Source organism: Agrobacterium sp. ST15.16.055 (genome assembly GCF_027956555.1).
GTDB lineage: Bacteria > Pseudomonadota > Alphaproteobacteria > Rhizobiales > Rhizobiaceae > Agrobacterium > Agrobacterium salinitolerans.
Genome location: NZ_JAQKGN010000011.1, coordinates 1 through 56,947, shown reverse-complemented (window position 1 = coordinate 56,947; position 56,947 = coordinate 1). Strand labels below are relative to the sequence as shown.

The following is a 56,947-nucleotide window of genomic DNA, read 5'->3' as shown; positions in this document are numbered from 1 at the left end:
ATGACCGGATGCTGCGGCTGATACGTTTGCAGCAAGCCATGGCTCTTCAAACCGGTTCGCCCGGCGCGTCCCGTCACCTGTGAAAGCAGCTGGAAGGTTCGCTCCGCCGCGCGCGGATCGCCATTGGCAAGGCCGAGATCGGCATCGACAATGCCGACAAGCGTCATCAGCGGAAAATTATGTCCCTTGGCGACCAGCTGCGTGCCGATGACGATATCCGCCTCCCCTTTGACGATCGCCTCCAGCTCCAGCCGCAACCGCTTGACGCCCATGAGATCGGAGGAGAGCACGATGGTGCGGGCCTCAGGGAAATGTTTCTCCACCTCCTCGGCAATGCGCTCCACGCCGGGGCCGCAGGCCACCAGATGATCGAAGGTGCCGCATTCCGGGCAATGATCGGGCGTTGGCTCATTATGGCCGCACTGATGGCACTGCAATTGATTGCGAAACCGGTGCTCCACCAGCCAGCTGGAACATTGCGGGCACTGGAAACGGTGACCGCAGACGCGGCAGAGCGTGAGCGGCGCATAACCGCGGCGATTGAGGAAGAGCAGCGCCTGCTCGCCCTTTTCGATGGTCTTGCCGATCCCGCGCAGCAGGACGGGTGAGAGAAACCCTCCCCGCTCGGGCGGGTGGCGGCGCATATCGACAAGATGCAGGTCCGGCATCGCTGCATCGCCGAAACGTGTATGCAGGTGAATGGTGTTATAACGCCCGGAACTACCATTAACCTGGCTTTCGACCGACGGTGTGGCAGACACCAACACCACCGGGAATTCCGCGATCCGCGCCCTTACCACCGCCATGTCGCGGGCATTATAAAAGACACGATCTTCCTGCTTGTAAGCGGGGTCGTGCTCTTCATCGACAATGATGAGACCGAGATTGTCGAACGGCAGGAAAAGCGCCGAACGTGCCCCAGCCACCACCTTAACTTCACCAGTGACGGCCTGCCGCCAGACCTTCTCGCGCATACGCGGCGACAAGTCCGAATGCCATTCCGCCGGTTTCGCGCCGAAACGATCCTGAAAACGCTCCAGAAACGCCGCCGTCAACGCGATTTCGGGCAGCAGGATGAGAACCTGCCTGCCCTGACGGAGCGTCTCGGCCACCGCCTCGAAATAAACCTCGGTCTTGCCAGAACCTGTGACACCGTCGATCAGCGAAACATGAAATCCGCCCTTGCGCACATCTTCCAGTATCTCCGAGGCGGCCTGTTTCTGTGGGCCTTCCAGACGCGGCTCGACATAGTCTGGATCGGGCTCAGCCACCACAGGCGGCGCGGGCAGAAACACCGTCTCGAACACGCCCTGCTTGACGAGACCGTCGATGACGCTTGTCGAAACGCCGGCGGCATGGGCAAGCCCGCTCTTCGTCCAGCCATGCCCTTCCGCCGCCAGTTCCATCACCCGCTCACGGGCGGGGGTGAGGCGCTCCGGCCGACCCTCCGTCAGCCGCAGCCCCTCGATCATCGGTTCGGGATCGAAGGCGGCAGGGGCGCGCAGCGCCATGCGCGCCACGAGGCCGGGCGGAGACAGCGTATAGGCGGCAACCCAGTCCACGAAGCGGCGCATTTCCGCCTTCAGCGGCGGGCACTCGAAACTCTTGGTGATGGGCCGCAGCTTCTTCGGATCGACGCCCTTCTCGCCCGCATCGTCCCACACCACGCCGAAGACCTGCCGGGGACCGAGCGGCACCTGCACGACGGAACCCGTCTCCACCACCATATCCTCAGGCACAGAGTAGCTGTATGGCCCGGGCGCCGGCATGGGCACGAGAACGGGCACCGTGCGCGTGGGCGACGGCGGGTCGAACAGAGCCCCAAACAGATCGGACGAATCTTTTGCCATGATGTGGCGACCATGCCCCGACGACAGGAAAAAGGAAACCGCCCGGATGTAGTGGGCGCGCCCGGCAAAGTCCACCTCTTAACCAAATGCTGACCATAAGCGCATAGTTTCGGGGCATGGAATGGAGCGCCGCGTGACCGAAATCCTGACATTTGCCGAACCCGATCTCCTGAATGAACGCCAGTCCTGGCTCGCCGCCCTTGCCGGCGAACGCCGCCTTTCCGACAACACCGTCGAGGCCTATGAGCGCGACACGCGCCAGTTCCTGACCTTTCTCACCGGCTATATCGGCAAACCCGCTGCGGTCACGGATATAGCCGATCTGCGCCCTGTCGATCTGCGCGCCTTTCTGGCCAACCGGCGCAAGGAAGGTGCCGGCGCCCGTTCGCTCGGCCGGCATCTGGCAGGCTTGCGCTCCCTGCTTCAGTACCTGCAGAAAAAAGGCCTGGTGAATGCCGCCGGTGCCACTGCCATGCGCGCGCCAAAACAGCCGAAATCGCTACCGAAACCGCTGACCGACCGGCAGGCGCTGAAAATCACCACGAGTGAAGCGCAACTGAACGACGAACCATGGATCGCCGCCCGCAACGCAGCGGTCCTTTCACTGCTTTATGGCTGCGGTCTGCGCATTTCCGAGGCGCTTGGTCTTACCCCGGCCGATTTCCCGTCCGGCGCCCGCAGCCTGCGCATTACCGGCAAAGGCAACAAGACGCGGATTGTGCCCCTGCTGGCAGTGGTGACGGAAGCAGTCGATACCTACAGGAAGCTTTGCCCCTATGCCCTCTCGTCGGATGAACCCCTCTTCCTCGGCGCGCGCGGCGGCAAGCTGCAACCCGCCATCATCCAGCGGGAAATGCAGAAGCTGCGGGGTGCTTTCGGCCTGCCGGAAAACGCCACACCGCATGCGCTACGCCACTCCTTCGCCACGCACCTTCTCGCCGGCGGCGGCGACCTTCGCACCATTCAGGAACTGCTGGGCCATGCGAGCCTGTCCACCACACAAGTCTATACCGGCGTCGACACCGCGAGGCTGCTGGAAATCTACGACAACGCCCATCCGCGCGCATGAAGCACGAAATGGTTAACCATAACCATTAACCAGACATCCAAGCCGCCGTTCTATAAGCGAACGACAACCGGATTGAGCCGATGAATAGCCTGATAAAACCGCAAAACTTCACCGCAACCCTGATGGGCAAGACCGGCGACGCCCTGCTCTGGCTGCTGGCCGCCCTGCACGTCACCGCCGTCGCCATCCTGCTCATGACCCTGCTGTCGCTCAGTGAAGCGGAAGCCGCGCAGCAGCAGATCGCCTGCACCGGCAGCGACATTCTCGTGGAAATGCGCAAGACTGATCCACAAGCCTTCGCAAAGATCGAACAGGAAGCGACAGCTATCCCGAACGGCAAGGGCAATTTCTGGCGGATCGAAAAGGCAGGCACGGCCCCGTCCTATCTTCTCGGCACCATGCATGTCACCGATCCGCGTGTTCTGGAAATGCCTGCCGCCGCCAGCCCCGCCTTCGAAAAAGCCGCGACGGTAATCGTGGAATCGGACGAAATCGTCGACGACAAGAAGGTCGCCGCCTCGCTGCTGAGCAAGCCTGAACTCACCATGTTTCTGGATGGCAAATCGATCACCGATATCCTGTCGCCGGAAAATGTCGCGCGTCTGGAAAAGGGTCTCAAGGAACGCGGCATTCCGCTGAACGCCGTTTCGCGCATGAAGCCGTGGATGCTTTCGAGCTTCGTCGCCCTTCCCGCCTGTGAATTCGCCCGCAAGGCCACCGGCCTCTCCTTTCTCGACAAGAAGCTGGCGGAAGACGCCATTGCGGACGGAAAACACCTTGTCGGGCTGGAGACCATGGTGGAGCAGCTGACGGCGATGTCGGAGCTGCCGATGGAATTTCATCTTCAGGCGCTGATCGAAACGCTCGAACTGGGCGACCGCATGGATGACATCATGACAACCATGACCGATCTCTACGTCGCCGGCGATATCGGCATGACCATGCCCATGCTGAAAAGCCTGGACCCCAAGAAGGCAGCGGCAGAAAGCGAACAGGGCTACGCCGCCTTCGAACAGCGCATCATCACCGACCGCAACCATGTCATGGCGGAGCGGGCCACACCAGAACTTGCCAGGGGCAATGTTTTCATGGCCGTTGGCGCACTGCATCTGCCGGGCGAGGAAGGTCTTGTCGAATTGCTGCGCGCGGAAGGCTTCACCCTCACGCGGGTCGATTGACCGGCTCATTCCCGATGCTGACGGGCCGGACATTGGCGCAGAACGGCCGCATCGTCGCCGGCACGATGCGGCGGTGAAACGGTCCCACGACAAGAAGATAAAGCCGCCCGAACAGGTTCTTGCGCCTGACGATGGTGGTGACACTCACCAGCTGGCGGTTTTCTTTCTCTTCGAGATCGACGACGATCCGGAAATCCAGATGGCGGTCATCGAAGCCGAGCACAGTCCGCTGTGGCGTGGATGACAGGACGGGAAAACCGCCTGCCGATGTGCCAGCCGCGATTTCTACCATTCTCAATCCGAAAAGCGCTACCACGCGGTTTCGAAGCGCCATTAGGCTGCGGATCCACGGCGGAGGATGATCGAGAAGCAGTCTGCTCACATCGAGCGACGTTATGCCCGTCCTCATCATCTCGCCCTGAAAGCGATCACACCAATCGGCGCCCGGCAATATGTCTTCGCTGTTTCGCATCTCTGTCCCCCAGCCGCCCGTCGCGGCAAGGGCCACCATCGTCTTTTTCCGTCGAACCGAAAACGTGACAAACCGCCGCTTAGCCGTGTGTCATGCGCTTGAGAATATTGGTACGCCAGTAGAGCTGGTGAACCAGAACGGCGGCGACATGGCCGGCAATCAGCACCCACATCACAGCCTTGAAGGGACCGGAATGCAACTCTCCTGCCGTTGCGATACCGAAGTAATAAGCAGCGATGCCGGAAAGCGGCAGAATGAAGAACAGGACATAGAAGGTGAAATGAGCCACCTTGGCGGCAATCTGCGACACACGCGGTTCTTCAGCCGGATGCGGCGGCACGCCTTGGAAAAAGCGAAGACAGAGACGCAGTACCGCAAGCAACAGAATGGCAAAGCCGACATAGGCATGAATATTGGCCGAAGAAATCTGATCCGGTGTCAACGTCTCACCCCGCCGCATCAGCCGGTAGGCGTGCTCCATGCCATCGGGAAACAACAGGTTGAAGAAGATCAGAAGCGCCATCGACCAATGAATGATACGCTGCGGCATAGTGAAGGAAACTTGACTACGAAACGCCATTTTATTGCCTTTTATCAAAAGGTTAGACAGGCTGCGGCGCGCAGTATGGAAAACCCCGGCCTGCATGGCAAGCCGGGGTTTGGCAGATGACTGAAATTTAATGATGGAGCAACGGGCTCCAAAAACCGATCACATGTGGATCGGCTTGAAGAAGGTCGCCAGCGCCGCTTCCTTCACGGCTTCCGACATGGTCGGATGCGCATGGCAGGTGCGGCCGAGATCTTCCGAAGAACCGCCGAATTCCATCAGCACGGTAATCTCATGGATCATCTCACCAGCGCCGAAACCAACGATATGGCCGCCGAGAACCCGGTCGGTTTCCTTGTCGGCAAGGATCTTCACGAAGCCATCCGTCACCTGCATGGCGCGGGCGCGGCCATTGGCGGTGAAGGGGAACTTGCCGACCTTGTAGGCGACGCCAGCGGCCTTCAGTTCTTCTTCGGTCTTGCCGACGGAAGCGACTTCCGGCTGCGTATAGACCACGGCCGGAATGACGTCATAATTCACATGGCCGTGCTGGCCGGCGAGAATTTCCGCAAGAGCAACGCCCTCGTCTTCCGCCTTGTGTGCCAGCATCGGGCCTTTCACCACGTCACCGATTGCATAGATGCCATCGACATTGGTCTTGAAGTGGCCGTCGATTTCGACACGACCGCGACTGTCCAGCACGACGCCGGCTTCCGCGAGGCCGAGACCTTCGGTATAGGGCTTGCGGCCGGTGGAAATCAGGACGACATCAGCTTCCAGCGTTTCAGCAGCGCCGCCCTTGACCGGCTCGAATACGACCTTGGCACCGGCAGAGGTCTTTTCAACGGCCGTCACCTTGGCACCGAGCTTGAAATCGAGACCCTGTTTGGCGAGCAGACGCTGAGCCTGCTTGGAGACTTCGCTGTCCATGCCGCCGAGAATGGTGTCGAGATATTCAACGACGGTGACCTTCGCGCCAAGACGCGACCAGACCGAACCAAGCTCGAGGCCGATGACGCCACCACCCACAACGATGAGCTTTTCCGGAACCTTGGAAAGAGCAATAGCGCCGGTGGAAGACAGGATGACGCTTTCATCGATATCGACCTGAACACCGGGGATACCGGCAACATCCGACCCCGTCGCGATGACGATGTTCTTGGCTTCGATTTCCTGTGTCTCGCCCTTGTCATTGGTGACGGCGACCTTACCGGCGGAAACAACCTTGCCCGTGCCCTGGAAAGCATCGATCTTGTTCTTCTTGAACAGGAAGGCAACCCCGTCGACATTGGCTTTCACCACGCCGTCCTTGTGCCCCATCATCTTCTCGAGGTTCAGCTTCGGAGCGGCGACTTCGATACCAAGCGAATCGACACCATGAGCAACGTGGGCAAAGGTTTCGGACGCATGCAGCAGGGCCTTGGAAGGAATGCAGCCGACATTGAGGCAGGTGCCGCCATAGGTCGCGCGCTTTTCGATCACTGCGACCTTCAGGCCAAGCTGTGCCGCCTTGACCGCGCAAACATAACCGCCGGGACCCGTACCGATTACAACTACATCATATGCCATGTTTCTGTTCCTGATTGATTGCGGGCAGGATTTTGAACCGCCCTGCTTCCGTTTGACCTGAAACTCAGGCCGCTTTTTCCGTTGCGAGTTTTATACCGAGTGCGATGAAGACCACGCCGCTGGTGCGGTCGATCCATTGGCTGGCGCGCTGAAAAGCGGCGCGCATGCGCGGCGTCGTCATGAACAGGCTGACGCCGACGAACCACAGGATGAGGCAGCTTGCCATGACGAGCCCATATCCGAACTTGATGCCAACAGGAGTATGCGCGTGAACCACCGTCGAAAAGATCGACAGGAAGAAGAACACCGGTTTGGGGTTGAGCGCGTTTGCGGCAAAACCGAGCGTGAAGGCCTTGAGCCCGGTCTGGCCGCTTTTGGCTCGAACGCCGCCCTCGCCTTCAGCGGTCGGCAATTCTGTCTTGCCGGCGCGCAGCGCCTTGATGCCGATATAGATCAGATAGGCGACACCCAGCCATTTGACGATGTTGAAGAGATAGATCGACTGGGAAATGATAAGGCCAAGTCCGAGGATCGTATAGGTGACATGGAACATCAGCGATGTTCCGACGCCAAAGCTGGTGATGATGGCCTGCCTGCGTCCGTGAACCATTGCCTGGCGCATGACCATTGCAAGATCGGCGCCCGGCGATACGATTGCGAAAGCGAAGATCGCCATCAGCGATGCAAGTTCGATAAGATATTGGTGCATCACATCAGGCCTCAGAACATCAACACGACAAACATCAGCGCAAGTCCAAGCATTGAACCCAACCAGACGAAAGACCGGATATAGGGCACACCTGCCAGATAGAGCGGAATATAGATGATGCGGCAGATCAACCACAACCACGCACCGATAAGCGCAAGTCCGGCCGGGTCACCCGCCATGATAACGCCGAAAGCCAGTGCCAGAAAAACCGGATAGGTCTCCCGGAAATTGGCCGATGCGCGCGAAGCGCGACCGGAGAGCTTACCCTGTGGCTTCTGCTCACCGTCTCTCGGACCGGCATTCCATTCACGCCCCAATTCTCTGGTCGCCGTCATCCCCTGCAACAGGACATGCACGACGAGAAGAAGAACGCTTAGACCGATAAGCGGTAAAAAAGGCGAAGCGGCAAGAAATGTCGGCTGCACGTCTGCTCTCCCGGGTGGTCTCTCAGCGGGGTTTCACTTGAAGCCCCGCTGAAACGAAAAGCAAGAGCGATCAGAGATCGAGAACCAGACGTTCCGGATCTTCGAGGCTTTCCTTGACGCGAACGAGGAAGGTCACGGCTTCCTTGCCGTCAACGATACGGTGATCGTAGGAGAGCGCGAGATACATCATCGGACGGATGACAACCTGACCGCCGATGGCGACCGGACGCTCCTGGATCTTGTGCATGCCGAGGATGCCCGACTGCGGTGCATTGAGGATCGGCGAAGACATCAGCGAACCGTAGACACCGCCATTGGTGATCGTGAAGGTGCCGCCCTGCATGTCGGCCATGCCGAGCGAACCGTCGCGCGCTGCCTTGGCGAGGCGACCGAGTTCCTTTTCAACGCCGGCGATGGAGAGCTGGTCGGCATCGCGGATAACCGGAACGACAAGACCCTTATCGGTGCCGACAGCCATGCCGACGTGACAATAGTTCTTGTAGATGATGTCCGTACCGTCGATTTCAGCGTTGACGGCGGGCAGTTCCTTCAGCGCGTGGGTCACGGCCTTGGTGAAGAAGCCCATGAAGCCGAGCTTAACGCCATGCTTCTTCTCGAACACGTCCTTGTAACGGTTGCGCAGGTCCATGACGGCGCTCATGTCCACCTCGTTATAGGTGGTCAGCATGGCGGCGGTGTTCTGCGCATCCTTGAGACGCTTGGCGATCGTCTGACGCAGGCGGGTCATCTTCACGCGCTCTTCGCGAACCTGATCCTGCTCGGCAGAAACCGGACGGGGAGCAGCAGCAACCGGAGCCGGAGCGGCGGCAGGTGCGGAAACGCCCTTGGCGACGGCGGCGAGAACGTCACCCTTCAGAACCTGGCCGCGCTTGCCGGAACCATCGACCTGATCGGCAGACAGGTTGTTTTCAGCCAGCAGCTTGCCAGCGGCAGGTGCCGGCGGCATAGCGCTGGCGGCAGAAGCAGCGGGAGCCGGAGCAGCGGCGGCGGCAGGCTTTGCCGGTTCGGCAGCCGGTGCCGAGGTTGCAGCGCCGGCAGCACCTTCGGCGATCTGGCCGAGAAGCGCGTCGAGACCGACGGTCTCGCCGTTCTGCGCAACGATTTCGGTGAGAACGCCGGAGGCGGGTGCCGGAACTTCGACGGTAACCTTGTCGGTTTCCAGTTCTACGAGCGGTTCGTCGGCCTTGACGGTGTCGCCGACCTTCTTGAACCAGGTGCCGACGGTCGCTTCGCTGACGGATTCGCCGAGGGTTGGTACGCGGATTTCAGTGGCCATGATCTAGTTCCGTTATTCGGGTGTCTTTTTTGCGGGGCGATGCGGGAGAGTTCTCACTCTCCCAGCGCGTCTTCCAGGAACGCAGCAAGCTGCGCCAGATGCTTGGACATCAGGCCGGTCGCCGGAGAGGCGGCAGCCGGACGGCCCGTGTAACGGACCTTCTGGTACTTGGCGTCGATATGCGCCAGGACCCATTCCAGGTAAGGATCGATGAACGACCACGCACCCATGTTCTTCGGCTCTTCCTGGCACCAGACCATCTCCGCATTGCGGAAGCGCGACAACTCGTTGATGAGCGCCTTGGCCGGGAACGGATAGAGCTGCTCGACACGCAGCAGGTAGATATCGTCGATACCGCGCTTTTCACGCTCCTCGAGCAGATCGTAATAAACCTTGCCCGTGCACATGACGACGCGGCGGATCTTCGAATCCTTCTGCAGCTTGATCGGACCGTCCTTGATGACTTCCGCATCGTCCCATAGGAGACGGTGGAAGGAGGACTCGCCTGCAAGCTCGGCCAGCGAAGAGGTGGCGCGCTTGTGACGCAGCAGCGACTTCGGCGTCATCAGGATCAGCGGCTTGCGGAAGTCGCGCTTCACCTGGCGGCGCAGGATGTGGAAGTAGTTGGCCGGCGTCGTGCAGTTGGCAACCTGCATGTTGTCTTCGGCGCACATCTGCAGCCAACGCTCCAGACGGGCGGACGAGTGTTCCGGACCCTGACCTTCGTAGCCATGCGGGAGAAGGCAGACGAGACCGGACATGCGCAGCCACTTGCGTTCACCCGAAGAGATGAACTGGTCGAACACCACCTGCGCGCCGTTGGCGAAGTCACCGAACTGGGCTTCCCAAAGGGTCAGCGCGTTCGGACGGGCCAGCGAGTAGCCGTATTCGAAACCGAGAACGGCTTCTTCCGAAAGCATCGAGTTGATGACTTCATAACGGGCCTGCGTCGGCGAAAGGTTGGCGAGCGGAATATAACGCTCTTCGGTCTCCTGATCGTAGAGGACCGAGTGACGCTGCGAGAAGGTGCCGCGTTCGCAATCCTGACCGGAAAGACGAATCTTGTGGCCGTCGGCAACGAGTGAACCGAACGCAAGCGCTTCCGCCATTGCCCAGTCGATGCCTTCGCCCGTCTCGACCATCTGCGAGCGGTTTTCCATAAAGCGCTGGATCGTGCGATGGGCGCTGAAGCCTTCCGGAATGGTCGACAGCTTCTTGCCGATTTCCTTGAGCTGCTTCATCGGTACGCCGGTCTTGCCGCGACGCTGCTCATCGGCATTGTCGGCAGCGCGCAGGCCGGACCACTGGCCATCCAGCCAGTCGGCCTTGTTCGGCTTGTAGGACTGGCCTGCCTCGAACTCCTGCTCGAGATGAGCACGCCAGTCGGCCTTCATCTTTTCGAATTCACCTTCGCTGATCAGGCCTTCGGCGATCAGGCGGTCGGCATAAATGCGCGCGACCGTCTTGTGACCACGGATAACCTTGTACATCTTCGGCTGCGTGAACGCCGGCTCATCGCCTTCGTTATGGCCAAAGCGACGGTAACAGAACATGTCGATGACGACAGGCTTGTGGAACTTCATGCGGTATTCGGTCGCGACTTTGGCCGCATAGGTAACAGCTTCCGGATCGTCACCGTTGACGTGGAAGATCGGCGCTTCGATCATCTTGGCGACGTCGGACGGATAGGGCGACGAACGGGAGAAGGCCGGGTTCGTCGTAAAGCCGATCTGGTTGTTGATGATGAAGTGCATGGTGCCGGCAACGCGGTGACCGCGCAGACCGGAAAGGCCGAGAATTTCGGCAACCACGCCCTGACCCGCGAAAGCGGCATCGCCATGCAGAAGCAGTGGCAGGACCTTGGCGCGTTCAGACAGCGGAATGATGTCGCCGTCCCACACCTTGGCCAGCTGGTCCTGCTTGGCGCGGGCCTTGCCCATGACAACGGGGTTGACGATCTCAAGGTGCGACGGGTTGGCCGTCAGCGACAGGTGAACCTTGTTGCCATCGAATTCGCGGTCGGAGGAGGCGCCGAGGTGGTACTTCACGTCACCCGAACCTTCGACATCGTCAGGCTTGAACGAACCGCCCTTGAACTCGTGGAACACGGCGCGATGCGGCTTGCCCATCACGTTGGTCAGAACGTTCAGGCGACCGCGGTGGGCCATGCCGAGAACGACTTCTTCCAGACCTTCCTGGCCGCCGCGCTTGATGATCTGCTCCAGCGCCGGGATGAGCGATTCACCGCCATCGAGGCCGAAACGCTTGGTGCCCTTGAAACGCACGTCGAGGAACTGCTCGTAGCCTTCGGCTTCGACCAGCTTCGACAGAATGGCCTTCTTGCCTTCGGCCGTGAAGGCGACGCCCTTGTCCGGACCTTCAATACGCTCCTGAATCCAGCCTTTTTCTTCCGGGCTGGACATGTGCATGAATTCGACGCCGATGGTGGAGCAGTAGGTGCGCTCCAGAATATCGATCATCTCGCGCACGGTCGCATATTCGAGGCCGAGCACGTTATCGATGAAAATCTTGCGGTCGTAGTCGCTTTCCTCGAAGCCGTAGGACTTCGGCGAAAGCTCGTTGTAATCCTCGACGGCAACGGCAATACCGAGCGGGTCGAGCTTGGCATGCAGGTGGCCGCGCATGCGGTAAGCGCGGATCATCATGATGGCGCGAACGCTGTCACGGGTCGCCTGCAGCACTTCGGCTTCGCTGACCGGCTTGCCGGTGTCGGCGCTCTTGGCCTCAGCTTTCGCCTGTACCTTCTTTTCGATGGCCTTTTCGACCGTGGCCCAGTTGCCGTCGAGTGCGGAGACCAGTTCGCCATTTGCCGGGATCGGCCAGTTGGCACGCTTCCAGGAGGCGCCCTTGGCCGCCTTCTTCACGTCTTCCGGATTATCGGACAACGCCTTGAAGAAGCTCTGCCACTCCGGCGACACGGAAGAGGGGTCCTCTTCGTACCGGGCATAGAGCTGCTCGATATAGGCTGCATTCGCGCCGTCCAGAAACGACGTGATCTGAAACTGCTCGTTCGCTTCTTGCCTTGCCATTGTGTTCTTGCGGACTTATCCGTCCGCCTCCTCGATGCCGTTAGGGCCGTTCAACCGGCCTGCCGCTTTGATTATTGCTGTCTGCCGCCGGGGCGGTATGCCGTCTGTCTGTCGTTCTTGCGGCATCGGGCAGCGCGAGCTTTAGGCCGCGCCGCCCGTCACCGTTTCATGTGGTCTCAGCCCTTGAGGACTTCAACCAGCGTCTTGCCGAGGCGCGCCGGGGAAGGCGAAACCTTGATGCCGGCCGCTTCCATGGCTGCGATCTTGGATTCCGCATCGCCCTTGCCGCCCGAAACGACAGCGCCGGCGTGGCCCATGGTGCGACCCTTCGGAGCCGTGCGGCCCGCGATGAAGCCGGCCATCGGCTTCTTGCGACCCTTCTTGGCTTCGTCGATCAGGAACTGCGCTGCATCTTCTTCAGCCGAACCACCGATTTCGCCGATCATGATGATCGACTGCGTGGCGTCGTCAGCGAGGAACATTTCCAGGACGTCGATGAACTCGGTGCCCTTGACCGGGTCGCCGCCGATGCCGACAGCCGTCGTCTGGCCGAGGCCTTCGTTCGATGTCTGGAACACGGCTTCATAGGTGAGCGTGCCGGATCGCGAAACGATACCGACCGAACCCTTGCGGAAGATGGAGCCCGGCATGATGCCGATCTTGCATTCTTCCGGCGTCAGGATGCCGGGGCAGTTCGGGCCGAGCAGGCGGGACTTCGAACGGTCGAGGCGAGCCTTGACGCGAACCATGTCCATGACCGGGATGCCCTCGGTGATGCAGGTGATGAACGGAATTTCCGCATCGATGGCTTCGATGATCGCGTCTGCTGCGCCTGCCGGCGGAACATAGATAACGGACGCGTCTGCACCGGTCTTTTCCTTGGCTTCGGCAACCGTTGCGAAGATCGGCAGGCTTTCGCCCTTGGAACCGGTCCAGGTTTCACCACCCTTCTTCGGATGGATACCGCCGACCATCTGCGTGCCGTAATAGGCAAGCGCCTGTTCGGTGTGGAAGGTGCCGGTCTTGCCGGTCAGACCCTGAACGAGGATCTTGGTGTCTTTATTAACGAGAATAGACATTATTTCCGGTCCCTCAATTAGCCGTTGATCGCCGCGACGATCTTCTTGGCTGCGTCGTCCAGATCGTCAGCAGCCGTAATCGCAAGGCCCGATTCGTTCAGAAGCTTCTTGCCGAGTTCGACGTTGGTGCCTTCGAGGCGAACAACGAGCGGAACCTGCAAACCGACTTCCTTCACCGCGGCGATGACGCCTTCGGCGATAACGTCGCACTTCATGATGCCGCCGAAGATGTTGACGAGGATGCCCTCGACCTTCGGGTCGGCAGTGATGATCTTGAAGGCTGCCGCAACCTTCTCCTTGCCGGCGCCACCGCCGACGTCGCAGAAGTTTGCCGGCTCCTTGCCGTAAAGCTTGATGATGTCCATCGTCGCCATGGCGAGACCGGCACCGTTGACCATGCAGCCGATGTTGCCGTCGAGCGCCACGTAAGCGAGGTCCCACTTGGAGGCTTCGATTTCCTTGGCGTCTTCTTCGGTCTCGTCGCGCAGCGCCTTGACGTCGTCATGGCGGAACATGGCGTTGCCGTCGAAGGAAACCTTGGCGTCGAGAACGCGCAGATTGCCATTTTCCATGACGATCAGCGGGTTGATCTCGAGAAGAGCCATATCCTTCTCGCTGAAGGCCTTGTAGAGGATCGGGAAGAGCGACTTGGCATCTTCGGCTGCAACGCCGTCAAGCTCGAGAGCCTTGGAGATCGCAGCAACGTCGGCATCGGAAACGCCCTTTTCAGGGTTGATGGCGATGGTGTGGATCTTCTCTGGCGTGTCGTGGGCGACAGCTTCGATGTCCATGCCGCCTTCGGTGGAAACCACGAAAGCAACCTGGCCGACCGAACGGTCTACCAGCAGCGAGCAGTAGAGTTCGCGGGCAATATCAGCGCCGTCTTCGATATAGAGACGGTTGACCTGCTTGCCTGCATCGCCCGTCTGCGCCGTTACCAGCGTGTTGCCGAGCATGTCCTTGGCGTGGGAAACGACTTCTTCGATGGACTTCGCCAGACGAACGCCGCCCTTGGCGTCCGGGCCGAGTTCCTTGAACTTGCCCTTGCCGCGTCCGCCAGCATGGATCTGGCTCTTGACGACGTAAAGCGGGCCGGGAAGCTGCTTTGCGGCAGCTTCTGCTTCTTCGACCTTGAGAATGGCCACGCCTTCAGCAACCGGCGCGCCGTAGCCCTTCAGAAGAGCCTTGGCCTGATATTCGTGAATATTCATGGAATAATCCCTGTTTGGAGCCGCTTGAGGCTATTACTTCAGCGACGGAGCGATGTTGACGCAGGCTTCGCAAAGCCCGGCGACGGCACCGACGGATTTCTGGAAGGCGGCTTCTTCTTCCTTGTTGAGTTCGATCTCGATGATGCGCTCGATACCGCCTGCACCGATGATGGTGGGAACGCCCACATACATGTCGTCTACGCCATACTGACCCGAGAGATGGGCAGCGGCGGGCAGGACGCGCTTCTTGTCCTTGAGGTAGGATTCAGCCATTTCGATTGCAGATGCAGCCGGCGCGTAATAGGCCGAGCCGGTCTTCAAGAGGCCGACGATTTCCGCACCGCCGTCACGGGTGCGCTGAATGATCTGCTCAAGACGCTCCGCCGTCAGCCAGCCCATCTTGACGAGGTCGGTCAGCGGTACGCCAGCAACGGTGGAGTAACGGGCGAGCGGCACCATGGTGTCGCCGTGACCGCCGAGAACGAAAGCGGTAACGTCTTCAACCGAAACGTTGAACTCTTCAGCGAGGAAGAGGCGGAAACGCGCGCTGTCGAGAACGCCGGCCATGCCGACGACCTTGTTCTTCGGCAGGCCGGAGAACTTCTGCAGCGCCCAGACCATGGCGTCGAGCGGGTTGGTGATGCAGATGACGAAAGCGTTCGGCGCGTACTTCTTGATGCCGGCGCCAACCTGTTCCATGACCTTGAGGTTGATGCCGAGAAGATCGTCGCGGCTCATGCCCGGCTTGCGGGCAACACCTGCGGTGACGATGCAGACGTCAGCGCCTTCGATGGCGGCGTAATCGGAAGCACCGGTGAGCTTTGCATTGAAGCCTTCAACCGGGCCGGACTGGGCAATATCCAGACCCTTGCCCTGCGGGATACCGTCGGCAATATCGAAGAGGACGATATCGCCCAGTTCCTTCAGGCTGGCCAGATGCGCCAGCGTGCCGCCGATCATGCCAGAACCAATAAGTGCAATTTTTTTGCGAGCCATCGAATGCTTCCTCTTGAGCTTCAATTCAATTTCACCGCGCCAAACCGGCAGCCAAATTGTCGCACTTCGATTAGCCCCATTGGCTAAAATTGGCAACAGATTCTTTCGTGATCAGTATTTTCAATCGTTTAGATCATTATTTTCTTACGTAAACGTAAGAAAATACGTCACGAAAGTGTCAAAGTTTCTGCCGTTTCTCGAGATGAAGCGCCAGATAATCGGCGCTGCGCATCTCAAACAGACGCGAGGCGGTGCGATCGAACTCGAAACCTTCCGTCCCCTTGCGTTTGCCGAGCAGGTCCTCCGGCATGGCGGCAGCGGAGGCAAAAAGCCTGACGCTGTGATCGTAAAGTGCGTCGATGAGGATGATGAAACGCTTGGTCTCGTTGCGCTTGTCCGCGTTCAAGAACGGGATATGGTCGATGAAGACCGTATCGAAACGATTGGCGATAGCCAGGAAGTCCGAAGCCCCAAGCGGTTTTTCGCAGAGATCGGAAAAGGAAAACCGGGCGACCCTGCCGCTGGCGCGCGGCACCAGAATGGAACGCCCCTTCATCGGTATCTCGGTCGGCGCAACAAGATGGCCGCCAGTCATATGCCGCCAGGCCATGTCCATCGCCTGATCCGCCGAACCGTCGAGCGGGGTGACATAGACCGGAAGGCTTTCCAGCTTCTCCATCCGGTAGTCGGTGGGGCTGTCCAGCGTCACCACCTCAACATATTTCTTCAGCAAGTCGACGAAAGGCAGGAACAGGCCGCGATTGAGCCCGTCTTTGTAAAGATTGTCGGGGACGACGTTGGAGGTGGTCACCAACGTGCAGCCATTGGCGAAGAGCTCGCTGAACAGCCGGGCGAGGATCATTGCATCGGCAATATCCGTGACGGTGAACTCGTCGAAGCAAAGGAGCTCCGCTTCCGCCAGAAGTTGGGCCGCGACAGGTGGAATGGGGTCTGCCTGTTTGGTTTCGCCATTTTTCAACTTCTGCCGGTGCGCATGCACACGATTATGCACATCCGCCATGAATTCATGAAAATGGCAACGCCGCTTGGAAGAAACGGGCGCCATCTCGTAGAACATGTCCATCAGCATCGTCTTGCCGCGACCGACGCTGCCATAGACATAGAGACCCTTGACGGCCGCCGCAGGTCCGGACTTGCGCGCGAACATCCAGCCAAGCGCACTTTTTTTTCTGGCGGGCTTGCGCGCTTTCAGATCGGCAAGGATACGGTCGAGATGAGCCGCCACGCCTAGCTGGGCGGCGTCGGCCTGCAAAGTGCCAGCTACCGTCAATGCGTTGAGCTGTTCAACGACACTATGGTTATAGTCAGGCAATGGCTTCATGAAAAAGCGCCCCGGACGCGGGCGCAAATCCGCACCCGCGACGAATGGAATGGCTTAGAGCGAAGAAGGCAATCCGGCTGCACCGGAAATGCTCATCGGCTGAGGCTGAGCGGCTGGCCGCTATTGGTCGTGCCGTCAAAGCGCGCATCGGCGCTTTTGTAGACACGGCCGATCGTATTGCCGGCGCGGTCCTTGAAGAGGACCATCTTGCCGGAGACTTCCCAGGAACCCATTGCCGTCAGCTCGCCCGCACAACCGCGCGTGCCGCCACGGGAGCCGGCGCCGAGATTGGTGAGTGTCAGGAACATGTCGCAATTGGCACCGCCGTTGGAAACGCGCCAGTTGCCGACCATGGATTCCTTGGTAACGTCGAGGGCCGTTGCCGGGGGCGCTGCAGAAGCGACATTCACGCCGCCAGGTGCTGCGGATGCCGGAGCCGATGGGAACTGGCTGCCGGAAGCGCCACCGGGCGGCGGCAAGGCGCCGGACTGGACCGACGGCACCGGTTGCGCCTGCAACGGCGGCGTATAACCGGGATTGTTGCTGCCACTATTGTTGTAATCGTAGGAGGTACGTTGGCAACCGGCAAGGCCCATCACAACGGCAAGGCCCGTCACCACATATCTGAATTGCATATCAAGCTCCCGATTCTCTCGCTTCCGGAAAGACAGTGATCAAACAAGAAGGCTGAATTATTACCAAAGCCTTATCTTGCGCAAGCGATGGCCGGGATAATTACCATTTCGGTCGATTTTTACCGAATTTTCCCGTGCCGGGTTGTAAAAAGGGCCACGGTCGAGACCGTGGCCCGATAGGGTTTCCGTCGTCAGCGAATCGCCTTCAAACGCGGCGCTCGACCATCATCTTCTTGATTTCCGCAATCGCCTTGGCCGGGTTCAAGCCCTTGGGGCAAGCCTGCGCGCAGTTCATGATGGTGTGGCAGCGGTAAAGGCGGAACGGATCCTCGAGATTGTCGAGACGCTCGCCGGTTGCCTCGTCGCGGCTGTCGATCAGCCAGCGATAGGCCTGCAGCAGAACGGCCGGACCAAGATAACGGTCGCCATTCCACCAGTAGCTGGGACAGGAGGTGGAGCAGCAGGCGCAGAGAATGCACTCATAAAGACCGTCCAGCTTCAGGCGATCCTCATGGCTCTGCTTCCACTCCTTGGCGGGTGTCGGCGAGACTGTCTTCAGCCAGGGCTCGATGGAGCGGTGCTGCGCATAAAAGTTCGAGAGATCGGGAACCAGGTCCTTCACCACGGGCATATGCGGCAGCGGATAGACCTTCACCGTCCCGTTGATCTCGTCCATGCCCTTGGTACAGGCGAGCGTATTGGTGCCGTCGATGTTCATCGCGCAGGAACCGCAGATACCTTCGCGGCAGGAGCGACGTAACGTCAGCGTCGGGTCGATATTGTTCTTGATGTAGAGAAGCGCATCGAGAACCATCGGTCCGCAATCATCGACGTCGATATAGAAAGTGTCGATGCGCGGGTTCTGGCCATCATCCGGATTCCAGCGATAGACGCGGTATTCGCGCACATTCTTGGCACCATCCGGCTTCGGCCAGACCTTGCCTTCGTTGATCTGGGAATTCTTGGGGAGAGCGAGTTCAACCATATCCAGTTCCTCAAATCAGTAGACGCGCGCCTTCGGCTCGATCTTTTTCGGATCGATGCCGTCGGCGATGAGGTCGGTGTGAACCGGGCGATAGTCGAGTTTGACGTCCCCTTCGGGGCTGACCCAAGCAAGCGTATGCTTGCGCCAGTTCACGTCGTCGCGACCGCCGAACGGACCGTCGACGAAATCCTCGCGGGCGTGCGAACCACGGCTCTCCTTGCGCGCTTCCGCACCGTAAACCGTCGTGATGGCATTGGCCATCAGGTTGTGCAGCTCGAGCGTCTCGACCAGATCGGAGTTCCAGACCATCGAACGGTCGGTGACCTTGACGTCGGGCAGTTCCTTCCAGATCGCCGAGAGACGGCGGCAGCCGCTTTCCAGCGATTCCTGGGTGCGGAACACGGCCGCATCGTCCTGCATGGCGCGCTGCATTTTGTCACGCAGCACCGCCGTCGGCGTCGAGCCATTGGCGTAACGCAGGCTGTCGAAGCGTTCCATGATCTTGTCGCAGGCCGCAACGTCGAGAGCCGGAACCGGCGCATCGCGATCGATGACCTGGGCGGCGCGAATAGCGGCAGCACGACCGAAGACCACGAGGTCGATCAGCGAGTTGGAGCCGAGGCGGTTCGCGCCGTGAACCGAGGCGCAACCAGCTTCGCCCACAGCCATCAGGCCGGGTGCGATGCGTTCCGGGTTGCTGGCATCGGCATTCAGCACTTCACCCCAATAGTTGGTCGGAATGCCGCCCATATTGTAGTGAACCGTCGGCAGAACCGGGATCGGCTCGCGTGTGACGTCAACGCCGGCAAAGATCTTGGCGCTTTCGGAAATGCCCGGAAGACGCTCGTGCAGGATCGCCGGATCGAGGTGATCGAGATGCAGGAAGATGTGATCCTTGTTCTTGCCGACGCCGCGGCCTTCACGGATTTCCATGGTCATGCAGCGGGAGACAACGTCACGCGAGGCAAGGTCCTTCGCCGAAGGCGCATAACGCTCCATGAAGCGCTCGCCTTCGGAGTTGACGAGATAACCGCCTTCGCCGCGCGCGCCTTCGGTGATGAGGCAGCCTGCGCCGTAAATGCCGGTCGGGTGGAACTGAACAAATTCCATGTCCTGAAGCGGCAGGCCGGCGCGGGCAATCATGCCGCCGCCGTCGCCGGTGCAGGTGTGGGCAGACGTTGCCGAGAAATAGGCGCGACCGTAACCGCCGGTCGCCAGCACCACCATCTTGGCGGAGAAGCGATGGATCGTACCGTCATCAAGGTTCCAGGCAACGACGCCGGTGCAACGGCCGTCTGCCGACATGATGAGGTCGAGCGCGAAATATTCGATGAAGAATTCCGCATTGTTGCGCAGCGACTGGCCATAAAGCGTGTGCAGAATGGCGTGGCCGGTACGGTCGGCGGCGGCACAGGTGCGCTGCACCGGCGGGCCTTCGCCGTAATTCTGCATATGACCGCCGAACGGACGCTGGTAGATCTTGCCTTCTTCGTTACGCGAGAAAGGCACGCCGTAATGCTCCAGCTCATAGACCGCCTTCGGCGCTTCCATGGCGAGATATTGCATGGCGTCGACATCGCCCAGCCAGTCGGAGCCCTTCACGGTATCGTAAAGGTGCCACTGCCAACAGTCGGGCGTCATGTTGGTGAGCGATGCGGCGATGCCGCCCTGCGCTGCGACGGTATGGGAGCGCGTTGGAAAAACCTTGGTGATGCAGGCGGTCTTGAAACCCTGCTCGGCCATGCCGAGCGTGGCGCGCAGACCGGCGCCGCCGGCGCCCACCACGATCACGTCATAGGAGTGATCAACATAGGTATAGGCCTTGCCATTCTGGGAAGGTGAACTGATCGAAGCCATGGCGAACTTATCCTACGAATGCGATTTTCAGGATGGCGAAGATCGAAAGGCCACCGATGAGGATCGCGAAAAATGTATTCAGCATCAGAAGAACGAGCTTCGAAACCTCGGCGTGAACGTAGTCTTCGATGATGACCTGCATGCCGAGCTTCATGTGGATGAGGCCGGAGACCAGCACCAGAGCCATGATGACCGCAACGAGCGGGTTCGACAGCGCGGCGGCGACTTCCGGATAGGGGGCGCCGGCATATTTGATCAGGAAGATCACGAAGAAGATCAGCAGCGGAACGTTGGCGACCGCAGTGACGCGCTGGCGCAAGAAATGGTCCGTACCTTCCTTGGCAGAGCCGAGACCGCGAACCTTTCCGAGAGGTGTACGCATATCCATGAAAAATCTCCTCAGCGCACGATCAGGGCAATGACCCAGATCAGCGCGGTCAGACAGATCGACACGACCCACGAGGCCTTTGCCAGCTTGGTGGTAAAGTGCTTTTCAAAGCCATGACCCAGATCCCACATGAAGTGGCGAAGACCACCCAGCATGTGGTGAACCAGAGCCCAGGTGTAACCGATCAGGATGAGCCTGCCGATGATGGTGCCCATCGCCCAGTTGACCCAGTCGTAATAGGCAGGACCCGAGGCAAGCGCGATCAGCCACCAGGCAACCAGAAGCGTTCCGAAATAAAGCGCGCCGCCGGTGATGCGGTGCACGATGGATGCAACCATCGTCGGAATCGGCTTGTAAATTTGAAGATGCGGCGACAGAGGCCGGTTATTAGTCGCATTCGCCATCAGAACCTCGCGGCGTTTTCCCGTGCGCCCATCAGATAAGGACGCCCCCAAGCAACAGCACATGACGAAAGAATGTGCATTGCACCAACCGCGACGTTTAATCACATGGCAGCGTCACCACAAGCACATTTCACGGCCGATTCGAATTTAATCGATTGGTTCACGATTTTTTTTTGGAATTTTTTTGCGTCGAAATAAAAAATCGAGCGTTTCCAAGATTTACGCCCCCGAAATATTTACCTTTACGTAATTCAGAAAAGGTGTAATTTACGATTGGTTAACCTCAAAAAACCGGAGCATGAGGCTCATGTTACAGCGCCGAATCGCCGCCCTGACCATGACGGTCGCTGGCGCAATTTTCGCCTCCGTGCCACCGGCGGCGGCAGAGGATTTTTATGGCCGCCACCAATATCGGCATCATCAATCCGATGTAAGCTTCTCCACCGATGGGTTGCCATCAACCCTTCCCGGCGGCACCTATGTCGGCGGCATAGCAGCCCTGCGGGTGCGCGGGAACGGCAACTATTTCGCGATCAACAGCGGATTTTCACGAAGAGGTGCAGCCGATAAAACGGGCATGCAACTGGCCCCCAGGGCGACAATCATCTCTGTCCATGCCGAAAACGCCGACGATGCCTGCGCGTATGAGCATGGCGTCTGCATCATCAGGCCCTGATCAGATAAAACGCCACACCGTGGTCTTCTTCACTTCGCTGTCTTCCAGCGCCCGCGTCACCGGCACCTGATAGGTCGCCTCGGCGCGAAGGCGCTCTTTGGGCAGATAGGCCCGCCCCGGATCGCCGACGAGGACGCTCACACCCTTCGCCGTCAGCGCCAGAAACCACGGCACGAGAAGATCGGCAAAGTCGCGGTCGTAGAACACATCGCCCGCCAACAGGACATCGGCCTCGACCGGCTTGCCGACTAGGTCTAACCCCGTAAAGCCGATATCCACGCCATTGAGTGCAGCATTCAACCGAATGGCCGTTTCTGTCCACGGATCGATATCCGCTGCCAGAACCTTGGCTGCGCCGGCCTTCGCCGCCGCGATGGCAACCAGCCCGGAGCCACTGGCGAAATCCAGCACATACTTGCCGCAAACACTCTCAGGATGATCGAGAACATAACGAGCAAGCCCCTGCCCGCCAGCCCAGGCGAAGGCCCAAAACGGTGGCGGCAAGCCGATCTCCTCAAGCTCATCCTCCGTCTTCAGCCACAGCTCATGGGCTTCCGTCGCAAGATAAAGCCGCAATTCCGGCACATGCGGCGGACGCATAATGCCAGTGTTGTCGAGAATGAAGCGTTGGGGATCGGTCCTCACCGAAGCATCAGTCCGGTGACTTAGGCGGATTGGCGAGGCCACCCATGCGACAAACCTCGAGATACTCCTCCTCCGTCACCGGCTGCACGGAAAGCCGCATGGAGGTGACGAGAGACATCTTTTCCAGCTTCGGGTTGGCCTTCACATCCTTCAGCGAAACCGGTTGCGGCATATCGCAGACGGCACGGATATCGACGCAATCCCACTTCAGATCTCCTTCCGCAGTCGAGTCCGGATGCGACAATGCACAGACTTCGACAATGCCGACGACATCCAGCCCCTCATTGGAGTGGTAGAAGAAACCCTTGTCGCCAATCTTCATGGCGCGCATATTGTTGCGCGCCTGATAATTGCGCACGCCGGTCCATTCTTCACCGGCCTCACCCTTGGCCTTCTGCATTTCCCAGGACCATTTGAACGGCTCGGACTTGTAAAGCCAATAATTCGCCATATCCGATCACGCCCCCGGATTGTTGAAGACCCAGTTATAGGGCTTCACATCGACACTTTCGAACAGGCCGGCCTTGGCATAGGGATCGGCGTCGGCAAGGGCCTTGGCCGCATCGATATCGGCAGCTTCCACGATCACGAGGCTGCCATTCGGCTTGCCTTCGGCATCCAGAAACGGACCGGCGATCTTCAGCGTGCCTTCTGCATTGAGTTTGTTCAGATGTTCCAGATGGGCCGGGCGCGTTTCCATGCGCACGTTAAGATGGCCCGGCTTGTCCTTGCAGATAAAGGCAAACAGCATTGTCGTCTCCTTGCTGGAGCATGTCCCCCGAAGCGTCAGCGGTTTCGGGATCAGGACATGCGTAAAACATCATTTGACCGCCCACCTCACTCGGTGGTGATCGGCCGTGTCATCAATTGTTGCATGGCGCTCGCCACATCCAGATTGCCGTCAATGATAGCGGCCACCGCTTCGGTAACCGGCATGTCGACAGCGTGACTTTCCCCGAGCCGGGCGGCGACGGCAGCAGCGAAGGCGCCTTCCACCAGCCCGCCGGACATGTCCTTGCCCTCGCCCCGGCCAAGCGCGATGCCGAAACGCAGGTTGCGCGACTGGTGGCTGGTGGCGGTCAGCACCAGATCGCCGAGGCCCGAGAGACCGCGCACCGTGTCCGCCTTGCCGCCCATGGCGACGATGAGCCGCGACATTTCGGCAAGCCCACGCGAGATCAGCGCCGCGCGGGCGGAATCACCAAGGCCAGCGCCTTCAACAATGCCGGCGGCAATGGCGAGAACATTCTTCAGCGCCCCGCCCAGCTGCACGCCGATGCGGTCGGTCGAGGCATAAAGCCGGAAGGTCCTGCCGGAAATCGTGGTCGCAAGCCGCTCGGCAACCTCCGGGTCTTCCGCCGCAATCGCCATGGCCGTCGGCAAGCCGCGCGCAATATCCGCCGCGAATCCCGGACCGGAGAGAACCGCAATCGGATGATGCGGCAATTCCGCTTCCAGAAGTTCCGTCAGCAGTCGGCCGGAGCTGCGGTCGATGCCCTTGGCGCAGGTGACGACGATAGAGTCATTAGCCAGATAAGGACCGTAATGACGGGCCGCATCCGCATGAGCCTGTGAGGGCATGGCGAAGAGCACGATATTGGCGCCAGCCAGCACATCCGGCTCGGCCGAAAATTCAAGCGCGTCCGGCAGATCGACACCCGGCAGAGCCGCCTCGTGAACACGATCAACCTCCAGATCGGCCATCAGCGATGGATCACGGCCGAGCAAGGTGACGTCATGCCGGTTTTCCAACGCAATAACGACGGCAAGCGCTGTTCCGAAGGCGCCGGCGCCGATAACGACGATTTTTTCCCGCTGCATCAGGCCTTGGCTCCCCTTTTACCGAATCCGATCAGTGTCTCCGCGTTGCCGTCCAGCGGCCAGCGCGAGCGCGGCGGGATTTCGAGCGGATCGGGGTCACGGCCATCCGCCATGCGCTCCAGTCCCGCCCAGGCGATCATCGCCGCATTATCCGTGCAAAGCCGGTGCGGCGGCGCAACGAAACGGAAGCCATGGGTATCGCAAAGCGACTGCAGCGTCTGGCGGATTTCCTGATTGGCCGCAACGCCGCCGGCGACGACCAACGCAGGTGTCGTCTCCAGCTGCGGAAACTCCTGGCTGAAACGGGCAAGGCCACGGCCGATACGGTCCTTCAGGGTGCGCGACACCGCTTTCTGGAAGGAGGCGCAGATATCGGCAATATCCTGCTTCGAAAGCGGCGCGATGGCGGTCGCGGCCTGCCGCACCGCTGTCTTCAAGCCCGAGAAGGAAAAATCGAGCCGTGTCTCTCCCACCATCGGGCGCGGAAGCGGAAAACGGTCCGGGTCACCCTTTGCCGCCGCTTTCTCTACGGCAGGCCCGCCAGGATAGGGCAGGCCCAGAAGTTTCGCGGTCTTGTCGAAGGCTTCCCCCAAAGCGTCATCAATGGTGGTTCCCCAGCGCTCGTAGTCATCCACGCCACGCACCAGCACCAGCTGGGTGTGGCCGCCGGACACCAGCAACATCAGATACGGGAACGACAGACCATCGGTCAGCCGCGCCGTCAGCGCGTGGCCTTCCAGATGATTGATGGCGTAAAGCGGTTTGCCGGCCGCCTTGGCGATAGCCTTGCCGGTCATCAGCCCCACCAGCAGGCCACCGATGAGGCCGGGGCCGGATGTGGCGGCAATGGCGTCGACATCGGCAAGAGTGACGCCCGCCTGCTCCAGCGCCTCTTCCACCAGCGTATCCAGCGCTTCGACATGGGCGCGGGCGGCAATTTCAGGCACCACACCGCCATAAGCGCTGTGTTCCTCCAGCTGCGACAAAACGACGTCGGAGACGATCTCACCACGCCCGTCCGCATGCCGAACCACAATGGATGCAGCGGTTTCGTCACAGCTTGTCTCTATGCCAAGAATACGAAGAAAGGGGGCCATCAAATCTGTTCGTTCATTGCGATCATGCGCTGAGTTGGTCTAAGACAACTCCGGTAACAATGGATAGACGCGGATGCAAACAAAACCTTTCCGAATCGGCACGCGCGGCAGCCCGCTGGCGCTCGCGCAGGCTTACGAGACGCGCAACCGGCTGATGGCGGCGCATGGCCTGCCGGAAGAAATGTTCGAAATCGTCGTGCTGTCCACCAAAGGCGACCGGATAACCGACCGCGCTTTGTCGGAGATCGGTGGAAAAGGCCTCTTCACAGAGGAGCTGGAAAACCAGCTTCTATCAGGCGAACTCGATATGGCCGTGCATTCCTCCAAGGACATGCCGACCGTTCTGCCCGAAGGCCTCTATCTGTCCGCTTTCCTGCCGCGCGAAGACATACGCGACGCCTTCATCGGTCGCACCGCACCGAAGTTGCTGGAGCTGCCACAGGGCGCCGTTGTCGGCTCCGCATCTCTGCGCCGTCAGGCACTCATCCGCCGCCTGCGTCCGGATCTCAGCGTCATCGTTTTCCGCGGTCTGGTCGATACGCGTCTGCGCAAGCTCGAAGAAGGCCAGGCGGATGCCACACTTCTTGCTTTTGCCGGCCTGAAGCGGCTCGGCAAGGACAATGTGCCGACGGAAATTCTCGACCCGAAGGAATTCCCTCCGGCTCCTGCCCAGGGCGCAATCGGCGTGGAAAGCCGCATCGGCGATACGCGCATGGACAAACTGCTCGCTCCGATAAACGACAGGCCCACTCATGATGCCGTGACCTGCGAGCGCGCCTTTCTGGCAGCACTCGATGGTTCCTGTCGCACGCCGATTGCCGGCTACGCCACCTGCGACGGCGGCGACTTGCATTTTTCCGGCCTGATCCTCACCCCCGATGGCCAGACGAGCCACGGCATCGAAATCTCCGGCAACCGCCGCGATGCGGCAACGCTCGGCCGGCAGGCCGGCGAAGATGTGCGCGCCAAGGCCGGCAGCAATTTCTTCGAAGGCTGGAGCTGAGGCGATGCGGATCGTCGTCACCCGGCCGCAGCGTTCGGGCGAAAGGACGGCCGCAAAGCTTGAAGCACTTGGCCATGAGCCGGTGCTTCTTCCGCTGTTTTATCCTGTCCATCATGGGGAACGCGCCGTCTCGGCGCTATCCGCCCCGCTGGCGGCCATCGCGGTGACCAGCGCCGAGGCGCTGCGGGCGCTGGAAACATCCCGGGACGGGCTGGCTCCCTATCTGTCAAAACCGCTTTTCGCCGTCGGCGGAGCAACGGCGGAAGCGGCGGAAAAAACCGGCTTCGAACAGATTTTCACCGCCTCCGGCGACGCCGCCAGTCTGACCGCACTGGTAGCTGAGCACCAGGTTCTGTTTTCCGAAGAAGCACCGCTGCTTTATCTCGCCGGCAGGCCCCGTGGCGCCACCTTCGAGAAGGGCCTTGCCGCCGCTGGCATTCCCTTCAGAACGGTAGATTGTTACGAGATGCTGCCCTCCGGCATTCCGCAGACAATGCTTGGGACGGCGTTTGTCGAAAGCGCTGCCGATGTGGTCCTGCTCTATTCATCGGAAGCAGCGCGGGCCTTTTTTCATCATGTATCGACGCAAAAATACGTGGCGGCGCTGGCAACGACACAAATCATCTGCATCAGCCACAACGTGCTGTCTCTCGTTCCTCAAATCTTCCGCGCAAACGCCAAGGCCGCCAGCGAGCCGAGCGAGGCGGCAATGTTTGAACTTCTGCGCCATAACTCTGGAACCTAATTCGAGCTCGCCTCTTTCCTTTGCCGCCGTCACTGACTAGGTTTAGATTACTGCAGGCAGAAATGAGGTTGTCATGGTATCGGGAAAGCCGCCACGCCACTCCAAGTCCAAAGCCGAACCGGTCACCATCGACCTGGACGCCAAAGACGTGAAAGCAATTTCCGCCGACGTGGACGCTGCGAAGACGGACGAAAAGCCCGGTGACAAAACACCGGAGGCTACAGCAGCGCCTGGAGTTTCGGCCGCAAAGTCGCAAGCAGCCGCAACGGGTAACCCCGCCCCCGTCTGGGACCAGCCCAAGAAATCCCCTATCGAGCCCGAACCCAATATCGGCAAAGCTGAATCCGGGGCCACGGCGCCCAAGGCTGAAAGCGCTGCGGGCAAACAGAAAGAGCCTGTCTCGACGGCCCCTGTTCCGCCGAAAGCCGATACAAAACCGTCGACGGGCGCCACTGACACGAGCGCCGCTGCGGCGGCTGCGGCGAAGCCGGCCTTCGGCTCTACAGCGTCCTCCAGCGCATCCAGCAGCGACGGCGCTGCAAAACCATCGACGGCAACCTCTTCCTCAGGACCGGCAAAGCCCTCCACACCACATCAGGTGGAGCGCAAACAGGCGGCGACCTCCGGCCTCATCGCGGCTGGTATCGTCGGCGGCCTTGTGGCGCTCACCGCCGCAGGCAGCATGCAATATGCCGGCATCCTGCCCTCCTTTAATGCAGGCCAGGCGGGAAGCGAGGAAATCGCCGCATTGAAAACCGATCTGAGCAGCTTACGGCAGCAGCTTGCCAATGCGCCTGCCGCCGATACCTCGGCGCTGGAACAGCGCATCGCAACCCTCGAGGGCGCAAAGGGTGAGACCCCACAAATCGATGGACTGTCGGAAAAAATCGCCGCGCTGGAATCCACCCTCCAGTCGGAGCGATCCGCGCAGGCATCGGCGACGGCGGAACTGACACGCCGTCTTGCGGATGCGGAAGCCAAGATCAATGAACCGCGCGACGATATCGAAGTCGCCCGCGCCATTGCTTCCGCCGCGCTGAAGGCCGCGATCGATCGCGGTGGGCCGTTCCTCACCGAACTCGACACGCTATCGAAGGTCACGCCTGATGATCCGGCCATCGCATCGCTGCAATCCTTCGCCGCAACCGGCGTACCATCGCGTTCCGAGTTGATGCAGAAATTCCCCGATGTTGCCAATGCGATGCTGTCGGCCATCAACCAGCCTGACCCCAATCAGGGCATTATGGAACGCCTGACGGAAAGCGCCTTTTCGCTGGTGAAGGTGCGCCCCGTCGGAAATATCGAGGGCGAGACCCCCGAAGCCCAGATTGCGCGCATGGAAAACAAGCTGCGCAACGGCGATCTGCAAGGCGCGGCGCTTGAATGGAACGGGCTTCCCGATGCCGCCAAGACGGCATCGGCCGATTACAAGAAATCGCTGGATGCGCGCATCGAGGTCGAAAATCTGGTCGGCGGCACGTTGAACCGCGCCATCACCAGCACCGGCAGGCAGGGGTAAGGGCATGACCAGAATTCTGACTTTCGCCGTTATCGTTCTGGCTCTCGGCTTCGGTTTTTCCTGGCTGGCGGACAGGCCGGGCGTGCTATCCATCGTCTGGCAAGGCCAGCTGATCGAAATGAGCCTGATGGTCGCGGCCTCCATAATTGCGGCGCTGGTCGCCGCCGTTATGCTGGTCTGGTGGGTCGTCAACGCCATCTGGACCTCGCCCAATGCCGCGCGTCGTTATTTCCGCGCCCGCAAGCGCGACCGTGGTTATCAGGCGCTATCCACCGGTCTCATTGCCGCCGGCGCCGGCAATGCCCTCCTTGCCCGGAAGATGACGGCACGAACACAGGGGTTGCTCAGCGCCGATCAAGAGCCACTGATCCACCTGCTCGACGCTCAGGCCGATCTCATCGAAGGAAAATATGACGCGGCGCGGCGCAAATTCGAAGCCATGGCCCGCGATCCCGAAACCCGCGAACTTGGCCTTCGGGGCCTTTATATCGAGGCGCGCCGTCAGGGCGCCTACGAAGCCGCCCAGCAATATGCCGAGGATGCGGCGGAAAAGGCGCCCTATTTGCCCTGGGCAGCACAGGCGACGCTGGAAAATCGTTGTCGCAACGGACAATGGGACGATGCCATACGCCTGCTCGACCAACAGAGGGCGGCCAGTGTCATCGAACGCGGCGAGGCGGAACGGCTGAAAGCGGTGCTTCTCACCGCCAAGGCCGGCGAAAAGCTGGAAAGCGACCCCGTGGGTGCCCGCGAGGATGCCAAACACGCGCTCAAGCTTGCCAAGAGCCTCGTTCCGGCAGCGCTGATCGCAGCAAAATCCTATCTGCGCGAGGACAATCTGCGCAAGGCGGCCACGGTTCTCGAACCCGTCTGGAAACACGATCCGCATCCGCAACTCGCCGAACTTTATGTCCGCGCCCGCAGCGGCGATACCGCCATCGACCGACTGAAACGGGCTGAGCGGCTGGAAAGCCTGAAGCCCAACAATATCGAATCCCTGTTCGCGGTGGCGCAGGCGGCGCTCGACGCCAAGGAATTCGCCAAGGCGCGGGCCAAGGCCGAGGCTGCCGCCCGGATCGAGCCTCGCGAAAGCATCTTCCTGCTGATGGCCGACATCGAGGAAGCCGAAACCGGTGATCAGGGCCGGGTACGCTACTGGATGGCACAGGCGCTGCGCGCGCCGCGGGACCCCGCCTGGGTTGCCGATGGCATTGTTTCGGAAAAATGGCTGCCGGTGTCGCCCGTTACCGGCCGTCTCGATGCCTTCGAATGGAAAGCGCCTTTCGGGCAACTCGAAGGCCCCGTCGAGGATCTCACGATCGAAAATGCGATTGCCGCAGCACCGGCAAGGGCCGAACCGGCTGCGAAGACAATCATTGCAGAAGCCGCGCCGGAGACACGCGCCGAACCGAAACCGATCCCGGCCGCGCCGATTGAGGTCAAACCGGCCGTATCGGTCCCAAAGGAGAAAAAGCCTGTTACAATTGAGGCGCCGGTGGAAACCGATGCATCGAATGGGAAGGCGGAGGCCGTGCCGTTTTTCGGCGGCGCGCCGGATGATCCGGGCGTCAAGAAATCAGGCGCGGAAGCCGAACCCAAGACGCGGCTCAAACTCTTCTGACCAACAGGCTATCGATGTTCCAGCAAATACAATCGTTTATTCAAAACCTCGTCGGCCCGAATGTGGGTGATTTCAGCCCGGACGATCTGAGGGTTGCGGTGGCCGCCCTCTCTTTCCAGGTGATGGAAGCGGATGGCACCGTCTCGAAAAGCGAGCGTGACCGCCTGCGCGAGATTCTGCATGAATATTACCATCTCGATGGCGGCAAACTGGATGCCCTTCTCACCGCCGGCCAGGAGGCGGGCAAGGAGGCCGTCGATTATTACCGCTTCACCGCCGATATACGCCGCCATCTCGACGAAGATCAACGCGTGGAGCTTATTGGAATATTATGGGATATTGTTTACGCTGACGGCGAACGAAGCGAAATGGAAGACCATGTGATCTGGCGGGTAGCCGATCTGCTCGGTGTATCCGTGCGCGACAGGGTTCTGCAACGTCAGCAGGCCGCCACGAGGTCCGGGCCCGCTGAAGAAAGCGAAAACGAAGACGATGCTGTTTGACCCTTCCAGGCAACAGGAAAAACAACCATCGCTGCTCATCGTCCTGCATCAGGAACGTTCTACCCCCGGCCGTGTCGGCCAGATGCTGGTGGAAAAAGGGTATCGTCTGGATATAAGGCGACCCGCACTCGGCGATGACCTGCCGCAGACGCTGGAGAAACACGCGGGCGCCATCATCTTCGGTGGCCCGATGAGCGCCAACGATTCTCATGACTACGTCAAAGCCGAGATCGACTGGCTGAAGGTGCCGCTGAAGGAAAATAAGCCCTTTCTCGGCATCTGTCTCGGCGCGCAGATGCTTTCCAAACATCTAGGCGGCAAGGTGGAGGCCGACAGGGACGGTAAGGTCGAAATCGGCTGGTATCCGCTTCATGCCACCGAACATGGGCGGCTTTTGATGCCGCATTGGCCGAAGATGGTCTATCATTTCCACAAGGAAGGGTTCGAGCTGCCGCGCGGAGCCGAACTTCTGGCCTCGGGCGAGACCTACCCCAATCAGGCCTATCGCTATGGAAAAAATGCCTGGGGCTTGCAGTTTCACGCCGAACTGACCCGCGCCATGATGCATAGTTGGGTGGTGCGCGGCGCCCAGAGGTTCGGAATGCCCAATGCACAGGTGGGCAGCCAGCATCTGGAAGGCCGCATGCTGTTCGACACGCCTCTCAGGGCATGGCTCGGCAATTTTCTCGATCTGGTTTTTGAAGGCAAGGCGCAGCGCTAGAGCATTTCCAGTAAAAGTGCTTAGCGGTTTTACGTTCGGAAAATGCGTAAAAACAAAACGATCTAAGCCCCATCGCCATCAGTGCGGCGCATCCAGATTGTCGATCTTGCGTAGCTTGGAAAAACCGAGCGCCCAGATGACCGCCACAGCAAGCGTACCCGCCCCGCCGATGACGACTGCGGGCACCGCTCCGACGACATGAGCCATGGTGCCGGCACGAAACTCGCCCAGCTCGTTCGATGCGCCGACAAAGACCATATTAACCGCATTCACACGCCCGCGTACCTCGTCCGGCGTCCAGAGTGCAATCAGGGTCTCGCGCACATAAACCGACACCATGTCCGATGCGCCCATGACCACCAGCGCGGCGATGGACAGCCACGCGGTCTGCGACAGTCCGAAAACCACAGTGGAGATGCCGAAGAGGCCGACGCCGGTAAACATCAGCAGGCCGGCGTGGTGACGAATGGGTTTGAAGGCCAGAATGACCGCAACGGTGATGGCCCCGATGCCAGGCGCGGCACGCAGAAGCCCAAGGCCCCATGGGCCGAGCGTCAGCACTTCCTTGGCAAAAATCGGCATCAACGCAACAGCACCGCCGAGCAACACCGCGAAAAGATCAAGCGAGATCGCGCCAAGGACGACTTTTTCCTGCGAGATGAATTTGAACCCGGCCAGCATGGTTTCGAGGCTGATGGCTTTTGCCGGGCCGCGTTGTTCCGGCTTACGGATTGCTACTGCAAGCGCCGCGGAAACAATGAAAAGCACGAGCGCTACGCTATAGGCGACGGAGGCCCCGAGACCATAAAGCAGACCACCGGCGACAGGGCCAAGAATCGACGCCATCTGCCATGAAGACGAATTCCAGGCGATAGCATTCGGCAAATCCTCGACCGGCACGAGATTGGGTGCCAGCGACTGCACCGCCGGCCCCATGAAGGCCCGCTCTATGCCGAAGACGACGAGAATGGCGAAGACCGGCCAGGGCGAAAAGCTGTGCATCAACGTGAGGCTAAGAAGCGCCGCAGCGCAGAGCGCCGCGATCAGCAGGCATATGGCCATGATGCGCCGGCGATTGTGCCGGTCGGCGACCGTTCCCGTGACGAGGATCAGAAGCAGCGACGGCAGAAATTGGAAAAGACCGATCAGGCCGAGATAAAAGGCGTTGCCGGTAACCTCATACATCTGCCAGCCGACAGAGACGCTGACGATCTGGATGGCGAAGGCCGAAAAAAACCGGGCGCTGAAAAAACGGCGATAGGAACTATGCCGGAATGCGCCAAAGCGATTATCGGCGGAAGGGAGGGACATCGGCTGGGTGCTCGCGAGACAATAGGAGAGCTTTGCAATAGAGCGATATGGCAGGAATCGCCAGCCCTCATCGATGGATGACGAAAAGTGCAGGCGGTTTTGTGCGAATTCCCGCTGCAAGGCCACAAGCCGGACTGCCATGATCGCCGGTCGACGAGGCCAAAGTTCATTACGATCAGGGGCAAGACTTGCCGGTTCACCAGCGAATGTCTAAATGTCTTGCAACCAAGATACGGAGATATTGATGCTTGCCCTGTTTCAGACCATCGATCTGGCCTTGAACCTCTATACGTGGGTGCTGATCGCCAGCGCTATTTTTTCCTGGCTTTACGCCTTCAACGTCATCAATTCCCGCAACCAGTTCGTGAACGCCATCGGCAGCTTTCTGTTCAATGTCACGGAACCGGTTCTGCGACCCATCCGCCGCATTCTGCCCAATCTCGGCGGCATCGACATTTCGCCGATCATCGTGCTCCTGATCATCTTCTTCATCCGCTCCTTCATGTGGAACACGCTTTACCCGATGGTCGCTTGAGCGGCTTCTGGCAGAAGCACGGTGATCATGTCCGCCTGACCGTCCGCCTCACACCGAATGGCGGGCGGGACGCCATCGACGGCGTGGAAAAGGATGCGGAAGGAAACACGCATCTCAAGGCCCGTGTCAGCGCCGTGCCGGAAGGCGGAAAGGCCAACAAGGCCCTGATTGTCTTCCTGGCAAAAAAACTCGGCCTGCCGAAATCTTCCATCAGCTTCGTTTCAGGCGAAACAGCGCGTAAAAAAATCCTCCGGATCGATACCGACCCGGAGGATTTCGAGGAGCTATTTAAAAAGCTTTAAGGCAGATCAGCCCTGCGCCTTGTAACGCTCAATGGCTTCAACGATCAGCTTCTTGGCAACATCAACATCCTGCCAGCCGCCCATCTTCACCCACTTTCCGGGCTCCAGATCCTTGTAGTGCTCGAAAAAGTGCTCGATCTGCTTCAGCGTAATTTCCGGCAGGTCGGTGTAATTGTGGACCTTGTCGTAACGGCGTGTCAGCTTCGGAACCGGCACGGCGAGAATCTTCTCGTCCTTGCCGCCGTCATCTTCCATGATCATCACGCCGATGGGGCGGACATTGATGACGCAGCCTGGAACCAGCGGACGGGTATTGCAGATGAGAACGTCGATCGGATCGCCGTCGTCGGACAGGGTGTGCGGTACGAAGCCATAGTTACCCGGATAGGTCATCGGCGTGTAGAGGAAGCGATCGACGATCAGCGCACCGGCATCCTTGTCCATCTCGTACTTGATCGGATGTCCGCCGACCGGCACTTCAACGATGACATTCACGTCATCCGGCGGATTCTTGCCTACGGAAATTGCATCGATACGCATTCGCTTCCCTCATTCGACGGGTTGGATTTGGTTTTCGATACTGGGAAAGTCGCCGCATTGCAACATGGCTTTGGGCGGATAAGGCAGAATGCGGGATTTGAGGCTATCGCAATGGCGCATGGCCGTCCGCGAGAATGAACCCCGGCCCAAATCACCGGGGCATTATTTGTCAATTCCAGACGAAACCGACTTTGCGAAGCGACTTGCCGTCAAAGTCTTCCATGCCTTCGGCAATATCGCGGCCGCCGTGAGAGCGGAAAAAGCGGTTGGCCACATCGCTGTCTTCAAGGCACCAAACAACGATGCCGTTGCAGCCAAGCGAGGTCAGCAATCTGCGCGCTTCCGTAAACAGCAGCGAGCCAAGCCCGATGCCCTGATATTCCGGTCGGAGATAAAGTTCGTATATCTCGCCGTCTTGCGGCAGCCCGCGTGCCCGGCTGAGGCCCAGTGTCGCATATCCGGCAACCACACCGGCTACTTCGACCACCAGCATGGTTGCGGAGCCTCTGGTCGCCTTCTTCCACCATATTTCGCCACGGCGCTCCAGCATCTGCATCAACGGCCGATGCGGGATAAGCCCTGCATAGGCCTGTTGCCACGACAGACGGTGCGCCTCGGAGATGGCGCGCGCGTCATGCGGTTCAGCACGGCGAACATCGATGGATAACGTTTTCATAACGCGATTCTGGCCCCGGCCACGGAAACTTACCAGTCATAAAGGTTAACGCCGGCAAGCTTACCCACAGCCTATTCATGTGGACGACCCTGAAAAATTAACGCATCCTTAACCTTTGGCAAAGCGCCTTTCGACTCATACGCACATAAAAACGAACGCATAAAAAAACCCGGCCAAAGCCGGGTTTTTCGAAAGCATGGATCAAGCCGATCAGCTGGCTGCAAGCTTTGCCTTTTCGAAACGCTTGCGGTCGTTCGGGTCGAGGTAGAGCTTGCGAAGACGGATCGACTTCGGCGTAACTTCGACGAGTTCGTCATCCTGAATCCAGGACAGCGCACGCTCCAGCGTGAACTTGATCGGTGGCGTGAGCTTCACCGCCTCATCCTTGCCAGCGGCGCGGATGTTGGTGAGCTTCTTGCCCTTCAGCACGTTCACGTCGAGGTCGTTGTCACGGCTATGAATGCCGATGATCATGCCCGCATAAACCTTCTCGCCGGCATCGATGATCATCGGGCCGCGATCTTCAAGGTTGAACAGGGCATAGGCGACTGCTTCGCCGGATTCGTTCGACAGCAGAACGCCGTTGACGCGGCCGCCGATTTCGCCCTTGTAAGGCTGGTAGTCGTGGAACAGACGGTTCATCACAGCCGTGCCGCGCGTGTCGGTCAAAAGTTCAGACTGATAACCGATAAGGCCGCGGGTCGGCGCGAAGAAGACCAGACGGACACGATTGCCGCCCGATGGACGAAGCTCAACCATCTCGGCCTTGCGCTCGGACATCTTCTGAACAACGACACCGGAATGTTCTTCATCAACGTCGATGACGACTTCTTCGACCGGCTCCATAAGCTGGCCGTTTTCATCCTTGTGCATGACAACCCGCGGACGCGAAACGGCAAGTTCGAAGCCTTCGCGGCGCATGTTTTCGATCAGAACCGCCAGCTGCAATTCACCGCGACCGGAGACGAAGAACGAATCCTTGTCGGCGGATTCTTCGATCTTCAGCGCAACGTTGCCTTCGGCTTCCTTGAAAAGGCGGTCGCGAATGACGCGGCTCGTGACCTTGTCACCTTCGGTGCCGGCGAGCGGCGAATCGTTGACGATGAAGGACATGGTAACCGTCGGCGGATCGATCGGCTGCGCCTGCATCGGCTCCATGACGGCAGGATCGCAGAAGGTATCGGCGACGGTGCCCTTGGAGAGGCCGGCAATGGCGACGATGTCGCCCGCATGGGCTTCTTCGATCGCGGTGCGCTCGATACCGCGGAAAGCGAGAATTTTCGAGATACGGCCGTTTTCAATCAGCTTGCCGTCCTGGCCCAGAACCTTGACGGCCTGGTTCGGCTTGATCGAACCGGAGGCGATGCGGCCGGTGATGATGCGGCCGAGGAAATTGTTAGCCTCGAGGATCGTGCCGATCATGCGGAACGGCCCCTCTTCGACCTTGGGCTCCGGAACGTGCTTGACGACGAGATCCAGCAGCGGCGCGAGACCTTCGTCGGTCGGGCCTTCCGGATTGACGTTCATCCAGCCGGAGCGGCCGGAACCGTAAAGGATCGGGAAATCGAGCTGTTCGTCGGTGGCGTCGAGCGCCGCGAAAAGGTCGAACACTTCGTTGACGACTTCTTCATGGCGGGCGTCCGGACGGTCGATCTTGTTGATCGCGACGATCGGGCGAAGACCGACCTTCAGCGCCTTGCCGACCACGAATTTGGTCTGCGGCATGGGGCCTTCGGCAGCATCGACCAGAACGATGGCGCCATCCACCATCGACAGGATACGCTCGACTTCACCGCCGAAGTCGGCGTGACCGGGGGTGTCGACGATGTTGATACGGGTATCTTTCCACTCGATCGAGGTCGCCTTGGCGAGAATGGTGATGCCGCGCTCTTTTTCAATGTCGTTGGAATCCATCACGCGCTCCATCACGCGCTGGTTTTCACGGAACGAACCGGATTGCTTCAAAAGCTCGTCAACAAGCGTCGTTTTTCCATGGTCAACGTGCGCGATGATCGCGATGTTGCGAAGTGCCATTGTTTAAAATCTCTGAGGTTGGGCGCTATATTGATGAGAAACGCCAATTTAGTTTGGCGCGCTCATAACCTTTTTTTTGCAAATGCGAAAGGGGGCTCATGTCATAAGCCCTCTGCGCTCAGCTTCTAACTCAGAAATATGACAGTCTCTTATAGGAGACCGCGCTTTAAAAGCATGGCGTCCGGGCTCGGCATCTTGCCGCGGAAGGCAAGATAGGCCTCCTCCGGATCGATCGAGCCGCCAACGGAATAGATGTTATCCTTCAGCCGTCGCGCCATCTCGCTATCAAAGGCATTGCCGGTTTCCTCGAATGCCGAAAAGGCGTCGGCGTCCAGCACTTCCGACCACATGTAGGAATAGTATCCGGCGGAATAACCGTCGCCGGAAAACACATGCTGGAAATGCGGCGTCGCATGGCGCATGACGATGGATTTCGGCATGTTGAGCGCGGAAAGGACCTCACCCTGCACGGCCATCGGGTCACCGACGTTGTCGCGGGTATGAAACGCCATGTCGACAATCGCCGACGAGGTGAATTCCACCGTGCTGAAACCGGCATTGAAGGTCTGCGCAGCCAGAACCTTGTCCAGTAGCGCCCTCGGCATCGGCGCGCCTGTTTCATAATGCAGGGCGTATTTTTCGAGAATTTCCGGCACCGTCAGCCAATGTTCGTAAAGCTGCGACGGCAATTCAACGAAATCGCGCGAGACACCCGTTCCGGAAACGGAAGGGTAAGTGACATTCGACAACATGCCATGCAATGCGTGGCCGAATTCATGGAACAGCGTGCGCGCATCGTCGAGCGAAAGCAGCGCGGGTTTACCCTCGGCCGGTTTGGCGAAATTGCAGACATTGTAGATGATCGGTATTTCTCCGACCGTGCCGTTCTTGAGGGGCAGCTTATGCTGCGACTGGAAGGAGCTCATCCATGCGCCGGACCGCTTGGAGGGACGGGCGAAATAATCGCCGAGGAACATGGCCTTCAGACCGCCCTTTTCATCGCTGATTTCGAAAACCCGCACATCCGGGTGATAGGCCGCGACGCCTTTGATTTCGACCGCCCGAATCCCGAACAGCCGCCCGGCCACATCGAAGCACGCTTCGATGATCTTTTCGAGCTGCAGATAGGGCTTCAATTCAGCCTCGGAGAAGCTGAATTTCCGTGCCCGGAGCTTTTCGGCATAATGCCGCCAGTCCCAGGGCAGCACCTCGTGATTCCTTCCCTCCTTAGCGATGATGGCTGCCAGTTCGGCCTCCTCCTCGCCCGCACGGCGCACGGCCTTTTCCCAGACCCGCCCCAGAAGACCGTTCACGGCATCCGGCGTCTTTGCCATCGTATCATCGAGCTTGTAGGCGGCGAAATTTGCGTAACCGAGAAGCTTTGCCTTCTCCTCGCGCAATTCGAGCGTGCGGCGGACGATCTTGCGATTATCGGTCCCGCCGCCATTCTCGCCACGCGCCACCCACGCCCTGAAGGCCTGCTCGCGCAGATCGCGGCGCTCGGAAAAGGTCAGGAAAGGCTCGATGATGGATCGGGAAAGGGTAACGGCAAATTTGCCGTCCTCGCCATGCTCACGGGCAGCACCCGCCATCGCGTCTCGCAGAAAATCGGGAATGCCGGTAAGTTCCTCTTCCGTGGAAAGCAGGAGCTTCCAGTTCTTTTCATCTGCCAGCACATTCTGCCCGAATCTCGCACCGAGACCGGCAAGTTCCTCATTGATCGCTGCCAGCCGTTCCTGCCGGTCCTTCGGCAGCTTGGCGCCGGAGCGCACGAAACTCTTCCAGTGCCGCTCAAGAACTCGGCTCTCCTCACCCGTCAGCCCCAGCGCCTCGTGCTTTTCCCACAAAGTGTCGATCCGCTTGAACAGGGCCTCGTTCATGCCGATCTTCGAATAGTGCCGCGACAGTTTCGGCGCGATCTCCCGCTCTAGCGCCTGGATCACGCCATTGGTATTGGCGCCTGCCCTGTTCCAGAACAGCGCCGAAATGCGCGAAAGATCGTCGCCTGCGATTTCGAGCGCGGTCACCGTGTTTTCGAAGCTCGGGGCCTCAGAATTGCCGGCAATCGCATCGATTTCGTGTTCGTGGGACAGAAGGGCGGCATCGAAGGCCGGAGCGAAATCCCCATCCCTGACCGCATCGAATTTCGGCAGACCATTATGGCCGTTCCAGTCAACGAGTGCGGGATAAAGCGCGGTCTTGGATGGCATTTCATCTTCCTTGTACAATTCCGGTTAAGCTCATATGGGCACGCCTCCACCGGCAATTCAATATGCCCGGCGGAGATGTCAGGCCGCGTGAAAAAATATGGAAAGTCCGGTCTTTTTTGCTTCAGCGTAACAATCGGCGACTATATTGCAGATCATCCAGCAACCGAACTGACGCATACTTTACCCGATTTTCCACAATATGACTTGTGCACCATTGATTATCGCCCGGATTTTAGTAAGTCTGACTTACGAAAAGGCGAAACATGGGCACTAAACGCGAAAAAGACTCATTGGCATTTTTACTGAACAGTGGCGCACGCCTGCTGAACAGTGCTTTCGAGCGCCGAATTGCTGAAGCAGGACTGGGCCTGACACCCGGCGAAGCACGCGCCCTGCTGACGGTCGCCGTCGTTGATGGCAGCAAACAATCGGATATCGCCGCCCGGCTCGGCATCGAGCCCATGACGATCTGCGCCTATCTCGACAAGCTGCAATCTCTCGATCTCATCGAACGCCAACAGGACCCGCAGGACAGGCGCTCCAAGCGTATAGTGATGACGAAAAACGCAGCCGAGATGCTGGAAGCCGTGCGCCAGGAAATCGATGAACTCGTCCGTCACGCCACGCAGGGCCTGAATGACGAGGAGGTCGCGCTTTTCCGCAGCTTCCTGCAGACTCTCCGCAACAATCTCCAGCCGGAACAGTCGAGCCAGGGCTGCTGATCGCAATGTCGCCAGAAACGGTTATGTCCAGAAAGCGCACGGCCATGCTCGGTGCGTTGCTGACGGCGCTGGCACCGATTTCCATGGCCATCTACACACCCGCCATGCCGGAACTGACGCGGGTTTTCTCCACCACGGAATCCGCCGTGAAACTCAGCCTGTCGCTTTACTTCGCCGGTTTCGCCATGGCGCAACTGCTGGCCGGCCCGGCATCCGATGCCTTCGGGCGGCGAAAGGCGAGTCTCGTTTTCCTGTCCATCTTTCTGGGCGGGGGGCTGCTGGCGATCTTCGCCCCAACAATCGAGGTGCTGCTCTTCGCCCGGCTTGTTCAGGGTATTGGCGCCTCCGTCGGCATGACGGTGGCGCGCGCCGTCGTGCGCGATCAATTTACCGGCTCGGAAGCCTCCAGCATCATGAACCTTATTGGCATCATGCTGGCCGTTGGCCCAGCCATGGGCCCGACCATAGGCGGACTTTCGCTTGCGGCTTTCGGGTGGCAATCGGTATTTTTCCTCATGGCCAGCCTCGGGGCCATCGCCATCTTCACCGTCGTGGTTTTCCTGCGCGAGACGACAATCCCGGACAAGAACCTGATCCGCCCGCGTCGGCTCCTGTCGGCCTATGGGACCTTGCTCACCGAGCCGCGTTTTCTTCTCGCTGCACTGGTACTCGGCGGTTCCATCGGCGCGCTTTATGCGCAGGCGACCATGCTGACCTTCATCCTCATTGACAAAGTCGGCATGACACCCACCGCCTTCGGCATCGGCATGCTGATGCAGACCGGCGCCTATTTCTTCGGCTCAATCGCCCTGCGTTATATCGCACCGAGGCTTGGTGACCGCCGTTCGGTCGTCCTTGGCCTCTGTTTTTCGGGAATAGGCGGCCTCCTTATCCTGCTGTCGGTGTTCCTGATACCGCCATCCTTTCTTTCGATTATGGGACCTGTGGCGGTCGCAACGGTCGGCATCGCCTTGCTGACGCCATCCATGGTGACGGCGGCCCTCGCCCCTTTCCCGCATATTGCCGGCTCGGCATCGGCAATGATGGGTTTCATTCAGATGGGATCTGGTTTTGCGGGCGGTGCTGCAGCCTCAATCATCGGTTCGCCGTTGACCGGCTTCGGCATCATCATCCCCGTGATGGAGTTCACCGCAATCGCCAGCTACATCGGCTTCCGCATCGTCTCCATACGAAAGACATGAAAAAACCCGCCGACGGCGTCGCCAGCGGGTTTCATTATTTCCATTCCAGCAGAATTACTTGCTGATATTGCGCTTTGCGAGTGTGCGAAGACGCAATGCGTTAAGCTTGATGAAGCCTGCAGCGTCCTTCTGGTCATAGGCGCCATGGTCGTCCTCGAAGGTCACCAGCGCGTCGGAATAGAGCGACTTGGCGCTCTCGCGGCCGGTCACCATGACATTGCCCTTGTAGAGCTTCAGCGTCACTTCGCCTTCCACATGCTCCTGGCTCCTGTCGATCAGGGCCTGCAGCATTTCGCGCTCCGGCGAGAACCAGAAACCGTAATAGATCAGCTCGGCGTAACGCGGCATCAACTCGTCCTTGAGGTGGGCCGCACCCCGGTCAAGCGTGATGGATTCGATGGCGCGATGCGCGGCAAGCAGGATGGTGCCGCCGGGCGTCTCGTAAACGCCGCGCGACTTCATGCCGACGAAACGGTTCTCGACCAGATCGAGACGACCGATGCCGTTTTCACGGCCGTAATTGTTGAGCGTGGCAAGAAGCGTCGCCGGCGACATTTCAACGCCGTTGATGGAGCAGGCATCGCCCTTGCGGAAACCGACCTTGATGACGGTTGCCTTATCGGGCGCGGCTTCCGGGGAGATGGTGCGCATATGCACATATTCCGGCGCTTCCTGCGCCGGGTCTTCCAGAACCTTGCCCTCGGAAGAGGAGTGCAGCAGGTTGGCGTCCACCGAGAAAGGCGCCTCGCCCTTTTTATCCTTGGCAACCGGAATTTGATGCTGCTCAGCGAAGTTCAGGAGGTCCGTACGGCTCTTGAACGACCAGTCGCGCCAGGGAGCGATGATCTTGATATCCGGATTCAGCGCATAGGCCGACAGCTCGAAACGGACCTGATCGTTGCCCTTGCCGGTGGCGCCATGTGCGATGGCGTCGGCGCCGGTCTTCCTTGCGATTTCGATCAGGTGCTTGGAGATCAGCGGACGGGCAATGGAGGTGCCGAGCAGATAGACGCCTTCATAAACCGCGTTTGCGCGGAACATCGGAAACACGAAATCACGTACGAACTCTTCGCGGACGTCCTCGATGAAGATTTCCTTGATGCCCAGCATCTCGGCCTTCTTGCGCGCCGGCTCGAGTTCTTCGCCCTGGCCGAGATCGGCGGTGAAGGTCACCACCTCCGCGCCGAGTTCCGTCTGAAGCCATTTCAGGATGATCGAGGTGTCGAGACCGCCGGAATAGGCGAGAACGACTTTCTTAACGTCTTTCGGAAGTGCCATAGTGATGTCCATCTGCATGATGACGGCATTGGGACACCGCCATTTCCTTGGGATTTCGGCACTTTTACAGTGCAAGCCGAAATGTGTGAAGCGCTTTTCAGTGAGATAAGCGACAAAACAATTGATGGGCGCATACGAGGGCGGGCGATGACCGGGCGTATTGATGGAAACGAGGCGATTGTCACATGCATTATGAAAATTCGCGCTTTATCATAAAGCGGCGCGATCAACTTGAAGACCGTGAATGAAACCCGTGAGGTTCAGGCAACGTTGCAAACCGCTGGAAACAGCCGAAACGACGCGAAGGAGAGACCTATGACGACCATCCACCCCGCATTCAAGGAAGATAATGTCGCCGTCATCACCGGTGCTGCCTCCGGCATCGGACTTGCCGCAGCCCGCAAATTCGCCGGTTTCGGCATGAGTGTCGTGCTCGTCGATCTCGACGGCGAGAGGCTTGCCGCAGCCCATGCGGATATTGTGGCCGTTGCCAAGAACGGCGAAGCGCAGGTTGTCGCCATTCCGACCGACGTATCCAGGCTCGATGAACTGGAGGCGCTGGAGCGCGCCGTGATCCAGCGTTTCGGACGCGTTCACGTCCTGATGAACAATGCCGGCATCCAGCCCGGCAGCGCCATTTTCGGTCCACAGGCCAATTGGGAAAATATCATCAACGTCAATCTGATGGGTGTCGTGAACGGCAGCCGTGTTTTCGGGCAGGGCATGATCGCCCATGGCGAGCCGGCGCTCATCGTCAATACCGGCTCGAAGCAGGGCATCACCACGCCTCCCGGCGATCCGGCCTATAATGTCTCGAAGTCCGGCGTCAAAACCTTCACGGAGGCGCTTCAGCACGAATTGCGTAACCTACCGAACAGCTCGGTTTCCGCTCATCTGCTGATCCCCGGCTTCGTCTTCACCGGCCTCACCGCCCATGGCAGGACAGAAAAGCCTAAAGGCGCATGGACCGGCGAACAGACCGTCGATTTCATGGTTGAAAGCATCGGTCGGGGCGATTTCTACATTCTTTGCCCGGATGGCGAGGTGGACCGACCGACCGATGAAAAGCGCATTCTCTGGGCGGCCTATGACATCGTCCAGAACCGTCCGCCGCTATCGCGCTGGCACACGGAATATTCCGCCGCCTTCACCAGCTTCCTGAAAAACTGAATGTTCCGGGCCGCCGCGATGTAACCATTGCGGCGGTCTTTCGCGTCAGTGCTCAAAAGCATTGGCAGAAATGCGAAACCGCGTTAAGCACGGCAATCTCCAGCTTTTACGGGTGCCGCGATGGATTTCGTTCCCAGCCTGCCGACATTGATCGCCTTCACCATTGCCATTCTCCTTCTGGCTGTGACCCCGGGGCCTGACATGACGCTTTGGATCAGCCGCTCCCTGCGTGAGGGCCGGACGGCAGGTTTCATGACGCTTCTGGGAACCAATATCGGCATTACCGTGCACACGATGCTCGTCGCCTTCGGCGTCGCCGCCCTCATCGTCGCCTCGCCGACGGCTTTCATGATCCTGAAGACCGGCGGAGCCGCCTATCTGGTCTGGCTCGCCATCCAGGCAATCCGCAAAGGCTCGGATTTCGTGATGGTGAAAAGCGCCGGCGAAAAATCGCAGTCCTCCCTGAAGTCGGCGCTGCTGAACGGCATCTGGGTCAACCTGCTGAACCCGAAGATCATCATCTTTTTCATGACCTTCCTGCCGCAATTCGTCAGCGCATCCGATCCGCATGTGACCGGCAAGCTGATCTTCCTCGGCATCTGGTCGATCATCGTCGCGCTGCCGATCGGCATCGGCATCGTAATCGCGGCAGATGTTCTTTCAGCCTGGCTGCAACGCAACCGGAAAATTCTGCGCGGACTGGATTATACGATCGCAGGTGTCTTTTCGCTTTTCGCCGTCAAGATTTTCTTCACGCAGGCGCGCTGACGGCAACAAAAAGGCGCCCTACGGCGCCTTTTTTACAATCAACCGATCAGCAACTCATCGTCATCGAGCTTCTGGCCGCGTATCTTGCGGAACATGTCGATCAAATCTTCGACCTCGAGATCCCTGCGGCTGTCGCCGGAAACGTCGAGCACGATCTCACCGGCATGCAGCATGATCGTGCGGCTACCATAATCCAGCGCCTGACGCATGGAGTGGGTAACCATCAGCGTCGTCAGCTTGCGCTCCGACACCACCTTGCGGGTCAACTCCATCACGAATTCGGCCATGCCGGGATCGAGTGCCGCCGTATGTTCATCCAGCAGCAGCACGTCCGAGCCGGACAACGTCGCCATGACGAGCGAGACTGCCTGCCTCTGACCGCCGGACAGAAGGTCCATGCGGTCCTTCAGACGATTTTCCAGCCCGAGATTGAGCGAAGCGATCCGCTCCTTGAAGAAATCCCGCCGACCACGCCCAAGCGCCGGCAAAAGGCCGCGACGCGTGCCGCGCGACGCCGCCAGCGCCAGATTTTCCTCGATGGTGAGCGCGCCGCAGCTGCCCGCCAGCGGGTCCTGAAACACGCGTGCCACCCGCCCCGCCCGGCTGGCGGTCGGTTTGCGGGTTACATCGGCGCCGCCGATCATCACCTTGCCCGCCGTCGGCAGGACATCACCGGCGAGAACGCCGAGCAGCGTCGATTTGCCGGCGCCATTCGAGCCGATGACGGTGACGAAGGAGCCATCCTCAATAGTGAGGTCGATCTTGGAGAGCGCCTGCTTCTGCAGCGGCGTGCCGCGCCCGAAGACAACCTGAATATCGGAAAGGGAAATCACGATGTTGCTCCCCCGCGGCGCAGTCGGGGCAGGATCAATGCGATGGCCACCAATACCGCCGTTACGAAATTGAGATCGGACGCCTTGAGGCCCAGCACATCGCTCGACAGAGCGAGCTGGATGGCGAGACGATAGGCGATGGAGCCGAAGACACAGCCGATCAGCGCGACCAGAATACCGCGCGCGCCGAACAGTGTTTCGCCGATGATGACGGCCGCAAGCCCGACAACGATAGTGCCGACACCGGAGGTCACATCCGCAAAACCATTGGTCTGCGCGAACAGCGCGCCGCCGAGAGCGACCAGGGCATTCGAAAGCGCCATGCCGAGGTAGATCTGGTTACCTGTCTTCACCCCCTGCGCCCGCGCCATCCGGGCATTGGCGCCCGTCGCGCGCATGGCAAGGCCCGCATCGCTTTCAAGAAAACGCCAGACGAGGATGACCGCGGCCAGCACCAGCGCGCCGACGAACAGCGGCCGCACCAGATATTCCGACAGGCCGAGGCCGTAAAACGGCGATATCATCGTATCCTGATTGAGCAGCGCCACATTCGGCTTTCCCATCACGCGCAGATTGACGGAAAACAGCGCGATCATCGTCAGGATCGACGCAAGCAGGTTGAGGATTTTGAAACGAACGTTGAGGGTGGCGGTCACGATGCCGGCGGCGGCACCGGCCACCATCGCAATCGCCGTCGCAACCCAGGCATTCAGACCGGCGATGATCAGCACGGCAGCCACGGCGGCGCCGAGCGGAAACGAACCGTCCACGGTCAAGTCAGGAAAATCAAGCACACGGAAAGCGAGATAAACGCCGATCGCCACGAAAGCGAAGACCAGTCCCAGCTCCACGGCGCCCCAGAAGGCGATTTGGCTCACGGTAATGTCCTTGTTATTGCCGCCATCAGGCGGATACGGGTGCTGTCTCGCGCCACGTAAAACGGGCGGCGAATTTGCCGCCGCCCGTTATTCAGTCTGGTTTCGGTTCAGTCGATGACCTTGGTGGCGCGCTTGGTGACGCTTTCCGGGAAGGTGACGCCGGCTTTTTCGGCGGCCTTCTTGTTGATCACCAGATCAGTGCCGACAGCAACGGTTGCCGGAATATCGCCCGGCTTTTCACCCTTGAGAATGCGGACAACGACGGCGCCGGTCTGTTTGCCAACGTCGAAATAGTTGAAGCCGAGGGCGGCAACCGCACCGCGGGCGACCGAATCCGTATCGGCCGCGTAAAGCGGGATCTTGGCTTCGGAAGCAACACCGGCAGCCGCTTCGAAAGCGGAAACGATAGTGTTGTCGGTCGGAACGTAGATCACATCGGCCTTGCCGACCAGTGCGCGGGTTGCACCCTGCACTTCTGCCGATTTGGTGGCGACGGATTCAACAACCTTGAGACCCGCCTTCTCAGCCTCAGCCTTCAAGAGGGCGAGCGTCGATACGGAATTGGCCTCGGCCGAATTGTAGATGAAACCGATGGACTTGGCGTTCGGGGAGATTTCCTTGATGAGCGCCAGATGTTCGCCAACCGGGAGCATGTCCGAAAGGCCGGTCACGTTGCGGCCAGGCTTTTGCATGTCCTTGACGAGCTGTGCGCCGACCGGGTCGGAAACCGCCGTGAAGACAACCGGAATGTCGCGCGTGGCGGCAACGACGGCCTGCGCGGAGGGCGTGGAGATCGGCACGATGACGTTCGGCGCATCGCCAACGAACTGGCGCGCGATCTGCGCGGCGGTGCCGGGATTGCCCTGCGCGGACTCATAAAGGAACTTGAGGTTCTCACCCTCCTTGTAACCGGCTTCAGCAAGCGCGGCCTTGACGCCGTCACGGGCGGCGTCAAGCGCCGGATGTTCGACGATGGCGGTGACAGCAACGGTGACGTTTTCAGCCTTGGCCGGCAGAACGAGGGCGCTCGCGGCGGCGAGAGCCAGAATGAATGCGCGCATGGATATCCTCCTGTTGGTTCCCTGTTTTCGTCTTCTTAGGAACAAGACAGCCCGAAATCAATCGGAGAACCACTGCAAAACAAGCTTTCAGGCGGCAATTGCGGCTTATTCAGTCATCCGCGCCGTGGTTGGCGATCATCATCGCCTCGAAAGCCAGCCTTTCGGTCTTGCGCATCCGTTCCGATTCCGACTTCAACTGGCCGCAGGCGGCGAGAATATCGCGACCGCGCGGCGTGCGGATCGGCGAAGCATAACCTGCCTGATTGATGAAATCGGCGAACTTCTCGATCTGCGCCCAGTCCGAGCACTGATAGTTCGTGCCCGGCCATGGGTTGAACGGAATGAGGTTGATCTTGGCCGGGACACCCTTCAAAAGCTGCACCAGCATCTTGGCGTCTTCCAGACTGTCATTGACATCCTTCAGCATCACATATTCGAAGGTGATGCGACGGGCGTTGGAGAGGCCCGGATATTTGCGGCAGGCCTCGATCAGTTCCTTCAGCGGATATTTCTTGTTGATCGGCACCAGCATGTCGCGCAGCTCGTCGCGCACCGCATGCAGCGAAATCGCCAGCATGACGCCGATCTCATCGCCGGTGCGGAAGATTTCCGGCACAACGCCCGATGTGGAGAGCGTGACGCGACGCTTGGAGAGCGACAGGCCGTCGCCATCGGTGGCGATCAAAAGCGCGGTCTTCACATGCTCGAAATTATAGAGCGGCTCGCCCATGCCCATCATCACGATGTTGGAAACCTTGCGGCCTTCGCTCGGCACATAAGCGCCGACCGGCGTCGAACCGTCGGGAAAATCACCGAGCCGATCGCGTGCCAGCAGAAGCTGGGAAAGGATCTCCTCAGCCGTCAGGTTGCGCACGAGGCGCTGGGTGCCGGTGTGACAGAAGGAACAGGTCAGCGAACAGCCCACCTGGCTTGAAATGCACAGCGTACCGCGACCCTCTTCGGGAATATAGACCGTCTCGATTTCGACCGGACGTCCCGCACCGCGCGGTGGGAACCGCATCAGCCATTTGCGGGTGCCGTCATTGGAAATCTGTTCCTCGACAATTTCCGGACGGGCGATGGTAAAGGCCGCCTTCAGCTTCTCGCGAAGCTCCTTGGCGACATTGGTCATATTGTCGAAATCGGAGACGCCGCGCACATAAAGCCAGTTCCACAACTGGCTGACGCGCATCTTCACCTGCTTCTGCGGCACGCCGATTTCCGAAAGCGCCTCACCCATTTCCTCACGGGTCATGCCGATCAGCGACGGCTTGCCGGACATCAGATCGCTATTGGCGATCAACGGCGTTTTGACTGCCAGGCCGGCAGGGGCTTGCATTACAGACATTACGCTATCCCATCATTCCATGCATCGCACGACCGGCCTTTCGGATAGGCGGAAAATCGTCTGCATGTCGAGAAAATCAAAGGCGGAGCAGTTTTCGCGCATCCGCCTGTCAATGTTGCCGCGCCTTTAGCATCAAACAAGCAAAAACGCAAATGGCCGGTCAAGGACCGGCCATTGTCAGACACAATACGGTGTCAGGATTATTTGCAGCTCTCGATCTGCTTGAGAGCCGCCGAAATACCCGACAGCGAATAGGAATAGGACGTCGCGGTGCCACGGCCGGAGGTGGCCTTGACGGTCATGGACCTGCCGCCCTTCATGGCCGCCACAAGCGCCGGTTCTTCGGCGGCGTTTTCAACCCAGGCGGCCTTGTCCTTGGTGAACATGACGAAGTTTTTGTTGTCGATCGTCACATTAACCTTGGAACCCTGCTTGAGCGGATAACCCACCATGGCCTGCGGCTCATAGGAAATGTTCTGCCCCGGACGTTGCGAAACGATGAAAAAGATATCGCCGTGGTCGACATTTGCCGGCTCCTTGGCGGTCGGAATGGAAAGAACGTAGCAGACGGTGCTGTTGCCCGATTTGTACGAATAGGCACCCCATGCATTGAACTGCTGGATGCGCGTGGGCGACTGTGCAGATGCTACGCCGACGCTGGTCAGCAAAATGGCCGCTGCGGTTGCTACACTTCTTACAAACATTGAATTTCCTGCCGGGTTATTGTCTTCCATTGGCCCGAAGCATCGGCGAGCCCAGTTTCTGGATCGGCCACGTTCAGGTGCGGATCGTCTTTTCTCATTGTGGTCGGGAAGCGGTTACCAAACCGTCAACAACACGCATAAAATGCCGGAAACGTCTTGCGGTGTTACAGATTGGCGACTCCCGACGCCCTGAGGAGAAAGGTGCGAAACACCCTTCTTTCGTGTGTATGACACATAAATTCAGGCAAGAATTTGTCGCCCGTCAGGCTCGCCCGAACAGGCAGATCACAGAGGCGTTACCCGGCTTCCTGCTGCCGTTTCAGCATGGCGTCAGCCGCCTCGTAGTGCTCCATCTTGATATGGGCGCGGATCATAGCGAGCGCTGCCGTAATGACGGCGATGTCGTCAGTGAATCCGATAACGGCCAGCACATCCGGCACGGCATCCATCGGCATGATGAAATAGGCGAGCGCCGCCAGGATGATACCCTTGGCGCGCAGCGGCGTATCGCGGTCGATCGCGCAATAATAGGCCGCCGCCGCATCGCGTGCGAAAGGTACCTTCGACATCACGCGCTTTAGCTTGGGCCAGAATTTCGCACGCACGACGTTCTCGCGCTCCTCCCGCCTGTCGGCTTCACCAGGCAGAAGAATTTCACCGATTTTCACATCATCCACGATCGACGGTCCTCCGGTCACGGCTATTATATGGGATTTAAGCTCCGCCGTTCAATTGCTTCGGGCCACAGCCGCCTTCTGCATGGCCTCGGCCAGAAGAAAATCGCGCTCCGTCACACCCTGCGAATCATGGGTGGTGAGGCAGACCTTCACCCGCGAATAGACATTGGACCATTCGGGATGATGATTGAGCCTTTCCGCCACAAGTGCGGATTCGGCCATGAAACCGAAGGCTTCCGCAAAGCTTGCAAACTTGAAGGAACGGACGATAGCCGCTCCGTCCTCGCGCAGGGACCAGCCCTCTAGTTTCGACAGGGCCTGCCGGATGGCGTCCGGCTCTAGTCTGGGATATTTCATGAACTTACCTCCGCTTGAGACCCATTAACGCTTCAACGACGGGATCGACGCACAATCCATGAAACATACAGCTATTCTTTTTGTCTGCATGGGCAATATCTGCCGTTCACCGCTGGCCGAAGGGATTTTGAGACGCCTTGCCGACAGCGCGGCCATGTCTGATCAGCTCACCATCGATTCCGCCGGCACCGGCGGCTGGCACGCGGGTGACGCGCCCGATCCACGGTCCATCGCCATGGCGCGACGGCATGGCGTCGATATTTCCCGGCAGCGGGCGAGACAGGTCACCCTGGCGGATTTCGAGACCTTCGACCTGATACTCGCCATGGACGAAAACAATCTGGCGAACCTGCTGCAATCGAGCCCGGGAAGGCAGCGACACAAGATCCATCTCTTCATGGACTATGCCACTGGCTGCCGCGAGAACGTCCCCGACCCCTATTACGGGGCCGAGGACGGGTTCCTCAAGGTCTACAACATGCTCTTGGCAGGATGCAGATCGTTGCTCGAAAAGATGGAGCTGGACCGCGCCTCATGAAGCGGAAACGCCTCTTCAACGATATAGGGTCCACCGCCCACCGACTCCTTCGACGACATCAGCACGAAACGGCCGACCGTGAAGGGCGAGGTGCGGAAGTTGCCGCGTCCGGAAAGATACTGCACCACATCGTCCACGCGGGAGGAGCGCAACCGCGCCAGCGTGACATGCGGCATGAACTTGCGCGGATCGGGCGGGAGACCGATCCTCTGGCAAATCCGCTCGATTTCCGCCTGAAGCGCATGCATTTCCGGCGAGGGAGAAACCCCGGCCCAGATGGAATGCGGTTTCTTGGAACCGAAGGACCCCATACCGGTGAGGTTCAGCTGGAATTCCGGCCTGTCGATCCGGTCCAGCCTGTCCACGACCTCATCTGCGGTACGACCGTCGATGTCACCGATAAAACGCAGGGTTATGTGATAATTCTCCACATCGATCCACCGGGCTCCCGGCAGACCACCGCGCAACAATGAGAGGCTCATAGCCGCATTGCGCGGAATTTCGAGGGCGGTAAACAGTCTCGGCATGGCGAGCTCCCCGAATCTCTTGGCAGAACAAGCATAGCGAATCACGCAATGCAGGCGGGCGCAAGTGCTTATTTTTTTTGCGCACCGATTGTCGTGATGAAGCTTTCAACAACCGGCAAAGATTTTTCAACCATCGTCGCCACACCCTTCGTATTGGGGTGCATCTTGTCGTCCAGCTTCAGCGCATCATCCGTCACCACGCCATCAAGAAAGAACGGATAAAGCGGCAGGTTGTATTTTTCGGCGAGCTTCGGAAAGATCGGATTGAAGCGGCTGGCATAATCATCGCCCATATTCGGCGGTGCCATAATGCCGACCAGCAGCACGGCTATATTGCGTTTCTGGAAACCGGAAATGATGGTATCGAGGTTCTTTTCCGTCTGTTCCGGGGGAATTCCGCGCAGCGCATCATTCGCGCCGAGTTCCAGAATGACCCCGTCCGTACCATCGGGAACCGACCATTCCGCTCGCGCCAGACCACCTGAGGAGGTATCGCCGGAGACACCGGCATTGGCGATGGCGACATTGACGCCCTTGCCCTTTAATGCAGCTTCAAGCTGTGCGGTGTAGCTGTCGGTTGGCGGCAGCTGATAACCAGCCATCAAGCTGTCGCCGAGGCCGACCAGTTGCAATGTCCGTTCCTGAGCCATCGCAACAGAGCCCGAAAAGGCAGCGGCGAAAATGACGATGAAGTGAAACAGGGCAGCTTTAAATCTCATCACGGCTTTCCTAACTTGGTTCCCATTGTCTGAAATACCGACCGCATCGAGCGCCAGACCGTTTTCATCACCCTATATAGGAACGAGAATTGTGACGAAAAGCATCATAGAGCTGAAGAAAGCCGACCTCACGCTCGGCAATGCCGCCGCCTCCGTTCACGTTCTCAAGAACATCGATCTTTCAATCGGAGAGAGCGAGGCGGTTGGTATCGTCGGCCCCTCCGGATCGGGAAAGTCGACGCTTCTGATGGTGCTTGCCGGTCTCGAGAGGCTCGATAGCGGCGAAATCATCATTGCCGACACCGAACTGCACAAGCTCGGCGAAGATGCGCTGGCGGATTTCCGCGGCCGGAATATCGGCATTGTCTTCCAGTCCTTCCATCTCATCGCCAATATGACGGCGCTCGAAAATGTCGCCGTTCCGCTGGAACTGGCCAATGTTCCAAACCCGTTCGAGATCGCCAGACGCGAGCTCGTCGCTGTCGGTCTCGGCGAGCGCCTGAGCCATTATCCCGGCCAGCTCTCCGGCGGCGAACAGCAGCGTGTCGCCATCGCCCGCGCGCTTGCCCCTTCGCCGGCCGTACTGATCGCCGACGAACCGACCGGCAACCTCGATACCGATACCGGCAGGCAAATCGCCGATCTTCTCTTTGCCAAGCAGGCCGAACGGGCCATGACGATGATCCTCGTCACCCATGATCCGTCGCTTGCCGCCCGGTGCTCCCGGCAGATCAAGGTGCGATCCGGCGAGATTGAGGGCGACAGCGCCCGTCCCCAGATGGCGCGGGCGGTATCGGCATGATCGGCTCCATTTTCCCCTCTTTCGCCAATATAAGAAACGCCATGAGGCTTGCGCGCCGCGAAATTCGTGGCGGCCTGCGCGGCTTTTACATTTTCCTCGCCTGCATTGCGCTCGGAACCGGTGCCATAGCCGCCGTCAATTCCGTGTCACGCGCAGTCACTAGCGCCATAGCCACCGAAGGCCAGTCGATCCTCGCTGGAGACGTCCGTTTCGAGCTGCGCAACAGGGAGGCGACGCAGGAGGAACGGGCCTATCTCGACCGCCTTGGTACCGTCGCGGTTTCCACCGGGCTGCGTTCCATGGCGCGCCTTGCCGATGGGTCTGAACAGACCCTGACGGAAGTGAAGGCCATTGACGGCGCCTACCCGCTCTATGGAACTTTCGTGGCCGAGCCGAACCGACCGCTGAGCGAACTTCTGGCCGGGAACGGCGGCACCTATGGCGCCATCGCCGCGCCGCTTCTGCTGGAACGGCTCGGCATCAAGGTCGGCGATGAAATCCTGCTCGGTAATGTGAAGCTGAAACTGACCGGCACCGTGGTCGACGAGCCGGATGCTCTGTCCGACGGTTTCGGTTTTGCTCCACGACTGATGGTCAGTCGCGACGCCCTTTTCGCCTCGGGTCTCGTTCAGAACGGGAGTCTTGTCGAACATGCCTACAAGATCAGGCTGAACGATCCTTCGGCACGGTCAACGATGACCGATGCGGCCAACAAGGCCTTTCCCGATGCCGGCTGGTCCATCCGCACCAGTGACCGGGCGGCCCCATCGCTCACCGAAAACGTCAATCGCTTCTCGCAATTCCTGACGCTGGTGGGCCTCACCGCGCTCATCGTTGGCGGGGTCGGCGTCGCCAATGCCGTTCGCGCCTTTCTGGATTCTAAACGCACCACCATCGCCTCGCTGAAATGCCTGGGTGCGCCGGCCTCGGTGGTCACCATGACCTATCTCTTCCAGATCGCCTTCATCGCCGCCGTCGGCATCGTCATCGGCCTTGTCGTCGGCGCCGTCGCGCCGCTTATCGCCATGCGGTTTCTGGAGGGCGTATTGCCCGTGCCGAAGGAGCTTGCCTTTTATCCCGGCGCTCTCGGTCTTGCCGCCCTGTTCGGTCTCCTGACGACGCTCGCTTTCGCCATCGTACCCCTTGGCCAAGCGCGCGAGGTGCCGGCAACGGCGCTTTTCCGCGAACAGGGTTTCGAGGAGGGAAGCTGGCCATCCTGGCCCTATCTGGCAGCAACCGGCCTGCTGCTGGCGGCGCTCGCCGCCCTTGCCATCTTTTCTGCGGAAGACCGCTTCATCGCCTCGGTCTTCCTGGCGGCCATCGCTTTTGCGTTCATGGTGCTGAGGTTCGTTGCCTCCGGCGTCAAGGCCATCGCCAAGCGCAGCCCGCGCGTTCATTCGGCTGCGCTCAGGCTGGCGATCGGCAATATTCACCGGCCAGGCGCGCTCACCCCCTCCGTCGTTCTTTCGCTCGGCCTCGGCCTGACCCTGCTCGTGACGCTGACGCTGATCGACGGCAATCTGCGTCGCGAATTGACGGACAGCCTGCCGGACCGCGCACCGAATTTCTTCTTCGTGGATATTCAGGGCAGCGAACTTCAGGGCTTCCGCGATCTTCTGAAACGGGAAGCGCCGGAAGGCGCGCTGACAGAAGTGCCGATGCTGCGCGGCCGCATCCTGACACTCAACGGCGAGGACGTCACGAAGATGGAGGTGCCTCCGGCCGGGCGCTGGGTGCTGCGCGGCGACCGGGGCATCACCTATTCGCAGGATATTCCCGAAAATGCGACTCTGACAGAAGGAAGCTGGTGGGGGCCGGACTATAGCGGCGAGCCGCTGGTTTCCTTCGCAGCCGAGGAAGCTGGAGAACTGGGTCTCAAGATTGGCGACACGGTTACCGTCAACGTGCTCGGCCGCAGCATCACGGCCAAGATCGCCAATCTGCGTAATGTCGAATGGGAATCCCTCTCAATCAATTTCGTCATGGTGTTTTCGCCCAATACCTTCCGCGGCGCACCGCATGCCTGGCTTGCGACCCTTGCCGATCCTGCTGCAACCGCCAGCGACGAGGGCCGCATATTGCGCGCCGTCACCAACACCTATCCGACGATCACCAGCGTGCGCGTGAAGGATGCGCTTGATGTCGTCAACAGGCTGGTCGGCCAGCTTGCCACCGCCAGTCGCGCGGCTGCGGCCGTTGCGCTCATCGCGTCCGTTCTGGTGCTTGCCGGCGCACTCGCCGCCGGCAACCGCGCCCGCACCCATGACGCGGTGATCCTCAAAACGCTGGGCGGAACGAGAAACCTGCTGATCCGTGCCTTTTCCTACGAATATATGATGCTCGGCCTCGCCACCGCTGTCTTCGCGCTTTTCGCCGGCGGCGTCTCCGCATGGTTCGTGATTGCCCGTATCATGAAGCTGCCCTCCAGCTTCCTGCCGGATGTGGCGATCGGAACCCTCGTCGTCGCCCTCGTCATGACGGTGGGCATCGGTCTCATCGGCACATGGCGGATTCTCGGGCAGAAGGCAGCCCCGGTTCTCCGGCAGGCAGGCGAATGATCGTCGGTTGTACGCCGCTTAACTTTAACGATTAATTCTTTGTAATGATCGCCAAAACGTGAGCGCTTTTCGCGCATATGGTGTCTTTTCGACGGGAAAAGGCCTTGTATCGGACACGATCTGCCATCATATTCTCAAGCAGGCTTGCTGAAGCTCCGCAGCGGCGCCCGGGAGGTATCCCGACACCGTAGCAATCACGGAGCTCAAAAGAGGAAACAATGGCTGACTTCAATAACTACCAGAACCGCATGGCGCAGACGCGTGCACAGTCTGGTGCGATGATCGATGAAGGTCTTCGCGCCTATATGCTCAAGGTTTACAACCTGATGGCGCTGGCTCTGGTCATCACCGGTGTCGCGGCATTCGCGACCTTTACGCTCGCGACCACCAATGAGGCTTTCGCCCAGTTGCTCTATGCGTCGCCGCTGCGTTGGGTCGTCATGCTCGCACCGCTCGGACTGGTGTTCTTTCTTAGCTTCCGCATCCAGAACATGAGCGTTTCCGCTGCCCAGATGACCTTCTGGGTCTATGCGGCGCTGATGGGCGTATCACTGTCTTCGATCTTCCTGGTCTATACCGGCCAGAGCGTCGTACAGACGTTCTTCGTGACCGCTGCCTCGTTCGGCGCGCTCTCTCTTTACGGTTACACGACCAAGAAGGACCTGTCCGGTATGGGCTCTTTCTTGACCATGGGTCTGTTCGGTCTGATCATCGCATCGATCGTCAACATCTTCCTGGCATCGTCTGCGCTGCAGTTCGCGATTTCCGCGATCGGCGTTCTGATCTTCGCAGGCCTCACCGCCTACGACACGCAGAAGATCAAGGAAATGTATTTCGATGGCGATGACGTTGCCGTGGCTGGCCGCAAGGCGATCATGGGTGCGCTGACGCTCTATCTCGACTTCATCAACCTGTTCATGTTCCTCCTGCAGTTCATGGGTAACCGTGACAAGTAAGGGCAGGAACCCAACTGGCAGACATGCAAAAGGCGGCCCTTCCGGCCGCCTTTTTATTTACCAGATTTCTCACGGACTGCCCTTTCGCCCGTTTGTCGCATAGAGCCACAGCAGGCTGGTGGGATAGCGCGCCATCTCATCTCACTCGATGAGCTTCAAAACCTTGTCGAAGACCTTCAGAACCTGCGGCAACTCATGCCCACGTTTTAAAATGCGGCCATCCGTATTCACCACGCAATAAGCACCCTGTTTCGCCGCCAGCTTGGGGTTTTTCTCGATCCTGAAAAGCGGCATTTCACCTGAGCGCTTGAAGACGGAAAACACTGCCTTTTCCTTCAGGTGATCGATGGCGTAGTCACGCCATTCGCCCTCTCCCACCATGCGGCCATAGATGCGCAGAATCGCATCCAGCTCGCGGCGGTGAAAGGTGACCGGCAAAGGGTCCTTGTTCTTTTTATATTCGCGGAGATCGATGACGGTGGAATTGTCACGTGAAGCGGTCTGCACCTGCTGCACATCCGGTTGATCGGTCATCCAATACCTCCGATTCCACCCAAATCATCCGTGCAGTGTGAGCCTGAGAGGGCGAAATTGCAAGTCTTTGCACCGGCATGGCGTACAGGACAGGGGAATTCCGGGCAGGGTTTGACAAGCCTTCGATGCGCAGCGGAACCGGAAGACGGCAGCGCAGAACTGCGCCCAGACCGCTGACAAACCCGTCGATATTTTCGGCGGGTTTTTTCTTTTTCGGGATGATGACGTTTTATTGTCGTCTTTTGCGGGTGAACGGGAGATAAGATGAGCCTCGTTTCCTCATCCCCAGGCGG

General features: G+C 59.5%; 57 protein-coding genes (1 of these 57 cut by a window edge). 19 read left to right on the top strand and 38 right to left on the bottom strand.

Annotated features, from left to right (window positions below; translation table 11 throughout):
* Window positions 1–1,850 carry the 5' portion of a primosomal protein N' gene (locus PL599_RS16225; protein WP_142912981.1) on the bottom strand. It extends 367 nt beyond the left edge of the window, so only the first 1,850 of its 2,217 coding nucleotides appear in the window; the start codon lies at window positions 1,848–1,850; the stop codon falls past the left edge of the window.
* Window positions 1,851–1,971: 121 nt separating this feature from the next.
* Here PL599_RS16225 and PL599_RS16220 point away from each other — a divergent pair, with 121 nt between their 5' ends.
* On the top strand, window positions 1,972–2,919 hold the full coding sequence (locus PL599_RS16220) for a tyrosine recombinase XerC (RefSeq protein ID WP_269824754.1): 948 nt from the start codon (window positions 1,972–1,974) through the stop codon (window positions 2,917–2,919).
* A gap of 80 nt (window positions 2,920–2,999) precedes the next feature.
* On the top strand, window positions 3,000–4,097 hold the full coding sequence (locus tag PL599_RS16215) for a TraB/GumN family protein (protein WP_269824755.1): 1,098 nt from the start codon (window positions 3,000–3,002) through the stop codon (window positions 4,095–4,097).
* Here the strand turns inward: PL599_RS16215 and PL599_RS16210 are convergent.
* The 16 genes from PL599_RS16210 to sdhC form a co-directional block, all read right to left on the bottom strand.
* A complete protein-coding gene (locus PL599_RS16210) occupies window positions 4,081–4,569 on the bottom strand; it encodes a DUF2867 domain-containing protein (RefSeq protein ID WP_149147118.1) in 489 nt (162 codons plus the stop codon). The genes PL599_RS16215 and PL599_RS16210 overlap by 17 nt on opposite strands.
* Window positions 4,570–4,648: 79 nt before the next feature.
* Window positions 4,649–5,149 carry a cytochrome b gene (locus tag PL599_RS16205; RefSeq protein WP_142912979.1) on the bottom strand — a complete coding sequence of 167 codons (501 nt, stop codon included), beginning with the start codon at window positions 5,147–5,149 and terminating at the stop codon, window positions 4,649–4,651.
* Between the two features lie 129 nt (window positions 5,150–5,278).
* Window positions 5,279–6,685, bottom strand: a complete 1,407-nt coding sequence (gene lpdA / locus PL599_RS16200) for a dihydrolipoyl dehydrogenase (protein ID WP_269824756.1) — start codon at window positions 6,683–6,685, stop codon at window positions 5,279–5,281.
* A gap of 64 nt (window positions 6,686–6,749) precedes the next feature.
* Window positions 6,750–7,394, bottom strand: a complete 645-nt coding sequence (locus PL599_RS16195) for a LysE family translocator (protein ID WP_269824757.1) — start codon at window positions 7,392–7,394, stop codon at window positions 6,750–6,752.
* Window positions 7,395–7,405: 11 nt separating this feature from the next.
* The gene (locus PL599_RS16190) at window positions 7,406–7,819 is read right to left on the bottom strand and encodes an MAPEG family protein (RefSeq protein WP_269824758.1); all 414 of its coding nucleotides are present in this window, start codon (window positions 7,817–7,819) and stop codon (window positions 7,406–7,408) included.
* Window positions 7,820–7,889: 70 nt separating this feature from the next.
* Window positions 7,890–9,116, bottom strand: coding sequence for a 2-oxoglutarate dehydrogenase complex dihydrolipoyllysine-residue succinyltransferase (gene odhB / locus PL599_RS16185; protein ID WP_191217231.1), 1,227 nt, complete (start codon window positions 9,114–9,116; stop codon window positions 7,890–7,892).
* 53 nt (window positions 9,117–9,169) lie between these two features.
* Window positions 9,170–12,166: a 2-oxoglutarate dehydrogenase E1 component gene (locus PL599_RS16180; RefSeq protein ID WP_077985511.1), complete on the bottom strand. Its 2,997-nt coding sequence runs from the start codon at window positions 12,164–12,166 to the stop codon at window positions 9,170–9,172.
* A gap of 176 nt (window positions 12,167–12,342) precedes the next feature.
* Window positions 12,343–13,245: a succinate--CoA ligase subunit alpha gene (gene sucD / locus PL599_RS16175; protein ID WP_003492390.1), complete on the bottom strand. Its 903-nt coding sequence runs from the start codon at window positions 13,243–13,245 to the stop codon at window positions 12,343–12,345.
* Window positions 13,246–13,262: 17 nt separating this feature from the next.
* Window positions 13,263–14,456 (bottom strand): ADP-forming succinate--CoA ligase subunit beta, encoded by a 1,194-nt coding sequence (gene sucC / locus PL599_RS16170; RefSeq protein ID WP_269824759.1) that lies wholly within the window; start codon window positions 14,454–14,456, stop codon window positions 13,263–13,265.
* Window positions 14,457–14,489: 33 nt separating this feature from the next.
* Entirely contained in the window at window positions 14,490–15,452 is a 963-nt protein-coding gene (gene mdh / locus PL599_RS16165) for a malate dehydrogenase (RefSeq protein WP_003523512.1), read from the bottom strand.
* Window positions 15,453–15,630: 178 nt separating this feature from the next.
* Complete coding sequence (gene zapE / locus PL599_RS16160; RefSeq protein WP_142912976.1) at window positions 15,631–16,794, bottom strand: cell division protein ZapE; 1,164 nt, start codon at window positions 16,792–16,794, stop codon at window positions 15,631–15,633.
* A 92-nt stretch (window positions 16,795–16,886) separates the two neighbouring features.
* Window positions 16,887–17,429: a protease inhibitor Inh/omp19 family protein gene (locus PL599_RS16155; protein ID WP_269824760.1), complete on the bottom strand. Its 543-nt coding sequence runs from the start codon at window positions 17,427–17,429 to the stop codon at window positions 16,887–16,889.
* 205 nt (window positions 17,430–17,634) lie between these two features.
* The gene (locus PL599_RS16150) at window positions 17,635–18,414 is read right to left on the bottom strand and encodes a succinate dehydrogenase iron-sulfur subunit (RefSeq protein WP_004443810.1); all 780 of its coding nucleotides are present in this window, start codon (window positions 18,412–18,414) and stop codon (window positions 17,635–17,637) included.
* 15 nt (window positions 18,415–18,429) lie between these two features.
* Window positions 18,430–20,271, bottom strand: coding sequence for a succinate dehydrogenase flavoprotein subunit (gene sdhA, locus PL599_RS16145; RefSeq protein ID WP_269824761.1), 1,842 nt, complete (start codon window positions 20,269–20,271; stop codon window positions 18,430–18,432).
* A gap of 7 nt (window positions 20,272–20,278) precedes the next feature.
* Window positions 20,279–20,659: a succinate dehydrogenase, hydrophobic membrane anchor protein gene (sdhD, locus tag PL599_RS16140; protein WP_077985506.1), complete on the bottom strand. Its 381-nt coding sequence runs from the start codon at window positions 20,657–20,659 to the stop codon at window positions 20,279–20,281.
* An 11-nt stretch (window positions 20,660–20,670) separates the two neighbouring features.
* Window positions 20,671–21,063 carry a succinate dehydrogenase, cytochrome b556 subunit gene (sdhC, locus tag PL599_RS16135; protein WP_077985505.1) on the bottom strand — a complete coding sequence of 131 codons (393 nt, stop codon included), beginning with the start codon at window positions 21,061–21,063 and terminating at the stop codon, window positions 20,671–20,673.
* Between the two features lie 307 nt (window positions 21,064–21,370).
* On the opposite strand from sdhC, the gene PL599_RS16130 reads away from it, so the two are divergent.
* Window positions 21,371–21,739: a hypothetical protein gene (locus PL599_RS16130; protein WP_165691381.1), complete on the top strand. Its 369-nt coding sequence runs from the start codon at window positions 21,371–21,373 to the stop codon at window positions 21,737–21,739.
* On the opposite strand, the gene PL599_RS16125 is transcribed toward PL599_RS16130, so the two are convergent.
* From PL599_RS16125 to tsaD, 5 genes are all read right to left on the bottom strand, one after another.
* Window positions 21,740–22,384 (bottom strand): class I SAM-dependent methyltransferase, encoded by a 645-nt coding sequence (locus tag PL599_RS16125; protein WP_269824762.1) that lies wholly within the window; start codon window positions 22,382–22,384, stop codon window positions 21,740–21,742.
* Window positions 22,385–22,391: 7 nt separating this feature from the next.
* Window positions 22,392–22,835 (bottom strand): EVE domain-containing protein, encoded by a 444-nt coding sequence (locus PL599_RS16120; RefSeq protein WP_003492407.1) that lies wholly within the window; start codon window positions 22,833–22,835, stop codon window positions 22,392–22,394.
* 6 nt (window positions 22,836–22,841) lie between these two features.
* A complete protein-coding gene (locus PL599_RS16115) occupies window positions 22,842–23,135 on the bottom strand; it encodes a YciI-like protein (protein WP_052818748.1) in 294 nt (97 codons plus the stop codon).
* An 86-nt stretch (window positions 23,136–23,221) separates the two neighbouring features.
* Complete coding sequence (locus PL599_RS16110) at window positions 23,222–24,205, bottom strand: NAD(P)H-dependent glycerol-3-phosphate dehydrogenase (RefSeq protein WP_077985502.1); 984 nt, start codon at window positions 24,203–24,205, stop codon at window positions 23,222–23,224.
* Window positions 24,205–25,302: a tRNA (adenosine(37)-N6)-threonylcarbamoyltransferase complex transferase subunit TsaD gene (gene tsaD, locus PL599_RS16105; protein WP_077985501.1), complete on the bottom strand. Its 1,098-nt coding sequence runs from the start codon at window positions 25,300–25,302 to the stop codon at window positions 24,205–24,207. Before tsaD ends, PL599_RS16110 begins: the two co-directional genes overlap by 1 nt.
* 73 nt (window positions 25,303–25,375) lie before the next feature.
* Between tsaD and hemC the strand changes: the two genes are divergently transcribed.
* The 6 genes from hemC to PL599_RS16075 all read left to right on the top strand — a co-directional run bounded on the left by hemC (window position 25,376) and on the right by PL599_RS16075 (window position 31,414).
* Window positions 25,376–26,305 (top strand): hydroxymethylbilane synthase, encoded by a 930-nt coding sequence (hemC, locus tag PL599_RS16100; protein WP_269824763.1) that lies wholly within the window; start codon window positions 25,376–25,378, stop codon window positions 26,303–26,305.
* Between the two features lie 4 nt (window positions 26,306–26,309).
* Window positions 26,310–27,050 (top strand): uroporphyrinogen-III synthase, encoded by a 741-nt coding sequence (locus tag PL599_RS16095; protein ID WP_142912971.1) that lies wholly within the window; start codon window positions 26,310–26,312, stop codon window positions 27,048–27,050.
* Window positions 27,051–27,123: 73 nt separating this feature from the next.
* Window positions 27,124–28,569 (top strand): COG4223 family protein, encoded by a 1,446-nt coding sequence (locus tag PL599_RS16090; RefSeq protein WP_142912970.1) that lies wholly within the window; start codon window positions 27,124–27,126, stop codon window positions 28,567–28,569.
* A gap of 4 nt (window positions 28,570–28,573) precedes the next feature.
* Complete coding sequence (locus PL599_RS16085) at window positions 28,574–30,190, top strand: heme biosynthesis protein HemY (RefSeq protein ID WP_077985497.1); 1,617 nt, start codon at window positions 28,574–28,576, stop codon at window positions 30,188–30,190.
* Window positions 30,191–30,204: 14 nt separating this feature from the next.
* Entirely contained in the window at window positions 30,205–30,693 is a 489-nt protein-coding gene (locus tag PL599_RS16080) for a tellurite resistance TerB family protein (protein ID WP_142912968.1), read from the top strand.
* Entirely contained in the window at window positions 30,683–31,414 is a 732-nt protein-coding gene (locus PL599_RS16075) for a glutamine amidotransferase (RefSeq protein WP_142912967.1), read from the top strand. Before PL599_RS16080 ends, PL599_RS16075 begins: the two co-directional genes overlap by 11 nt.
* A gap of 78 nt (window positions 31,415–31,492) precedes the next feature.
* On the opposite strand, the gene PL599_RS16070 is transcribed toward PL599_RS16075, so the two are convergent.
* Entirely contained in the window at window positions 31,493–32,725 is a 1,233-nt protein-coding gene (locus tag PL599_RS16070; protein ID WP_077985588.1) for an MFS transporter, read from the bottom strand.
* A 244-nt stretch (window positions 32,726–32,969) separates the two neighbouring features.
* Between PL599_RS16070 and PL599_RS16065 the strand changes: the two genes are divergently transcribed.
* Together PL599_RS16065 and PL599_RS16060 are read left to right on the top strand one after the other, a co-directional pair.
* Entirely contained in the window at window positions 32,970–33,260 is a 291-nt protein-coding gene (locus PL599_RS16065; RefSeq protein ID WP_003523487.1) for a YggT family protein, read from the top strand.
* Window positions 33,257–33,562, top strand: coding sequence for a DUF167 domain-containing protein (locus PL599_RS16060; protein ID WP_271359304.1), 306 nt, complete (start codon window positions 33,257–33,259; stop codon window positions 33,560–33,562). The genes PL599_RS16065 and PL599_RS16060 overlap by 4 nt, the downstream gene beginning before the upstream one ends.
* 6 nt (window positions 33,563–33,568) lie before the next feature.
* Here the strand turns inward: PL599_RS16060 and ppa are convergent, their stop codons facing one another.
* The 4 genes from ppa to PL599_RS16040 form a co-directional block, all read right to left on the bottom strand.
* Window positions 33,569–34,102 carry an inorganic diphosphatase gene (gene ppa, locus PL599_RS16055; RefSeq protein WP_003523485.1) on the bottom strand — a complete coding sequence of 178 codons (534 nt, stop codon included), beginning with the start codon at window positions 34,100–34,102 and terminating at the stop codon, window positions 33,569–33,571.
* A 169-nt stretch (window positions 34,103–34,271) separates the two neighbouring features.
* Window positions 34,272–34,778: a GNAT family N-acetyltransferase gene (locus PL599_RS16050; RefSeq protein WP_077985493.1), complete on the bottom strand. Its 507-nt coding sequence runs from the start codon at window positions 34,776–34,778 to the stop codon at window positions 34,272–34,274.
* A 210-nt stretch (window positions 34,779–34,988) separates the two neighbouring features.
* Complete coding sequence (typA, locus tag PL599_RS16045) at window positions 34,989–36,812, bottom strand: translational GTPase TypA (RefSeq protein WP_077985492.1); 1,824 nt, start codon at window positions 36,810–36,812, stop codon at window positions 34,989–34,991.
* A gap of 149 nt (window positions 36,813–36,961) precedes the next feature.
* Window positions 36,962–39,022 (bottom strand): M3 family metallopeptidase, encoded by a 2,061-nt coding sequence (locus PL599_RS16040; RefSeq protein WP_269824767.1) that lies wholly within the window; start codon window positions 39,020–39,022, stop codon window positions 36,962–36,964.
* A gap of 263 nt (window positions 39,023–39,285) precedes the next feature.
* Here PL599_RS16040 and PL599_RS16035 point away from each other — a divergent pair, with 263 nt between their 5' ends.
* Both PL599_RS16035 and PL599_RS16030 read left to right on the top strand, forming a co-directional pair.
* Entirely contained in the window at window positions 39,286–39,744 is a 459-nt protein-coding gene (locus PL599_RS16035; protein ID WP_077985491.1) for a MarR family winged helix-turn-helix transcriptional regulator, read from the top strand.
* Window positions 39,745–39,749: 5 nt separating this feature from the next.
* Window positions 39,750–40,946: a multidrug effflux MFS transporter gene (locus PL599_RS16030; RefSeq protein WP_269824768.1), complete on the top strand. Its 1,197-nt coding sequence runs from the start codon at window positions 39,750–39,752 to the stop codon at window positions 40,944–40,946.
* A gap of 54 nt (window positions 40,947–41,000) precedes the next feature.
* Here the strand turns inward: PL599_RS16030 and PL599_RS16025 are convergent, their stop codons facing one another.
* Window positions 41,001–42,224, bottom strand: a complete 1,224-nt coding sequence (locus PL599_RS16025) for an argininosuccinate synthase (protein WP_077985585.1) — start codon at window positions 42,222–42,224, stop codon at window positions 41,001–41,003.
* Window positions 42,225–42,539: 315 nt separating this feature from the next.
* Between PL599_RS16025 and PL599_RS16020 the strand changes: the two genes are divergently transcribed.
* The gene (locus PL599_RS16020; RefSeq protein WP_269824769.1) at window positions 42,540–43,394 is read left to right on the top strand and encodes an SDR family NAD(P)-dependent oxidoreductase; all 855 of its coding nucleotides are present in this window, start codon (window positions 42,540–42,542) and stop codon (window positions 43,392–43,394) included.
* Between the two features lie 120 nt (window positions 43,395–43,514).
* Window positions 43,515–44,162, top strand: a complete 648-nt coding sequence (locus PL599_RS16015) for a LysE family translocator (protein ID WP_077985490.1) — start codon at window positions 43,515–43,517, stop codon at window positions 44,160–44,162.
* Window positions 44,163–44,200: 38 nt separating this feature from the next.
* Here PL599_RS16015 and PL599_RS16010 read toward each other — a convergent pair whose 3' ends face one another.
* From PL599_RS16010 to PL599_RS15980, 7 genes are all read right to left on the bottom strand, one after another.
* A complete protein-coding gene (locus PL599_RS16010) occupies window positions 44,201–44,995 on the bottom strand; it encodes an ABC transporter ATP-binding protein (protein ID WP_077985489.1) in 795 nt (264 codons plus the stop codon).
* On the bottom strand, window positions 44,992–45,873 hold the full coding sequence (locus tag PL599_RS16005) for an ABC transporter permease (protein WP_077985488.1): 882 nt from the start codon (window positions 45,871–45,873) through the stop codon (window positions 44,992–44,994). Before PL599_RS16005 ends, PL599_RS16010 begins: the two co-directional genes overlap by 4 nt.
* 107 nt (window positions 45,874–45,980) lie before the next feature.
* The gene (locus PL599_RS16000; protein ID WP_077985487.1) at window positions 45,981–46,934 is read right to left on the bottom strand and encodes an ABC transporter substrate-binding protein; all 954 of its coding nucleotides are present in this window, start codon (window positions 46,932–46,934) and stop codon (window positions 45,981–45,983) included.
* A 109-nt stretch (window positions 46,935–47,043) separates the two neighbouring features.
* Window positions 47,044–48,216: a 23S rRNA (adenine(2503)-C(2))-methyltransferase RlmN gene (rlmN, locus tag PL599_RS15995; RefSeq protein WP_142913030.1), complete on the bottom strand. Its 1,173-nt coding sequence runs from the start codon at window positions 48,214–48,216 to the stop codon at window positions 47,044–47,046.
* 266 nt (window positions 48,217–48,482) lie between these two features.
* On the bottom strand, window positions 48,483–48,986 hold the full coding sequence (locus PL599_RS15990; protein ID WP_077985486.1) for an invasion associated locus B family protein: 504 nt from the start codon (window positions 48,984–48,986) through the stop codon (window positions 48,483–48,485).
* A gap of 296 nt (window positions 48,987–49,282) precedes the next feature.
* Window positions 49,283–49,663, bottom strand: a complete 381-nt coding sequence (locus tag PL599_RS15985; protein WP_077985485.1) for a YkvA family protein — start codon at window positions 49,661–49,663, stop codon at window positions 49,283–49,285.
* A gap of 51 nt (window positions 49,664–49,714) precedes the next feature.
* Window positions 49,715–50,020, bottom strand: a complete 306-nt coding sequence (locus PL599_RS15980) for a 4a-hydroxytetrahydrobiopterin dehydratase (protein WP_142912962.1) — start codon at window positions 50,018–50,020, stop codon at window positions 49,715–49,717.
* A gap of 58 nt (window positions 50,021–50,078) precedes the next feature.
* On the opposite strand from PL599_RS15980, the gene PL599_RS15975 reads away from it, so the two are divergent.
* On the top strand, window positions 50,079–50,558 hold the full coding sequence (locus PL599_RS15975; protein ID WP_142912961.1) for a low molecular weight protein-tyrosine-phosphatase: 480 nt from the start codon (window positions 50,079–50,081) through the stop codon (window positions 50,556–50,558).
* Here PL599_RS15975 and thpR read toward each other — a convergent pair.
* Window positions 50,492–51,085, bottom strand: coding sequence for an RNA 2',3'-cyclic phosphodiesterase (gene thpR / locus PL599_RS15970; protein WP_077985482.1), 594 nt, complete (start codon window positions 51,083–51,085; stop codon window positions 50,492–50,494). The genes PL599_RS15975 and thpR overlap by 67 nt on opposite strands.
* A 68-nt stretch (window positions 51,086–51,153) precedes the next feature.
* A complete protein-coding gene (locus PL599_RS15965) occupies window positions 51,154–51,804 on the bottom strand; it encodes an arylesterase (RefSeq protein ID WP_142912960.1) in 651 nt (216 codons plus the stop codon).
* 91 nt (window positions 51,805–51,895) lie between these two features.
* Here PL599_RS15965 and PL599_RS15960 point away from each other — a divergent pair, with 91 nt between their 5' ends.
* From PL599_RS15960 to PL599_RS15950, 3 genes are all read left to right on the top strand, one after another.
* Entirely contained in the window at window positions 51,896–52,606 is a 711-nt protein-coding gene (locus PL599_RS15960) for an ABC transporter ATP-binding protein (RefSeq protein WP_269824770.1), read from the top strand.
* A complete protein-coding gene (locus tag PL599_RS15955) occupies window positions 52,603–55,164 on the top strand; it encodes an ABC transporter permease (protein ID WP_269824771.1) in 2,562 nt (853 codons plus the stop codon). The genes PL599_RS15960 and PL599_RS15955 overlap by 4 nt, the downstream gene beginning before the upstream one ends.
* 218 nt (window positions 55,165–55,382) lie before the next feature.
* A complete protein-coding gene (locus PL599_RS15950) occupies window positions 55,383–56,120 on the top strand; it encodes a Bax inhibitor-1/YccA family protein (RefSeq protein WP_271359295.1) in 738 nt (245 codons plus the stop codon).
* Between the two features lie 141 nt (window positions 56,121–56,261).
* Here the strand turns inward: PL599_RS15950 and PL599_RS15945 are convergent, their stop codons facing one another.
* The gene (locus PL599_RS15945) at window positions 56,262–56,654 is read right to left on the bottom strand and encodes a DUF2794 domain-containing protein (RefSeq protein WP_003523170.1); all 393 of its coding nucleotides are present in this window, start codon (window positions 56,652–56,654) and stop codon (window positions 56,262–56,264) included.
* Window positions 56,655–56,947: the final 293 nt, after the last annotated feature.

Bases quoted from the DNA above. Each gene is read 5' to 3' on its own strand.
- PL599_RS16220 (WP_269824754.1), top strand. From the start codon at position 1,972: ATGGAGCGCCGCGTGACCGAAATCCTGACATTTGCCGAACCCGATCTC.
- PL599_RS16215 (WP_269824755.1), top strand. From the start codon at position 3,000: ATGAATAGCCTGATAAAACCGCAAAACTTCACCGCAACCCTGATGGGC.
- PL599_RS16210 (WP_149147118.1), bottom strand. From the start codon at position 4,569: ATGCGAAACAGCGAAGACATATTGCCGGGCGCCGATTGGTGTGATCGC.
- PL599_RS16205 (WP_142912979.1), bottom strand. From the start codon at position 5,149: ATGGCGTTTCGTAGTCAAGTTTCCTTCACTATGCCGCAGCGTATCATT.
- lpdA (WP_269824756.1), bottom strand. From the start codon at position 6,685: ATGGCATATGATGTAGTTGTAATCGGTACGGGTCCCGGCGGTTATGTT.
- PL599_RS16195 (WP_269824757.1), bottom strand. From the start codon at position 7,394: ATGCACCAATATCTTATCGAACTTGCATCGCTGATGGCGATCTTCGCT.
- odhB (WP_191217231.1), bottom strand. From the start codon at position 9,116: ATGGCCACTGAAATCCGCGTACCAACCCTCGGCGAATCCGTCAGCGAA.
- PL599_RS16180 (WP_077985511.1), bottom strand. From the start codon at position 12,166: ATGGCAAGGCAAGAAGCGAACGAGCAGTTTCAGATCACGTCGTTTCTG.
- sucD (WP_003492390.1), bottom strand. From the start codon at position 13,245: ATGTCTATTCTCGTTAATAAAGACACCAAGATCCTCGTTCAGGGTCTG.
- sucC (WP_269824759.1), bottom strand. From the start codon at position 14,456: ATGAATATTCACGAATATCAGGCCAAGGCTCTTCTGAAGGGCTACGGC.
- mdh (WP_003523512.1), bottom strand. From the start codon at position 15,452: ATGGCTCGCAAAAAAATTGCACTTATTGGTTCTGGCATGATCGGCGGC.
- zapE (WP_142912976.1), bottom strand. From the start codon at position 16,794: ATGAAGCCATTGCCTGACTATAACCATAGTGTCGTTGAACAGCTCAAC.
- PL599_RS16155 (WP_269824760.1), bottom strand. From the start codon at position 17,429: ATGCAATTCAGATATGTGGTGACGGGCCTTGCCGTTGTGATGGGCCTT.
- PL599_RS16150 (WP_004443810.1), bottom strand. From the start codon at position 18,414: ATGGTTGAACTCGCTCTCCCCAAGAATTCCCAGATCAACGAAGGCAAG.
- sdhA (WP_269824761.1), bottom strand. From the start codon at position 20,271: ATGGCTTCGATCAGTTCACCTTCCCAGAATGGCAAGGCCTATACCTAT.
- sdhD (WP_077985506.1), bottom strand. From the start codon at position 20,659: ATGGATATGCGTACACCTCTCGGAAAGGTTCGCGGTCTCGGCTCTGCC.
- sdhC (WP_077985505.1), bottom strand. From the start codon at position 21,063: ATGGCGAATGCGACTAATAACCGGCCTCTGTCGCCGCATCTTCAAATT.
- PL599_RS16130 (WP_165691381.1), top strand. From the start codon at position 21,371: ATGTTACAGCGCCGAATCGCCGCCCTGACCATGACGGTCGCTGGCGCA.
- PL599_RS16120 (WP_003492407.1), bottom strand. From the start codon at position 22,835: ATGGCGAATTATTGGCTTTACAAGTCCGAGCCGTTCAAATGGTCCTGG.
- PL599_RS16115 (WP_052818748.1), bottom strand. From the start codon at position 23,135: ATGCTGTTTGCCTTTATCTGCAAGGACAAGCCGGGCCATCTTAACGTG.
- PL599_RS16110 (WP_077985502.1), bottom strand. From the start codon at position 24,205: ATGCAGCGGGAAAAAATCGTCGTTATCGGCGCCGGCGCCTTCGGAACA.
- tsaD (WP_077985501.1), bottom strand. From the start codon at position 25,302: ATGGCCCCCTTTCTTCGTATTCTTGGCATAGAGACAAGCTGTGACGAA.
- hemC (WP_269824763.1), top strand. From the start codon at position 25,376: ATGCAAACAAAACCTTTCCGAATCGGCACGCGCGGCAGCCCGCTGGCG.
- PL599_RS16095 (WP_142912971.1), top strand. From the start codon at position 26,310: ATGCGGATCGTCGTCACCCGGCCGCAGCGTTCGGGCGAAAGGACGGCC.
- PL599_RS16090 (WP_142912970.1), top strand. From the start codon at position 27,124: ATGGTATCGGGAAAGCCGCCACGCCACTCCAAGTCCAAAGCCGAACCG.
- PL599_RS16085 (WP_077985497.1), top strand. From the start codon at position 28,574: ATGACCAGAATTCTGACTTTCGCCGTTATCGTTCTGGCTCTCGGCTTC.
- PL599_RS16080 (WP_142912968.1), top strand. From the start codon at position 30,205: ATGTTCCAGCAAATACAATCGTTTATTCAAAACCTCGTCGGCCCGAAT.
- PL599_RS16075 (WP_142912967.1), top strand. From the start codon at position 30,683: ATGCTGTTTGACCCTTCCAGGCAACAGGAAAAACAACCATCGCTGCTC.
- PL599_RS16070 (WP_077985588.1), bottom strand. From the start codon at position 32,725: ATGTCCCTCCCTTCCGCCGATAATCGCTTTGGCGCATTCCGGCATAGT.
- PL599_RS16065 (WP_003523487.1), top strand. From the start codon at position 32,970: ATGCTTGCCCTGTTTCAGACCATCGATCTGGCCTTGAACCTCTATACG.
- ppa (WP_003523485.1), bottom strand. From the start codon at position 34,102: ATGCGTATCGATGCAATTTCCGTAGGCAAGAATCCGCCGGATGACGTG.
- PL599_RS16050 (WP_077985493.1), bottom strand. From the start codon at position 34,778: ATGAAAACGTTATCCATCGATGTTCGCCGTGCTGAACCGCATGACGCG.
- typA (WP_077985492.1), bottom strand. From the start codon at position 36,812: ATGGCACTTCGCAACATCGCGATCATCGCGCACGTTGACCATGGAAAA.
- PL599_RS16040 (WP_269824767.1), bottom strand. From the start codon at position 39,022: ATGCCATCCAAGACCGCGCTTTATCCCGCACTCGTTGACTGGAACGGC.
- PL599_RS16035 (WP_077985491.1), top strand. From the start codon at position 39,286: ATGGGCACTAAACGCGAAAAAGACTCATTGGCATTTTTACTGAACAGT.
- PL599_RS16030 (WP_269824768.1), top strand. From the start codon at position 39,750: ATGTCGCCAGAAACGGTTATGTCCAGAAAGCGCACGGCCATGCTCGGT.
- PL599_RS16025 (WP_077985585.1), bottom strand. From the start codon at position 42,224: ATGGCACTTCCGAAAGACGTTAAGAAAGTCGTTCTCGCCTATTCCGGC.
- PL599_RS16020 (WP_269824769.1), top strand. From the start codon at position 42,540: ATGACGACCATCCACCCCGCATTCAAGGAAGATAATGTCGCCGTCATC.
- PL599_RS16015 (WP_077985490.1), top strand. From the start codon at position 43,515: ATGGATTTCGTTCCCAGCCTGCCGACATTGATCGCCTTCACCATTGCC.
- PL599_RS16000 (WP_077985487.1), bottom strand. From the start codon at position 46,934: ATGCGCGCATTCATTCTGGCTCTCGCCGCCGCGAGCGCCCTCGTTCTG.
- rlmN (WP_142913030.1), bottom strand. From the start codon at position 48,216: ATGTCCGGCAAGCCGTCGCTGATCGGCATGACCCGTGAGGAAATGGGT.
- PL599_RS15990 (WP_077985486.1), bottom strand. From the start codon at position 48,986: ATGTTTGTAAGAAGTGTAGCAACCGCAGCGGCCATTTTGCTGACCAGC.
- PL599_RS15980 (WP_142912962.1), bottom strand. From the start codon at position 50,020: ATGAAATATCCCAGACTAGAGCCGGACGCCATCCGGCAGGCCCTGTCG.
- PL599_RS15975 (WP_142912961.1), top strand. From the start codon at position 50,079: ATGAAACATACAGCTATTCTTTTTGTCTGCATGGGCAATATCTGCCGT.
- thpR (WP_077985482.1), bottom strand. From the start codon at position 51,085: ATGCCGAGACTGTTTACCGCCCTCGAAATTCCGCGCAATGCGGCTATG.
- PL599_RS15965 (WP_142912960.1), bottom strand. From the start codon at position 51,804: ATGAGATTTAAAGCTGCCCTGTTTCACTTCATCGTCATTTTCGCCGCT.
- PL599_RS15955 (WP_269824771.1), top strand. From the start codon at position 52,603: ATGATCGGCTCCATTTTCCCCTCTTTCGCCAATATAAGAAACGCCATG.
- PL599_RS15950 (WP_271359295.1), top strand. From the start codon at position 55,383: ATGGCTGACTTCAATAACTACCAGAACCGCATGGCGCAGACGCGTGCA.
- PL599_RS15945 (WP_003523170.1), bottom strand. From the start codon at position 56,654: ATGACCGATCAACCGGATGTGCAGCAGGTGCAGACCGCTTCACGTGAC.